55 protein-coding genes, 1 other RNA gene, 1 pseudogene and 2 riboswitches (1 of these 59 running past the window's edge) are annotated in these 57,671 nt (G+C 35.5%); of the genes and pseudogenes, 20 read left to right on the forward strand and 37 right to left on the reverse strand.

All coding sequences use genetic code 11. The features are described 5' to 3' along the window. Positions 1-42: 42 nt before the first annotated feature. The 6 genes from KGI01_RS05170 to KGI01_RS05190 form a co-directional block, all read right to left on the reverse strand. Complete coding sequence (locus KGI01_RS05170; protein ID WP_141273802.1) at positions 43-408, reverse strand: DUF1304 domain-containing protein; 366 nt, start codon at positions 406-408, stop codon at positions 43-45. Positions 409-615: 207 nt separating this feature from the next. Next, positions 616-843: a hypothetical protein gene (locus KGI01_RS05175; protein ID WP_141273803.1), complete on the reverse strand. Its 228-nt coding sequence runs from the start codon at positions 841-843 to the stop codon at positions 616-618. Between the two features lie 198 nt (positions 844-1,041). After that, complete coding sequence (locus tag KGI01_RS05180; RefSeq protein ID WP_255314738.1) at positions 1,042-1,281, reverse strand: hypothetical protein; 240 nt, start codon at positions 1,279-1,281, stop codon at positions 1,042-1,044. 128 nt (positions 1,282-1,409) lie between these two features. Then, complete coding sequence (locus tag KGI01_RS13815) at positions 1,410-1,565, reverse strand: hypothetical protein (RefSeq protein ID WP_170214735.1); 156 nt, start codon at positions 1,563-1,565, stop codon at positions 1,410-1,412. Between the two features lie 29 nt (positions 1,566-1,594). Then, positions 1,595-2,356: an IclR family transcriptional regulator gene (locus tag KGI01_RS05185; RefSeq protein ID WP_141273804.1), complete on the reverse strand. Its 762-nt coding sequence runs from the start codon at positions 2,354-2,356 to the stop codon at positions 1,595-1,597. Positions 2,357-2,460: 104 nt separating this feature from the next. Beyond that, positions 2,461-4,167: a hypothetical protein gene (locus KGI01_RS05190; RefSeq protein ID WP_141273805.1), complete on the reverse strand. Its 1,707-nt coding sequence runs from the start codon at positions 4,165-4,167 to the stop codon at positions 2,461-2,463. Between the two features lie 124 nt (positions 4,168-4,291). Between KGI01_RS05190 and KGI01_RS05195 the strand changes: the two genes are divergently transcribed. From KGI01_RS05195 to KGI01_RS05220, 6 genes and pseudogenes are all read left to right on the forward strand, one after another. Beyond that, a complete protein-coding gene (locus tag KGI01_RS05195) occupies positions 4,292-4,945 on the forward strand; it encodes a lysoplasmalogenase family protein (protein WP_141273806.1) in 654 nt (217 codons plus the stop codon). A 35-nt stretch (positions 4,946-4,980) separates the two neighbouring features. Continuing rightward, positions 4,981-6,207: a peptidase T gene (gene pepT / locus KGI01_RS05200; RefSeq protein WP_141273807.1), complete on the forward strand. Its 1,227-nt coding sequence runs from the start codon at positions 4,981-4,983 to the stop codon at positions 6,205-6,207. A 23-nt stretch (positions 6,208-6,230) separates the two neighbouring features. Further along, positions 6,231-7,171: pseudogene (locus tag KGI01_RS05205) on the forward strand (DMT family transporter). 306 nt (positions 7,172-7,477) lie between these two features. Next, complete coding sequence (locus KGI01_RS05210) at positions 7,478-8,185, forward strand: siderophore-iron reductase FhuF (protein ID WP_141273808.1); 708 nt, start codon at positions 7,478-7,480, stop codon at positions 8,183-8,185. 174 nt (positions 8,186-8,359) lie between these two features. Next, a complete protein-coding gene (locus KGI01_RS05215) occupies positions 8,360-9,634 on the forward strand; it encodes an Nramp family divalent metal transporter (protein ID WP_141273809.1) in 1,275 nt (424 codons plus the stop codon). A gap of 210 nt (positions 9,635-9,844) precedes the next feature. Continuing rightward, the gene (locus KGI01_RS05220) at positions 9,845-10,039 is read left to right on the forward strand and encodes a hypothetical protein (protein ID WP_141273810.1); all 195 of its coding nucleotides are present in this window, start codon (positions 9,845-9,847) and stop codon (positions 10,037-10,039) included. Between the two features lie 119 nt (positions 10,040-10,158). Here the strand turns inward: KGI01_RS05220 and KGI01_RS05225 are convergent, their stop codons facing one another. Genes KGI01_RS05225 through KGI01_RS05235 form a run of 3 tightly spaced genes read right to left on the reverse strand, consistent with a single transcriptional unit; the run spans position 10,159 to position 12,967 of the window. Then, complete coding sequence (locus KGI01_RS05225) at positions 10,159-11,115, reverse strand: nucleoside hydrolase (RefSeq protein WP_141273811.1); 957 nt, start codon at positions 11,113-11,115, stop codon at positions 10,159-10,161. 46 nt (positions 11,116-11,161) lie between these two features. Further along, positions 11,162-11,842, reverse strand: a complete 681-nt coding sequence (locus tag KGI01_RS05230; protein ID WP_141273812.1) for a GNAT family N-acetyltransferase — start codon at positions 11,840-11,842, stop codon at positions 11,162-11,164. A 12-nt stretch (positions 11,843-11,854) separates the two neighbouring features. Next, positions 11,855-12,967, reverse strand: a complete 1,113-nt coding sequence (locus KGI01_RS05235) for a mandelate racemase/muconate lactonizing enzyme family protein (protein ID WP_141273813.1) — start codon at positions 12,965-12,967, stop codon at positions 11,855-11,857. Positions 12,968-13,045: 78 nt separating this feature from the next. Between KGI01_RS05235 and KGI01_RS05240 the strand changes: the two genes are divergently transcribed. Continuing rightward, on the forward strand, positions 13,046-14,263 hold the full coding sequence (locus tag KGI01_RS05240) for an HTH domain-containing protein (protein ID WP_170214736.1): 1,218 nt from the start codon (positions 13,046-13,048) through the stop codon (positions 14,261-14,263). 48 nt (positions 14,264-14,311) lie between these two features. On the opposite strand, the gene nhaC is transcribed toward KGI01_RS05240, so the two are convergent. From nhaC to KGI01_RS05260, 4 genes are all read right to left on the reverse strand, one after another. Then, positions 14,312-15,751, reverse strand: coding sequence for a Na+/H+ antiporter NhaC (nhaC, locus tag KGI01_RS05245; protein WP_141273815.1), 1,440 nt, complete (start codon positions 15,749-15,751; stop codon positions 14,312-14,314). A 237-nt stretch (positions 15,752-15,988) separates the two neighbouring features. After that, the gene (locus tag KGI01_RS05250; RefSeq protein ID WP_141273816.1) at positions 15,989-17,098 is read right to left on the reverse strand and encodes an amidohydrolase; all 1,110 of its coding nucleotides are present in this window, start codon (positions 17,096-17,098) and stop codon (positions 15,989-15,991) included. A 19-nt stretch (positions 17,099-17,117) separates the two neighbouring features. After that, positions 17,118-19,703, reverse strand: a complete 2,586-nt coding sequence (mprF, locus tag KGI01_RS05255) for a bifunctional lysylphosphatidylglycerol flippase/synthetase MprF (RefSeq protein ID WP_141273817.1) — start codon at positions 19,701-19,703, stop codon at positions 17,118-17,120. Between the two features lie 202 nt (positions 19,704-19,905). After that, positions 19,906-20,301 (reverse strand): helix-turn-helix domain-containing protein, encoded by a 396-nt coding sequence (locus KGI01_RS05260; protein WP_231726958.1) that lies wholly within the window; start codon positions 20,299-20,301, stop codon positions 19,906-19,908. A gap of 311 nt (positions 20,302-20,612) precedes the next feature. Here KGI01_RS05260 and pbp4 point away from each other — a divergent pair, with 311 nt between their 5' ends. The 3 genes from pbp4 to KGI01_RS05275 all read left to right on the forward strand — a co-directional run bounded on the left by pbp4 (position 20,613) and on the right by KGI01_RS05275 (position 24,517). Then, positions 20,613-22,610, forward strand: coding sequence for a penicillin-binding protein PBP4(5) (gene pbp4, locus KGI01_RS05265; protein ID WP_141273818.1), 1,998 nt, complete (start codon positions 20,613-20,615; stop codon positions 22,608-22,610). Positions 22,611-22,623: 13 nt separating this feature from the next. Further along, complete coding sequence (locus tag KGI01_RS05270; protein WP_170214737.1) at positions 22,624-23,430, forward strand: Cof-type HAD-IIB family hydrolase; 807 nt, start codon at positions 22,624-22,626, stop codon at positions 23,428-23,430. A 436-nt stretch (positions 23,431-23,866) separates the two neighbouring features. Continuing rightward, positions 23,867-24,517, forward strand: coding sequence for an HAD family hydrolase (locus KGI01_RS05275; protein WP_141273820.1), 651 nt, complete (start codon positions 23,867-23,869; stop codon positions 24,515-24,517). Between the two features lie 41 nt (positions 24,518-24,558). Here KGI01_RS05275 and KGI01_RS05280 read toward each other — a convergent pair whose 3' ends face one another. Then, the gene (locus KGI01_RS05280) at positions 24,559-24,888 is read right to left on the reverse strand and encodes a hypothetical protein (RefSeq protein ID WP_255314739.1); all 330 of its coding nucleotides are present in this window, start codon (positions 24,886-24,888) and stop codon (positions 24,559-24,561) included. 267 nt (positions 24,889-25,155) lie between these two features. On the opposite strand from KGI01_RS05280, the gene KGI01_RS05285 reads away from it, so the two are divergent. From KGI01_RS05285 to KGI01_RS13820, 4 genes are all read left to right on the forward strand, one after another. Next, the gene (locus tag KGI01_RS05285; RefSeq protein ID WP_141273822.1) at positions 25,156-25,788 is read left to right on the forward strand and encodes an HD domain-containing protein; all 633 of its coding nucleotides are present in this window, start codon (positions 25,156-25,158) and stop codon (positions 25,786-25,788) included. 48 nt (positions 25,789-25,836) lie between these two features. Beyond that, a non-coding RNA gene (gene ssrS, locus KGI01_RS05290) (6S RNA) lies at positions 25,837-26,027 on the forward strand. A 545-nt stretch (positions 26,028-26,572) separates the two neighbouring features. Further along, positions 26,573-28,264, forward strand: coding sequence for a methyl-accepting chemotaxis protein (locus KGI01_RS05295; protein WP_141273823.1), 1,692 nt, complete (start codon positions 26,573-26,575; stop codon positions 28,262-28,264). 160 nt (positions 28,265-28,424) lie between these two features. Next, positions 28,425-28,592, forward strand: coding sequence for a hypothetical protein (locus KGI01_RS13820; RefSeq protein WP_156422380.1), 168 nt, complete (start codon positions 28,425-28,427; stop codon positions 28,590-28,592). A 37-nt stretch (positions 28,593-28,629) separates the two neighbouring features. On the opposite strand, the gene KGI01_RS05300 is transcribed toward KGI01_RS13820, so the two are convergent. The 5 genes from KGI01_RS05300 to KGI01_RS05320 form a co-directional block, all read right to left on the reverse strand. Then, entirely contained in the window at positions 28,630-29,184 is a 555-nt protein-coding gene (locus tag KGI01_RS05300) for an LOG family protein (RefSeq protein WP_141273824.1), read from the reverse strand. Between the two features lie 72 nt (positions 29,185-29,256). Next, a complete protein-coding gene (locus tag KGI01_RS05305) occupies positions 29,257-29,958 on the reverse strand; it encodes an amino acid ABC transporter permease (protein WP_141273825.1) in 702 nt (233 codons plus the stop codon). A 12-nt stretch (positions 29,959-29,970) separates the two neighbouring features. After that, positions 29,971-30,666, reverse strand: coding sequence for an amino acid ABC transporter permease (locus KGI01_RS05310; RefSeq protein WP_068456425.1), 696 nt, complete (start codon positions 30,664-30,666; stop codon positions 29,971-29,973). A 68-nt stretch (positions 30,667-30,734) separates the two neighbouring features. Next, positions 30,735-31,598, reverse strand: a complete 864-nt coding sequence (locus tag KGI01_RS05315; RefSeq protein ID WP_087680949.1) for a transporter substrate-binding domain-containing protein — start codon at positions 31,596-31,598, stop codon at positions 30,735-30,737. 15 nt (positions 31,599-31,613) lie between these two features. Then, positions 31,614-32,369, reverse strand: coding sequence for an amino acid ABC transporter ATP-binding protein (locus KGI01_RS05320; RefSeq protein ID WP_068456438.1), 756 nt, complete (start codon positions 32,367-32,369; stop codon positions 31,614-31,616). 157 nt (positions 32,370-32,526) lie between these two features. Here KGI01_RS05320 and KGI01_RS05325 point away from each other — a divergent pair, with 157 nt between their 5' ends. Further along, positions 32,527-33,690, forward strand: coding sequence for an acyl-CoA dehydrogenase family protein (locus KGI01_RS05325; RefSeq protein WP_068457573.1), 1,164 nt, complete (start codon positions 32,527-32,529; stop codon positions 33,688-33,690). Beyond that, the gene (locus KGI01_RS05330; protein ID WP_141273826.1) at positions 33,687-34,205 is read left to right on the forward strand and encodes a thioredoxin domain-containing protein; all 519 of its coding nucleotides are present in this window, start codon (positions 33,687-33,689) and stop codon (positions 34,203-34,205) included. Before KGI01_RS05325 ends, KGI01_RS05330 begins: the two co-directional genes overlap by 4 nt. A 396-nt stretch (positions 34,206-34,601) precedes the next feature. On the opposite strand, the gene KGI01_RS05335 is transcribed toward KGI01_RS05330, so the two are convergent. Then, entirely contained in the window at positions 34,602-35,651 is a 1,050-nt protein-coding gene (locus KGI01_RS05335; protein WP_141273827.1) for a 2,3-butanediol dehydrogenase, read from the reverse strand. A gap of 150 nt (positions 35,652-35,801) precedes the next feature. On the opposite strand from KGI01_RS05335, the gene KGI01_RS05340 reads away from it, so the two are divergent. Then, positions 35,802-36,362, forward strand: a complete 561-nt coding sequence (locus KGI01_RS05340) for an SLOG family protein (RefSeq protein ID WP_141273865.1) — start codon at positions 35,802-35,804, stop codon at positions 36,360-36,362. A gap of 55 nt (positions 36,363-36,417) precedes the next feature. Here KGI01_RS05340 and KGI01_RS05345 read toward each other — a convergent pair whose 3' ends face one another. From KGI01_RS05345 to KGI01_RS05360, 4 genes are all read right to left on the reverse strand, one after another. Further along, positions 36,418-37,281, reverse strand: coding sequence for a helix-turn-helix domain-containing protein (locus tag KGI01_RS05345; RefSeq protein WP_170214738.1), 864 nt, complete (start codon positions 37,279-37,281; stop codon positions 36,418-36,420). Positions 37,282-37,371: 90 nt separating this feature from the next. After that, on the reverse strand, positions 37,372-38,718 hold the full coding sequence (locus tag KGI01_RS05350; RefSeq protein ID WP_141273829.1) for a nucleobase:cation symporter-2 family protein: 1,347 nt from the start codon (positions 38,716-38,718) through the stop codon (positions 37,372-37,374). 15 nt (positions 38,719-38,733) lie between these two features. After that, positions 38,734-39,303 (reverse strand): xanthine phosphoribosyltransferase, encoded by a 570-nt coding sequence (locus KGI01_RS05355; RefSeq protein ID WP_141273830.1) that lies wholly within the window; start codon positions 39,301-39,303, stop codon positions 38,734-38,736. 143 nt (positions 39,304-39,446) lie between these two features. Continuing rightward, a riboswitch (purine riboswitch) is annotated at positions 39,447-39,548 on the reverse strand. A gap of 332 nt (positions 39,549-39,880) precedes the next feature. Next, positions 39,881-41,362: an amino acid permease gene (locus KGI01_RS05360; protein WP_141273831.1), complete on the reverse strand. Its 1,482-nt coding sequence runs from the start codon at positions 41,360-41,362 to the stop codon at positions 39,881-39,883. Between the two features lie 135 nt (positions 41,363-41,497). Further along, a riboswitch (Lysine riboswitch) is annotated at positions 41,498-41,678 on the reverse strand. A 183-nt stretch (positions 41,679-41,861) separates the two neighbouring features. Here KGI01_RS05360 and KGI01_RS05365 point away from each other — a divergent pair. Further along, positions 41,862-43,073: a CynX/NimT family MFS transporter gene (locus KGI01_RS05365; RefSeq protein WP_141273832.1), complete on the forward strand. Its 1,212-nt coding sequence runs from the start codon at positions 41,862-41,864 to the stop codon at positions 43,071-43,073. Between the two features lie 130 nt (positions 43,074-43,203). Here KGI01_RS05365 and KGI01_RS05370 read toward each other — a convergent pair whose 3' ends face one another. From KGI01_RS05370 to KGI01_RS05410, 9 genes are all read right to left on the reverse strand, one after another. Next, complete coding sequence (locus KGI01_RS05370) at positions 43,204-44,310, reverse strand: hypothetical protein (RefSeq protein ID WP_141273833.1); 1,107 nt, start codon at positions 44,308-44,310, stop codon at positions 43,204-43,206. A 99-nt stretch (positions 44,311-44,409) separates the two neighbouring features. Beyond that, a complete protein-coding gene (locus KGI01_RS05375) occupies positions 44,410-45,582 on the reverse strand; it encodes an MDR family MFS transporter (protein ID WP_174795792.1) in 1,173 nt (390 codons plus the stop codon). Positions 45,583-45,719: 137 nt separating this feature from the next. Then, positions 45,720-46,481 carry an ATP-binding cassette domain-containing protein gene (locus KGI01_RS05380; protein WP_141273835.1) on the reverse strand — a complete coding sequence of 254 codons (762 nt, stop codon included), beginning with the start codon at positions 46,479-46,481 and terminating at the stop codon, positions 45,720-45,722. 15 nt (positions 46,482-46,496) lie between these two features. Then, a complete protein-coding gene (locus KGI01_RS05385; protein WP_141273836.1) occupies positions 46,497-47,255 on the reverse strand; it encodes an ABC transporter permease subunit in 759 nt (252 codons plus the stop codon). A gap of 12 nt (positions 47,256-47,267) precedes the next feature. After that, the gene (locus KGI01_RS05390; RefSeq protein WP_141273837.1) at positions 47,268-48,242 is read right to left on the reverse strand and encodes an aliphatic sulfonate ABC transporter substrate-binding protein; all 975 of its coding nucleotides are present in this window, start codon (positions 48,240-48,242) and stop codon (positions 47,268-47,270) included. Positions 48,243-48,282: 40 nt separating this feature from the next. Beyond that, positions 48,283-49,095: a VOC family protein gene (locus KGI01_RS05395; RefSeq protein ID WP_141273838.1), complete on the reverse strand. Its 813-nt coding sequence runs from the start codon at positions 49,093-49,095 to the stop codon at positions 48,283-48,285. Beyond that, on the reverse strand, positions 49,082-50,278 hold the full coding sequence (locus tag KGI01_RS05400; RefSeq protein ID WP_141273839.1) for a M20 metallopeptidase family protein: 1,197 nt from the start codon (positions 50,276-50,278) through the stop codon (positions 49,082-49,084). Before KGI01_RS05400 ends, KGI01_RS05395 begins: the two co-directional genes overlap by 14 nt. A gap of 202 nt (positions 50,279-50,480) precedes the next feature. Further along, on the reverse strand, positions 50,481-50,948 hold the full coding sequence (locus tag KGI01_RS05405) for a DinB family protein (RefSeq protein ID WP_141273840.1): 468 nt from the start codon (positions 50,946-50,948) through the stop codon (positions 50,481-50,483). A gap of 20 nt (positions 50,949-50,968) precedes the next feature. After that, positions 50,969-52,027 (reverse strand): nitric oxide synthase oxygenase, encoded by a 1,059-nt coding sequence (locus KGI01_RS05410; RefSeq protein ID WP_141273841.1) that lies wholly within the window; start codon positions 52,025-52,027, stop codon positions 50,969-50,971. A 399-nt stretch (positions 52,028-52,426) separates the two neighbouring features. Between KGI01_RS05410 and KGI01_RS05415 the strand changes: the two genes are divergently transcribed. After that, entirely contained in the window at positions 52,427-53,923 is a 1,497-nt protein-coding gene (locus KGI01_RS05415; RefSeq protein ID WP_141273842.1) for a catalase, read from the forward strand. 108 nt (positions 53,924-54,031) lie between these two features. Then, complete coding sequence (locus tag KGI01_RS05420) at positions 54,032-54,310, forward strand: hypothetical protein (protein ID WP_255314740.1); 279 nt, start codon at positions 54,032-54,034, stop codon at positions 54,308-54,310. Positions 54,311-54,356: 46 nt separating this feature from the next. Here KGI01_RS05420 and KGI01_RS05425 read toward each other — a convergent pair whose 3' ends face one another. The 4 genes from KGI01_RS05425 to KGI01_RS05440 all read right to left on the reverse strand — a co-directional run. Continuing rightward, positions 54,357-54,920: a 5' nucleotidase, NT5C type gene (locus KGI01_RS05425; protein WP_141273843.1), complete on the reverse strand. Its 564-nt coding sequence runs from the start codon at positions 54,918-54,920 to the stop codon at positions 54,357-54,359. A 117-nt stretch (positions 54,921-55,037) separates the two neighbouring features. Further along, a complete protein-coding gene (locus KGI01_RS05430) occupies positions 55,038-56,015 on the reverse strand; it encodes an FAD-dependent monooxygenase (protein ID WP_307723176.1) in 978 nt (325 codons plus the stop codon). A gap of 7 nt (positions 56,016-56,022) precedes the next feature. Continuing rightward, positions 56,023-57,117 carry a bifunctional diaminohydroxyphosphoribosylaminopyrimidine deaminase/5-amino-6-(5-phosphoribosylamino)uracil reductase RibD gene (ribD, locus tag KGI01_RS05435; protein WP_141273844.1) on the reverse strand — a complete coding sequence of 365 codons (1,095 nt, stop codon included), beginning with the start codon at positions 57,115-57,117 and terminating at the stop codon, positions 56,023-56,025. Then, positions 57,080-57,671 carry the 3' portion of a GTP cyclohydrolase II gene (locus tag KGI01_RS05440; RefSeq protein WP_255314742.1) on the reverse strand. Its footprint extends 167 nt past the window's final position, so only the last 592 of its 759 coding nucleotides appear in the window; the start codon falls outside the window, past its right edge; its stop codon occupies positions 57,080-57,082. The genes ribD and KGI01_RS05440 overlap by 38 nt, the downstream gene beginning before the upstream one ends.

The following is a 57,671-nucleotide window of genomic DNA, read 5'->3' on the forward strand; positions in this document are numbered from 1 at the left end:
GTCCCAATCTCCCTTTTTTAAAATGAAATTCAATCAAAAACTTTAAGAGAAAACTAAAATCAGTAACGTAATCAACGCTAAGGTTCCTTGTTTAAAAAATATGCTTATATTAGAACTAGAATATGCACCATATAACGCCACTAAAACAATGTAAATCATATTAATTATAAGTAATTCCTGTCCATTATTTGAGATAAAAGCTGCATATAAAATAACTAAACCAATAAGACCGTTATAAATACCTTGATTTTTCATAAGTAGCTTAATTTTATCGCTGCTTAATTCTTTCTTAGTAAAATTAAATGTTTTAGATGTTCGATCTGAACTAGTTGCTAATGTTTCTAGGTACATAATAAATAAAAACTCAATAGCTACTAATGTACTCAACACTTTAATCACAATATCCATTAGCACACCGTCCTTTCCATATATTTTTATGACTTTATCATCTATATAGTAAATAGATAACATAGCTATAAGTGAATTATTCTTCCTATCCATTCCCTATCATATTATTTTTTGTTCCACTAGAAACTAAACTTTTAAAAAAATTATTCTACCTCAAAATATAATGGAACACTTAATCACCCTTTACTAATTGATAAAAATATATGTTTAATGTATTGAATCAAATACATCATTTTTAGTTTTTGGTTTAATGATGAATTTTGTTATAACGTACAAGAAAATAAATAAAAAGCATGCGATTGATGTCAGTTCACTTGTCACAATTGTCGATGGTATTCCTTGTACGCCAATGAATACGTTACAAGCAAATGCTAATAGGAAACCCACTTGTGCAAAAATTGTCAGATATTTTGCTAACTTTTCTCTAAAATCCACCATTTCCACTCCTTTCCTATTTATTATACTTGATACATATAAAAAGTTCAGAATGAGACATAACACTCACCTTCCTTCTTTAGGGTTCTAAACAAAAAATCGGAACCGCATTGTGGCGCGATTCCGATTTTTCTTATGCTCATATGAGATGGTGTTTCTACACTGATATCTCATCTTCTATTTCAAACTCGTATGTTATTAGTAGCCAAACTTACTAGCAAATTGTTGTGCAATTAGTTGAACTTCTTGTAATTTTTCTGGTTTTAATAAAAGGAGCATTTTAGGAACGAATTCTTGAATGTCTTGTTGTGAGAATGTACCTTCATCTTGCTTTTTAAAGTTTTCTAGAAGTATTGCGCGCGCTTCCTCTTCTTTTCCTTCTTGCACTCGTTCTAAAATGAACTGTAAAAACTTTTCTTGTCCTTGTTGATCCATCATCTTATATCTCCTAAATTATCTAGATTTTTCCCTACGTAGGGATTTTCATCGTATCATAAATTATCCAACCAATCAGCACGATTAAAATGAATAGTGTTACATAGATTCATGATTTTTATGAACATTATCTACTTTTCTTTTACTCCGAACATCGCACCAATTAAAAGTCCTGCAAAAATTCCGATAATCATCGCTATTCCCGAATCAATAGAATGGATGCGATTTAATATAATTCCTATAATCAGTAGTATAGAACCCAGTGTGCCCAATATGATCTTTTTCATCTTCATTCGTCACCTACTTTTTTAATTCGTTACACTTCTGGGCGATAACCTAACTTTAAAGAGATATCGAGTGCTGCTTCTTTTGCTTTTGGAATAAATACAGCAAGATGTTCTTCTGCGTAATTCGTTTCAATTCCTGCAATACTAATCGCTGCAACAACCTCACCTAAATGATTAAAAATTGGAACGCCAACTGCTGCAGTAAAATCTTCTAGCTCTGAAAAACTCACCGTATATCCTTTATTTCTCGTTTCAGAAATCGAATGACGTAGTGCTTCTTCTGACGTGATGGTTCCCTTTGCATAAGCTGTTAATTCTACTCGCTTCAAATAGTCTTCTCGTTCCGTTGGGGGTAAAAACGATAGAATGGCTCTCGCACAAGCACCTGCATAAAGAGGTGTACGACGTCCAATCGTTGTATAAAGACGAACCGGTTGAATCGACTGTAACTTTTCAATATAAACTGCTTCATCACCGTCACGAATAATAAGATTGATGGCCTCACCTAACTCCTGATGTAACTTCTCCATCGCTGGTAATGCCACTTGGCGTAAATCAATTCGTTCAGAAACAAGATGTCCGAAGCGTAAAAAAAGAATGCCTAAACTATATTTCCCGTTCTCATCTTTATCTAATAAGCCCATTTCTTCTAATGATTGGAGCATACGATAGACGGATGTTTTCGGTATTCCTGATAATTCAATAATTTCATTAAATGTTAATTTCGCATGATTTATAAATAAATTAAGTATTTCCATTGAGCGTACAACTGTTTTATTTTTACTTTGCATACTAAATACTCCTTTTTTAACCTATAACTTTAGTATAGCATCATTCAGTTAAAAAAAGAGGAACCACATCGTATGCGATTCCTCTGTTCATTCAGTACTTTACGTTACTCTTTCGTCTTCTTTTCTTTTGGCTTTAATGTCGTGATTGTTAATTCTTTTACTTGTTGGAATACTTCCGATGTCGCCAAGTACGTGAATTTCACTTTATCGCCTTCTTGTAAATAGACTGCAAGTGGAGCTACTTCCGAACTCACTGTATAGTTCGTCTCATCATCTAAAAGGAATGTAACATTCGTGAAGTCTCCTGCTGTTTCTTTATATACGCGTAGTACTGTTCCTTCACCCTGTTTTTCCTCTTTCGTCGAGTTACCGTTTACTGTACTCGTACCTGTTCGACTTAGAACATTTTTATATTGGCGAAGTGCTTCATTTGGTGTCGTCGCTGTCACAGCAATTTCAGGGTTCGCTGCTGAAACGATGTAGTAATTTTGTAAGAAACCATTTGAATCTAATACAGGTACTAACCAACTTGTTTCACCATAGAAGTTATAAAGTAATGGCATAGAACCTGACCATTTTTTCTCAACGAATTTCTTTTCCACTACTTGCAGTGCACCTTCTGAATCCATATATGATTCATCACTATTACCTGTATAATATGTTCCTTGACCTGTACGTGCATTCGTTAATGAATAACCAAGCATGGAGTCCACGCCTTCTTTTGGACTTGTAAAGTCAGTGAAGTAATACATCTCGCCATTCTCATCAAATACAGGGCTAACATTTGCTTCTACACCTTCATCTGAAGGAATTTTGATATCTTTTTTACCAAAAATTGTATTCCAATAACCATGCACATAATTACCGAAATAACTATTTTGTAAGCTCACAGCCTCTGGTGAAACTGCTCCATCTACAAAGCTCGGAACGTCTTTTAATTTATATTTTTTGATGTCACCATTTTGTGCATTCACCATGACAATCCCTTGTGGTTTAAAACCGTTACGTGCCGAAATGAAGTCACCATACGTACGAATATAATACGGTGTACCATCATTGTCGATTTCAAGTTGAACATCTCCGTTGAAAATAGTTAACGGGTTGTGTAAGCGCATATAACGCGCAACATGATTGTTTAAGTAAGCAGACGGAACATATTTCATCTCTTTTTCAACAAATTTTGGATTCGCTGATGAATCCGTCGCGCTTAATACGAAGTAACCCGGTGTTGTTTTCCCTTTGAACCATTTGAAAGCATCTGAGAATTCAACAGGTGCAACATAAACGTACTCGTCATTAATTTTTTGAATTTGTAAATTTCCAAGCTCATAGTAACTTGTGTTCGGCACTTGACCAAATGCTTTTTTCATCTTGTTGCGTGCATATTTTGGCGGTACGCTCGCTGGTGTTTTTGTTTCGTCGAATGCTTTTAACTCGACTTCTGTTTTCATCTTAGCTGATTCATATTTTTCATCTGCATTCATCATCGGTGCAGAGAGCATATAAACTGCGACACCAATACCAGCTAAACCAATTAATCCTTTAATTTTTCGCTCAAATCCTGTTGATAGGTAAGCACCCGCAAATGCGACAATTGCTATAACTGGCCATACTGCTGTCCAGTTTAAATCCATCATCGTTATGTATAGCGTAATCATGGTCACAATGGATGCAACGAGTAAAATACCAATGAAAAATAATGCTTTAAATTTAAAATTGAAACTACCGTCCTTCATTCGACTAGAAATCGGAACAATTAATACACCTATTACAGCGGCTAATGCGACTGCAATGATAAAAGTCATCGTCATTTTGCAAAAAACCTCCCTTTCCTCTTACATTATTTACGTGAAGCGAAGGAAAAAGTTTCAAAACCTCTTGAATTCACAAATTCGGGGTATATTCAAATATGACTTCATACGAGGAGGTTGATTTATGAAAGAACGTACACTTTGGATTACTGCATTCATATTTAGTATTCTTTATTTATTCTTCTTACCAAAGGAAGTTTCATACTTCTACGATATCCTCATACCAACAATTCCCACAATTTGTCTCTTACTCATTTTCTTCACTTCAAAATCTATTGAAACAGCTCATTATGATTGTTTTATCATTTTTGGTCTTCTCTTTTTTATTGTGGGACAACTCACACACCATTGGTTTATCATCGGTTTATTCTTCTTTTTAATTGGTCATCTTTTTTATATTCATGCTTGCTTAACAATTCGACAAACATCCCCTTCTAAAATTGCGACACTCTGCTTATTATTTTATGGAATTGTTCTTGCTGCATGGGTGGGTGGGAATATTTTTAAAAGTGGTGCTGTTCTTTTAGGTCTTGTCGTACTTTTCTATATCGCAGTCATGCTCACAATTGGCTGGGCGACTATTCAAACGCGCAAATGGATTTTATTATTCAGCGCAATACTACTCATCATGTCAGATTCTATTTTTATGATTAATATGTTTGTGACAACCATTGACGGTGCAACACAGTGGATATTGGGGACTTATTTATTTGCACAATTTTTATTTATTTTTCATTTTCCTGAACATTTCGAAATCCGTAAGAAAGTGTTAGAATAGTAGCAATGCTTCAACAATTAAGGAGGATGCTACAAATGAAAGAAAAATTAATCGAACGTTTAATTCGCTATGCGAAAATTGATACACAATCTTGTGAAACAAGTGAGACAACACCTTCAACAGCTAAACAATGGGATTTACTTCATGTATTAGAAGAAGAATTAAAGGCAATCGGTATGTCAGATGTAATGGTGGATGAGCATGGTTACCTATTTGCTTCGCTACCTGCTAACACAGATAAAAAAATTCCAACAATCGGCTTTTTAGCACATGTCGATACAACAACTGATTACACAGGTACAAATGTGAATCCGATTCGTCATGACAATTATGATGGAAAAGCGATTCAATTAAATGAAGAAGTCGTTCTATCACCAGAAAATTCACCTGAACTGGCGAATTATGTAGGTCAAACATTAATTACTACAGATGGTACAACACTTCTAGGTGCAGATGATAAAGCAGGGATTGCAGAAATTATGACTGCAATGGAATACTTAATCAAGCATCCAGAGATTAAACATGGTGAATTACGTGTTGCATTCACACCAGACGAAGAAATCGGTCGCGGTCCACACGCATTTGACGTTGAGCGCTTCAATGCAGACTATGCTTATACAATGGATGGTGGTCCACTAGGTGAATTAGAATACGAAAGCTTTAATGCAGCTGGTGTCAAATTAACAACTTTCGGTACAAACGTACACCCAGGTAGCGCCAAAAATAAAATGGTCAACTCAATAACAGCCGCAATTAAATTCCAAGAGATGATGCCAAAAGACGAAGTACCTGAATTAACAGAAGGTCGTGAAGGCTTCATTCATTTAATGGAATTTAACGGTTCAATTGAAAAAACAACATTACACTACATCGTTCGTGACCATGATCGTGCAAAATTTGAAGCAAAAAAAGCACTTGTACAACAAGCTTTTGAAGCACTTCAAAAAGAATATGGTGAAGATGCAGTTCAACTAGAGATGAATGACCAATATTACAATATGGCTGAAAAAATTGAGCCTGTAAAATTCATCGTTGACCTTGCGGAAGAAGCAATGTTAAATTTAGGTATTACACCGATTAAAAAAGCGATTCGCGGCGGTACAGATGGTTCTCAACTATCATTCATGGGCTTACCAACACCAAATATTTTTGCTGGTGGCGAAAATATGCACGGTAAATATGAATATGTATCGGCTGAAACAATGGAAAAAGCAACAGAAGTTATTCTCGAAATTGTGAAGTTATACGAACAACGCGCTTAATTGCGTTTGAAAGGGGTTTGGGTATGAAAGAAATTGTAATCGGTATCTTTGCTGCCCTCTTCTTCGCCGTCACATTCATTTTGAATCGTGCGATGGAATTAGAAGGTGGTAGTTGGTTATGGAGTTCGTCTCTGCGTTATTTCTTCATGCTACCTTTTCTTTTGATCATCGTGGCAGCTCGTCGTGGGCTGCCTAAGATGACAAAAGAAATTAAACAAAATATAGGTGCTTGGCTACTTTGGAGTTTTGTAGGTTTCGTACTATTTTATGCACCACTGACCTATGCTGCTTCATATGGACCAGGTTGGCTTGTATCAGGGACATGGCAATTCACTATTATTGCGGGCGTATTACTCGCTCCGCTGTTTTTTATACATATTGAACAGAAAAAATTCGTCAGAAAATTCCGTTTAAATCACTCCTTATTTCATGCATTATATTAGTTGGGATCATCTTAATTCAAATTCCAAGTGCCGCAACTGTTTCAAAAAAGGCACTCTTACTTAGTACGTTACCTGTCATCATCGCTGCCTTTGCCTATCCACTTGGTAATCGTAAAATGATGGAAGTCTGTGATGGTCGACTCGATACATTCCAACGTGTACTCGGTATGACGATTATGTCGATGCCTGCATGGATTATACTCGCTATCTATGCCAGCTTCACTGTAGGTGCACCAAGTAGTTCACAAGTATTCCAATCATTCATCGTGGGGATTAGTTCTGGTATTATTGCGACCATTCTATTCTTTATTGCAACAGATCGCGTACGAGATAATCAAGGAAAACTAGCGGCTGTAGAAGCAACTCAATCTGCTGAAATTATTTTCGTTATTATCGGTGAAATGATTCTACTCGGTATTCCACTTCCTGCCCCACTTGCACTTATTGGCTTACTCGTTATTATTTTCGGTATGTTACTACACAGTTATCACACGATGCTTATGAACAAAAATGCTATTTAAGAATGACAAGAGGTTTGCTTTTCCTAGCGACCTCTTTTTTATGAGAACCATAAAAAAACCAACAGAGTGGCGAATCTCTGTTGGTTCTATGCTATACCGAGCTATTCCATAACGTTTTGAGGGGGGTTATGAATACTCTGTTATTCTTCATCAGCTCTTTTTTGGAGAAAAGTGGCTAATGTCCTCTGTATTTCTGTTTTCGAGGAGAAGTAATTTGTTTATATGATAATGATAATCGTTATCAATTAAATAGTCAATAGATTTATTAAACTTTTTTCGTGTATAGTTATTATAAGGGGGAGAAATATGACACGTTTATCACAAGATCAATTACAACAACTACACGCTTATAGCAATTATATCGATGAAGAACAACCTTTTTTATTTAATTTACAACAATTATTAGAGGATGATTTTTTAGAAGATGCTAAAAATATATGGAGAGCAATTAGTCAAAGTGACCAAGACGCAGTTGCGATTTCGTACTTCACAAGACGCTACGGTATGTTTATCGCTATGCAGTTTTATATGCTCACCGTCTATGACGAAATGTGGGTGGGGAAGTTCGAAAACTTAAAATTTGGTGTGAGAGAAGAATTTGGTCGCCCTTCTATTTGCATGTTCACACGTAGCGAAGATTGGGACATGATTGATGAGGATGAACGCGAACAAGCTGTACATACCATTCTACTTGAGCAATGTCATCAGATTTTCTCACAACTGAAAAAGCTAGGCGGCGTATCCGTCTTAACGCACTGGGAGAATGTATTTGGCTATCTTTTATGGCACTATCATACGCTTCTTTCAAACCATACTACAGAAGAAGCCAGAACATATTTAGACTTTCTTGAAAGTGATGTTGTATGGGAAGGAATTAGTGAACATTCACGTTTTCACACTTATACAGGCGGACAACACCCTTCTACACTCATTCACTTACCCGTTCGAAAGAGTTGCTGCTTCTCAAAAGACGTTCCAGGATTACTTGCCTGTGGTTTTTGTCCATTAAAATAATAGATGAAAGAAGAAATCATTTATTCCATTGATTTCTTTTTTTATTTTAGTTTAAAACGGGAATACTAAAGTGAATTCATACTTTACAAATTATGAGATTCTATTATACACTTGCAATATAAAGTTTCCCTAAAACAACTTTTTGTCGTTCACACATATTAAGGAGCGCAGACTATGAAAAATAAACAAAAAACACTTTTATCCGCAAATGCTGTCTTACGCGGTGAGATTAAAGGTTTTAGACAGATTCTCCCCTTTTTAGGTCCTGCATTCATTGCGGCAGTTGCCTATATTGATCCAGGTAACTTTGCGACGAATATTACAGCAGGTTCTGAATATGGCTATCTACTCTTATGGGTCATTGTCGTTTCCAATTTAATGGCGGTATTGATTCAATCTTTATCAGCTAAACTGGGCATTGCGACAGGGCGTAACCTTCCTGAAGTCGCACGTGATAATTTTTCGAAAAAAACATCAATTATGCTCTGGATTCAAGCAGAAATTGTTATCATCGCAACTGATTTAGCCGAATTTATCGGTGCAGCTCTTGGACTTTACCTAGTATTTAAAATTCCTATGCTACCAGCTGCGCTTATAACTGCGGTGGCTGCTTTTGGTATTTTAGAGCTTCAAAGACGGGGTGTTCGTACGTTTGAAGCCATTGTCTCCGGTATGGTTATGATGGTTGTGATGGCTTTTGCCTTCCAAACATTTTTAGCTAATCCGAAACCAACGGAAGTATTATCAGGCATATTCCCCTCTTTTGATGGCGTTGGTTCCATCTTACTTGCTACAGGGATTTTAGGAGCGACGGTTATGCCACATGCCATCTACCTCCATTCTTCTCTAACACAAAGTCGTGTAATCGGGCGTTCTGAAGCAGAAAAGAAAAAGATTTTCAAATTTGAATTTTTCGATATTATCATTGCAATGGTCATCGCTGGTGCAATTAATATATCGATGTTAGTCATTGCGGCTGCTCTATTCCATAAGCGTGGAATGGATGTCAGCGATTTAGATGTTGCTTACCATGAACTCGGCTCATTAATCGGTCCTACAGCTGCAGTTTCATTCGGTCTAGGATTATTAATTGCTGGTTTAGCAAGTTCAGCTGTTGGTACGATGTCTGGTGATGTCGTTATGCAAGGATTTATTAATCGACGAATTCCACTCTACTTACGTCGTGCGATTACGATGGCTCCACCTATTCTCATTATCGCACTCGGTTTAAATGCCACTGTTGCTTTAGTATGGAGTCAGGTAATCCTATCATTTGGTATCGCATTCGCTTTAATTCCACTCATTATTTTCACAAGTAACCCTAAAATCATGGGTGGTTTAGTGAATCGAAAATGGGTGACCTATACAAGTTGGGTAATTGCGGCTATTACGGTTGCTCTCAATCTATTCTTAATTTACAGTTCGATTGTTGAATTGATTCAATCTTAATACGTAAAAAAGATCTTTTTCTCTAATAGAGTGAAAGATCTTTTTCATTTCAAAATTCTAGATTATTCTATCATTATATACCTAAAACAGATGATTTGATTATTCTTCATCACTTTATGGAATTAATATGGGTATAAATAAGAAGAAATCTAAAAATTTATGCTTCATTTTTTTTACTTTATGTTACAATTAATAGTAAGAGGTGATGAGATGGTTATATGGATTCTTATTTTAGCAGTCATCGATTTAATTGTATGGGGGTTCGCTTGGAGAGAGCTAGTGCTTTATGGTCGTCGTCGTATGGAAAAAACACCACGTCGTTTAGTCATATTATTCATACTTGGTATTGTTGTGACGATTGCTTTAGTTATTACATTAATTCAATTGCTGAGAATATTAAATTAAAATAGGTGGCATTTCAAATGAAAAGAAAAGCACACAAAATAGAATGAGGACAAGGTATATGAATTACATAACCTGTCCTCATTTTTTATTTTTTAAATTGTTTCACATGGAACAATTTGTTAAAGTGTTTTACCTACTGTTGTGACTGCGTTAAAGAATAAATCGATAAAGTCGTCACGATTTACTGTGTGTAATACATGAACATTGGGTTCTTTCCCTGTCTTCTTTGCGAAATCAACCAAGGTTGCTCCTTGTGTTAGTGAGCCATTCAACTCCACTTCGACAAAGTAATCATCACCTTTAAATAACTCCGGTTCAACTAGACACGCAACTGCGCACACATCATGCACACGAATTTGTTCTTCAAATCCTGGTGGGTTAAACGGTGTTTGAGATTGTGTAAATGTATAGAAGTTCATCATATCTGCTACTTTTTCAGCGAATGGTGTACCTAGATTGCGTAAACGTGTCATTTCATCGCGTGTAATGTATGCTTTATGTGTTACATCTAAACCGCTCATAATAATTGGAACACCTGAACGGAATACTAATTCCACTGCATGCGGGTCAACATATGCATTGAATTCAGCTACTGTTGACATATTACCTCCAACTGCTGCTCCGCCCATCCAAGAAATCTGTTTAATGAATGGTTTCACTTCTGGATGTGCAAATAATAAAGCAGCCACATTCGTTAATGGACCTGTTGCAACAATCGTAATTGGCTCTTCAGCGTTCATTAAAATATCGTACATCGCTTGAATCGCTGTACGGTCACTTGCTTGTAAAACAGGGTCTGCCCATTTTACATTACCAAGTCCACCTTCACCATGGATATCTTCTGCTACCTCTTGTTTACGGAACATGGGTTGCTCGATTCCTTTTGCAACTTCTACTTCTTTTTGAATGTATGTTAGGAAACTTAATGTGTTATAAGTTGTTTTATCAATTGTTAAGTTACCAGCCTCAACTGTTATTAATTGAATATCTAGTTCTGGACGTGCATATGCTAATGTCAGCATCATTGTGTCGTCGATACCTGGGTCACAGTCAATGATTACAGGGATTTTATTCATGTGTAGATAATACTCCTTATATAATAGTTATCTTATTATATACTTTTTATTTCTCATACACTACATACCATTCATCATTTTCTTCGTACATTTTTGTCCCTACAAATCCATTTTTCAATAATTTTTGTTGACCTTCTGTATCACGCATGACAATCGTCTCTTTTTTTACATATGTTGGATTTGGAGTGCGTAAATCTTTGAAAAATACATAGCGTAATTTATCTACATATTTAATTTTCAAGGCTTTTACAACTAGACCTTGAGAAAATTTATCTTTTAAACTTGGAATATTGTATGGTTGAACTGTTGAACATACATAGTCATAACGTGTTTGATCGATTCGTTCCATCGACCATTGCGCCATTTTCTTTTGTAGACCATATCCTCTATATTCTGGTGCTACATTTGAAATCTCTTGATAAAGTACGCGATGGAATTGATCTTCTGGAACACCACAATCATATCCTAGATGTTCTTCTTCTATTGGTGGATTTAATAGTGCGCGGAAGCCAATCATTTCCTCCTCTACGAAAACACCAATCATCATCTTTTCATCTTGTAAAATCGCTTCAAATTCTTCTGTCATTAATGGTTGAAGGACACTTCGAACAGGCAATGCTTCATATACACGTTGCTGAAGTGCTTCGATTGCCTGTAGGTCATCCATTGTTAAATAACGAACAGCAAAAGGTGTTTCTCCTAAGTGACCTGTTAAAAAATATGTCATATCTGTTACCCCTTACCCTGTAATCTTCTCTGAAAATGCTGTTAATTCGTGAAGAACTGCTTCGTCAACATCTACACCAAGTCCAGGTTTTTCATTCAATTGAATGAATGGAATATCATACTTCAAGTTTCCGATATCCTTTGAAAATTTAATTGGTCCTGTTAATTCAACACTACCCATAATTTTTTTCGAGAATGCTACGTGGAATCCAGCAGCTGAACCAACAGATGATTCAACCATTGAACCAATTTGACATTCGATTCCAGCCATTTCAGCCATTACAGCTAATTTCATCGCTGGATAAATTCCACCACATTTCATCAGTTTGATATTTGCTTTATCTGCTGCACGTTTTGCGATGACTTCACGCATATCACGCTCGCTACGTAAACCTTCATCAATCATCAATGTAATATCGGATTTCGCCTTAATCTCAACTAAACCGTCAATATCATTATCTTCTACAGGTTGTTCTAACCAATCGATATTTAAATCTTTCATACCACGAAGTGCTTTTAATGTCGTTGCTGCATTACCCCACCCTTGGTTAACGTCAACACGAATGGCGATATCTTGTCCTACGCGTTCACGTACTGCCTTGATACGTGCCACATCTTTTGCTACTTCTGTTCCGACCTTCATTTTAAACGATGTATAGCCAAGTTCCATCTTCTGTGCTGCTTCCTCAGCCATTTTTTCGGGTTCGCCGATTGATAATACATGTGTAATTGGGAATTTCTCGTGATAACGGCCACCTAATAATTGATACACAGGTACATTCATCGACTTCCCTGCAATATCAAAACAAGCAATATCAATTGCTGCTTTGGCTGCTGGTGCTGGTTTTACAACATGATTCATCACATCATGTAACTTCTCAAATTGACGTGGATCTAAACCGATTACGGCTGGTGCTAAATGATTTTTTAAAACTTGGAATGTACTTTCCCACGTTTCCCCTGTAATATGTTCATCTGGAACTGCTTCACCATATCCGACAACCCCATCATCTGTCGTCATTTTCACGATAATCGATTGGATTGAATCATATGTCGCATAGCTAATGATAAATGGATCGATTAATGGTAAGTTAATAGCAAATAGCTCAATTTCTTTAATTTTCATAGATAAAAAAACTCCTTTATAATAAATGTCGTTTAGTTGTCGTTAAATAACGAAAATAAAAAGCAAAGGAAGATGACCATGCACATTCGAATGGCATTAATCAGCTCACAAGCTTATCAAAAATACATTTCTAGTATCGCACAAAAAATAGCGGATATCCAACTAGATTTTTATGTGTATGAAGAACCGGAACAAGCAACACAATTACTACATGAATTACAACCATGTGATGCCCTTATTATTGGTGGCTTTTTACCGTATTTAGAAGTGAAACCTTTGTTGCCTTCACTTCGTATTCCTTATACGCATTTTATACAAGATGAGGCTACCATCTCTACTACATTATTAGCTGCTATAACCAAATACCATATTCCGCTCAATCAAATCTCCATTGATGTGATTGAACCAACATTCGTTACGTCTATTTTACAAGATATTCATCAGCTTGATACTCCTCCATATATTCATGATGCCACACAAGTAGACGTGGAACAACGTCATCGAACATTATACGATGAAGGGCATGTCCAACTGATTATTACTAGCGTCCACCAATTATATGAAAAGTTAAAAGCAGATGGTTATCCTGTTATGCGTATGCAAGAATCGACTTCTGCAACCATTCAAAAGTTAGAAAAAATGCGTGATTCTGTTCTTTTGCAAAAATCAAATGCCAACCGTATGACAGCAGGTGTCTTAAAAATTCATCCAGAAGATGAGGCTGCTTTCATTCATTTTATGCAAGCCATACATGCAAATTATACAAGGCACAATACACATCGCCTAGAATTATATACAACAATTGGTCACTTAGAACAACTTCTACACAATGAAAAACAGTTAAAAGCCTGTCTCGCCTATTTTAAAAAACCGTATCAAATGGGTTTCGGCTATGGTGAGTCGATTTCAGAAGCACTTCAGCATGCAGAGGATGCTCTTCAATTTACAAAAACCGACGAAATCTACATTCTTGATGAATATAGTCGTTTATTAGGCCCTTATCCAACTCATCAAACGATTTTGCCACTCAAATTTGATAGTGAGAAGCAAAAAGAAATGGCTGAACGTACAAAATTAAGTGTACTCAGTCTTTCAAAAATGAGTTCATTCATTGAGGAACGCCATACAAAACACTTTACTGCTCAAGATGTTGCAGATCATCTACACGTAACAAGACGAACTGCTGAACGCATGATTAAAAAACTATTAGAACATGGTTATTTAGCAATTATTTCTTCTGAAATGACATACAAAAAAGGTAGACCACGTGCAGTCTACACTTGGATTGACTCTTAATACTGGAAAAGCAAATCGCCAATAAGTGACGATTTGCTTTTTTTACATTTATAATGCACTTGGTTCTAATGCTTTTTCTTCTTCAATTTCTTTTTGTTTTGCTTCTTCTAATTCTTCAGGTGTTAATTTAACAATCGCAAAACCTACATAAGCATAAATAATCGAAATAATTGGTACAACAAAATTTAAAATAGCATATGGCGCATACTCAAATGCACTTACACCTAACGTTGCAAAAATGAATACACCACATGTATTCCACGGGAAGAATACAGATGTTAAAGTACCACCATCTTCTAACGCGCGTGATAAGTTTTTAGAATGTAACCCTCGATCTCGGTAAGCTTTTACAAACATACGCGATGGTACGACAATTGAGATATATTGTTCAGAACAAGTCGCATTTGTAAAAATACAGGCTGTAATCGTAGATGCTACTAGACTACCTGTTGATTTTGCCCATTTCATAATGACTTGAATTAATGATTTCAACATACCTGAGTACTCTAAAATACCACCAAATGTCATCGCGATAATCGTCATTGATACTGTACCCATCATGCCATCTAATCCGCCTTGATTGAATAGTTTATCAACTAATTCATTACCTGATTCTAAAACAAAACCACTTTGTAATGTTTCAAGTGCAAATTTTGTTGAACCGCCTTGAACCGTAATCTGTAATAAGAAACCCATTACAATCCCTGCAAGTAATGCCGGAATAGCTGGAATTTTCTTGGCTACCATGAAAATAACTGCTACAGGCACAATTAATAACCACGGTGAGATATAAAACGTCTCTTGTAAGACACGTAATGTCGTTAAAATACTTTCAGAGTTCATATTCACATCTGCAAATTTACGACCTAAAATACCGAAAATAATTAATGAAATAATTAATCCTGGAATCGTCGTATAGAGCATGTGACGAATATGATCGAATAATTGTGTACCTGTTAAACCAGAAGCTAAATTTGTTGTATCTGATAATGGTGACATCTTATCACCGAAATAAGCGCCTGAAATAACTGCTCCAGCAATCATTGGTGCAGGAATCCCCATACTTAGTCCAATCCCCATACCAGCAACCCCCACAGTTGCCATTGTAGACCATGAACTACCGATTGCTAGTGCTACAATCGCACATAATAATAGAATTGTTACTAAGAACCATGCAGGTGAGATTAATTTCAAACCATAAAAAATCATCGTCGCAACGACACCGCCACCAACCCATGCGCCAATTGTAAAACCAACAAGCATGATGATGACAACCGCTGGGAGTGCTAATTTAATCCCCTTATACATCATCTCTTCTACTTCTAACCATTTAAAACCATGAGCAATCGCCACAATCGCTGCTGTTACTGTACCAATAACAAGTGGTACGTGCGGGCTTGTCCCCAAAACAGCAACCGCTACAGCCATCGATGTAATCATGACAAAGAACGTTAAAATCGTCCATCTTGCTTTAATTTCTCTTTTCATCCATCTCATCCCCTTTATCTGTCTGAAAAATGAAAACATTCACTAGAATTAAGAATATCCGTTGAGTGGAAAGAGGTCAATGCAAAATTTTTGCACCAAAGCAGAAAGAAAACGATTACATAGACAGTATTTTTATTTGTAATAGCTAAACAATACAAATACAATAAAACGAATAAAAATTTATTAAAATGTATAAAAAACCACTTAATCAATTTGATTAAGTGGTCGAAATGTATTTTATTTTCGTGGTGTTTTCTTTAATAATGTAGCCAATACTTTTGACGCATCTACTAGAGCCTGTTGGTCAAATGTCATATGTGGGTGATGTAAACCAGGTGCTAAATCCGCTCCTACACCTAACATCGCAGCCTTTAGCTCTGGCTTCTTCACTGTATAAAAATGAAAATCATCCGCTCCCGGTGTATGGATTGCTTCTGTGCAAAATTCTTCACCTAGCGTTTCAACAATTGCTTCTTTTGCCATCTGTGCCGCTTCTTCAGAAACTTCTGCTCCTGGCGTATAATCATAAAAGCGCCACTCTAAATCGATGTCAAACTGTTGTTGAATAGCTTGCAACCCTTTATGAATAGCTGTTTTCATATCATCTAATAAAGCATTACTTTGCGCACGCAGATCCATCGCAAACGTCGCACTCCCTGGAATAATATTCGTACTTCCACCATCAGCAACTACTTTGGTTAATTTCACTGAATGTGGTTCGAACGGTGAAAAGTGCAAACTATTTAGCATTTGATGAACAGCCATGACAACATCCAGTGCATTTTTGCCTTGATGTGGTCGAGCACCATGTGCATCAATACCTTTGATGCTTCCCTCTAAGAAATACGCTGCACCATGATGAATCGCTGGCGCAATTTTACCAAGTGGTAATTCTTCAATTGGACGTAGATGAACACCGAATAAATGAGATACACCGTCAACAGCCCCATGTTCATAAGCTGCAACAGCCCCATTCCCTAGTTCCTCTGCAGGTTGGAAAATGAAACGAACGCGATGTGTTAATGGCTCATTTCGCAAACGAAGTAATGCTCCTAACACCATTGTTATATTCGCATCGTGCCCACATGAATGATTCGCGCGCCATACACCATCTACTTCTTGCCACAAGGCATCGATATCTGCACGAACAGCGATAATTTCATCTCCTGTACCAATTTCTGCAACTAAACCTGGAATATCACCGAATAAGCGATACTCCACTTGTAGTTCTTCCATAATCGAAGCTAATGTTTTTGTTGTTTCATACTCTTTCCAGCTTACTTCTGGATGTTCATGAAAATGACGAAACCAATCGTAAATCTGTTGTTCTACTGTCAATTCTGTCATAACCCGCACCTCATTAAAATTAATTTCGTTGTTTTTTCTTTAAATTTCGCATTGCGATTAACTGATTTCGCTTACTCGCAATTTTATTATCGCCAATTAACATTAAAATTTGGATCATTGTAAATGGTAACGAGCGTCGTTTACGATAGGCAATATATTTTGGTCGCCACTCATTCGCATATTGCTCTTTCAAATAACGTAAGTCTTTTTTATTCCCAGACTCTTGTGCATTCACTAAAATCTGAGCTGCAATTTTCTCTGAAATTCCCGCATATTTAGATACACCAACATGTTTTAAATAAACCATTCCAATATTAATATATCGATAACCTTTTTCTTTCGTTGCAATTAACGAGCAGACTAACAAATAATCAAGTGCATGTGCTGGCATGTCTATTTGTGTCGAACGCAATAAACTAATCGCAATCGTATGCTTTGGACCATCTAATTCTGTTAAATTTGCAAATGCGACAATTTCTTGTTGTTTGTTTCGTAATAAAACGATTGGACCATTATTTAAATAGCGCTCATTAAATACATAATGTTCACCAATCTGTTCTTTATCGCCTTGCCATATAGCTGAAAGTTCTGCTAACTCTCGTATAAATGATTCAGAAAATTTCGGTTCTAACCATTCAAATGTATAACCAACTTCTTGCATTTCTTTTTGTAACTTTTTACATTGCTCTTTTTCTTCATGCGTTAAAACAACTTCTGAAATCTCTACATTTCCTTCTTCACCTAGTTTAAAAAAGTTATAGCCGTATCCGTATAAATATGGAATGAATGAATCGCTGACTTCATAAAATACAGGTGTATAACCATAGTAATCTGCAAAGGTAATAAATTCCTCAATTGATGTTTTAAAATGATTTCGATCACCAATTAAATCACCCTGTACAATAAATTTATCAGCAGTAATACGATAAGAAAAAAGTACATTACGTTGTTTATTCCAAAAAATACATTGATGCATATGCTGTTCAAAATGATGCGCTTCTGTCACACCATATTTTGTAATATGCTTTGCTACTTCATCTTGATTTTCAACTAAATAAACACGCTTGAATTGGGTTCGATTTCGCTGCCAACGTTCAAACAGAACTACAGCTGCAATAACAACCAATCCAATTAATGCACTTTTAAATAAGTCATCAGGGTTACGAATAATAATCCCTTGTACATGCTCAGAAAGGTGGTGACGTAAATCCGACTTCACAATAATCCCAATCACTAAGTAACTTAGTAATACAACCGTAATAACGAATGTATTGAAAATGCTGCGTCCCCATGTCTCTACATAACTCGTACGATAGAAACGATTGCGTGCAAAGTACAGTAATAGCGCTACAAAAATCATAAAGAGCGCTTGGCGATATTGAATACCTTTTACAATGAAAAGCGTAGCCGCAAACAGCAAGACGAATAGTGTCACTTTAAATGTGCGACGGTCCTTATAAGAGATTCCGTTTGATAATGCTAGTAATAGGAAGCCCGTCATGACCGACACTTGATGCGATACATTAATAAAGGGCAATGATGTAAGTTCTCTCACATACTTTATTTTTTCAATTGCACCAGGTGCAACACTTGAGATTAATAGACTTAAACCAGCCAAAAACACGAGTGCTGTCGCAATAATATGCATCGTACGTTCTAATAGTAAGTTTGGAATACTATTATAGCCTCTATTGAATGTACGCCAAATATCGCGAATAAAGAGAATCAACCCAGCTAAAAACGGAATTGCATAATATCCAACACGATAGAATAGTAATAATACTAATACAGATTCTGAAGGAATATTTAAACTCGTAGCCCCCCAAATGAAAACTAAGTCAAAAGAGCCTAATCCACCAGGAATCATACTGACAATACCGGCTGCAGAAGCAATAACAAACATCGGCCATAAATCGATTAAAGTCACATCGATATGAAGTAATTTTGTTAAAATAACGAGCATTGCGAAAGCACCTAACCACTCACAAATAGATACAAATATCAGTGCAACATCGCCTAATAGTTGATGTTTTGTCATTTTTTTACGCAGTAGCTGAACAATCGCGCGCACAATTAAAAACGGTGTATATAAGCCGATAAATGCAGCTACATATAATAAGAAAGGATGCTCTGTAAAAATTCGAATATCGCGGAAGAAAATTAATAATAAATCCGCAAATAATGAAATACCCCCTAAATAAAAGAGCGTTACAGAGGCAATCATCTTAAAGAATGTCGTATTATCCATGTCTGGCTTTTTAAAGTAATGTGTACGCAAAAGTACACCTACTAAGCCACCAAATCCGATTAAGTTTGAAAATGAATTAATTATTAAAGATTCTTTCATAAGCCTTTTGATTGGCATTTTTAACTTCAGTTTTTTCATAATAAAAAAATCATAAAAAAACATTGGAAAAGCTAAAAAAAGCGGCACAACTGCAATTAATGCTAGCGTCCGAACATCAATTGAACCAAGTTGCCGCGCAATTTGAGCTCCATTTGCTTCTCTTACAATTTTGGTCAACTCGTGAATCGCAAAAAGCATTAAGAGAATCGGTAAAATAACTTTAATCCATTGAAAGATTTTTGAACGATTTATTTTCACCCTTCTCCCCCATTTACATATTTTTTATCATCCTATTAATTATAACGAATCTTTTAATATAAAGTGCTTTATTTTATAAGTATTTTGAGTCATTTCTTTCGAGATAATATACATTATGTATATCATACCCTTTATATGTAAAACGTGAAACGAAGAAAAAGAGACATTACGCTTGCTCGTAACCTCTCTTTTTAATCATTTATTATGCACGAATGGCTTCTTCAATTGGCATCTCTTTTTTTACCGTTACTTTCATTTCAGCTAACGTATAAAGTTCTAGTAAATCCTGCTTCGTCAGCTCTGGTAAAATGGAACTCAAATCACGAAGTAACACATTCTTTCTTCTGCTATATTCAATATCATTTTGCGGTGTTGGTACATCACTCATAATATTTAATAATAAATCGTCTGCAGAAATTTTTAAAGCTTGGCTTAATCGAACAATCCATTTCGCTGAAGGAATGCTCTCACCAACCTCCCAACTTTTAATACGACTCGCTGACGTGCCGATTTCTTTTGCCAAAGACAACATTGAGTGATTGCTAAGCTCCCTTAGTAACTTTAACTGCTCACCAAAAGCATATTGATCAAACATCATTACTCCCCTCTCTTTCCAGAGTTTCTATTTTTAGAAATAGACGTTGCAGAATAGAGGCTACGACTTCAATTATTTGATAATGAATGTCCGCTCTCTTTACTTAAAAAATGATTGCCCTATCTACTCTTAACAGAAATTCTCTTAAACTAAACAATTTTTCTTCCTTAAATAGAATTATAATATATTTTTTGAGAAAATCACGCATTTTTCGATAAATTTTTTTATTTTTTTACAATTTATTAAAAAACGGCAGTCTTTCTTTGTGCAAACTTTGCATGAATCCTTCATAATAAATAGAAGGAGGCAGGAAAATGAACAAAAAAATAATAATGGTCATTAGTGTACTTGCTATTATAATTCTTGCAGTTGTCGGCATCTATGTTTTCATACAACAAAAAGATCAAAAAGCACAGGAAAAAGCAGCAACACAATGGACTCAAAACTTCGAAAAGAAGAAATATACAGAGCTTGTAAAACAGGTAACAACAGATTCTTTAAAACAACAAGGTTATACAAAAGATGACTTTGTGAAGAAATATACGAATGTCTTTGGAGGAATTGGTGCAAGTAACATTCAAATTTCAAATATGAAAGTATCTGATCAAAAGTTGAGTTATCAAGCTATATTTGAAACGACTATTGGGAAAACAACGTCTTTTTCATATTCAACAAAACTAATCAAACAAGATGGCACATATCAGATTGATTGGAAAACATCTTTAATCTTTCCAAATATGAAGCCAACTGATCGCATATCATTTCAAACAACCGATGCAATACGTGGTGATTTAGTAGATGTAAATGGTTTTGATTTAGCCACAAATAAAAAGGCTTTTCGCGCAGGTATCATTCCTAAAGAATTAGGGAATAATTCGACACGTACGAAAAGAATCAAAAAGATTGCAACTTTTTTAGATGTTTCAACAGACAGTATCGAACAAAAATTGGCACAAGTATGGGTAAAAGATGACTTATTTGTTCCTATTAAAATAGTAGCCGATGAACATGTTCAAAAAATGGATGGACTACAATATGCTGCAACAACTACACGCTACTACCCTCTTGGTGCAGCAGCAGCTCATTTAATTGGTTACACAGGAACGGTTACAGCAGAAGATATTAAAAAGAATCCAGCTCTTTCTTCTGACGCAATTATTGGAAAAACAGGGCTAGAACGAGCTTACGATAAGGAACTTCGCGGTATAGATGGAGGAAGTATCTCTTTAGTTAATAAAGACGGTAAAGTAAAAGAGGTATTACTTGAGAGTAAGGTAAAGAATGGTGAAAAAATTCGTTTAACAATAGATGCCTTAATGCAAAAACGTGCATACGAAGATTTAGAAAAAGCTACGGGTTCTACTGTCATTATAGAACCACAAAATGGTGCGCTAATGGTATTAGTGTCGAAACCATCATTTGACCCGAATCAGATGGTACGTGGCTTATCGCAAAGAACGTATGACCAATATGCAAATGACCCTAACAGACCGTTCACAAATCGATTTACACAGCGTTATGCGCCTGGCTCAACAATGAAAGCTATTACAGCAGCAATTGGATTTGATGCGGGAACATTAAAACCTAATCGCGTACGTACAATTGATGGGCTACAATGGCAAAAAGATGGTTCTTGGGGAAATTATAAAATTACACGCGTTACAGAGAATCAAAAAGTAGATTATAAAAAAGCGCTCATTTATTCCGATAATATTTTCTTTGCTCAAGAAGGTCTAGAGCTTGGAGAGAATCGATTACGTGCTGGTTTAAAAAAATTTGGTTTTGGACAAGATTTCAATCTACCTTTTGCTATGACACCTGCCCAAATTTCAACGCATAAACAATTCAAGAGTGATATTTTATTAGCTGATACAGCTTATGGACAAGGACAACTACTCATGTCACCTATCCAACAGGCAGTCGCATACAGTGCTTTTGCAAATGACGGAAAAATTGTACAACCACATATTCGAGTGAATGAAAAATCTAAAACTTCTGAAGCAGTATCCAAAAAAGCAGTCGACCAAGTAAATGCAGCTCTTTTACAAGTAGTGAAAGATCCGAATGGTACAGCTCATAACCTCGCTTCACTACAATTACCATTAGCAGCTAAAACAGGAACTGCTGAATTAAAGCTTGAACAAGGTACAGAGGGTATAGAGAATAGCTTCGTATTTGCATTCAATGCCGAAAAAAAGAATTATTTAATTGTATCACTCGTAGAAAATCATAAAAAAAGTGGAAAAACCGCGACACAATTGATTAAAAATCTCGTTCCTGAAGTTGAAAAATCAATTGAAACGAAAAAATAAGGAGTCGATGAACATGAAACCTAAAATGATAGTACTTGATTTAGATGGCACAACATTGAACAATGCCCGTAAAGTAGATCCTGAACTCTCAGATTACTTACAAGCTCTTCGAAAAAAAGGCATTTTAGTATGTATTGCGACAGGGAGAACGATGTATGAAATGCGCTTAGCGATTCCAATTGATTTTGAAGTTGACGGCATTATTAATTCAAATGGAATGAACGTACACTTTGGTGGAAAAGAAATCTATCGCGAATCCATTGAAGCAAAAGCTGTAGAAACACTCGTTGATTTATCACTCGTACACGAAATCCATCATGAAATTCACCATCACGATGGACGTACAACCGCGAAAATTTCTCCTATGCGTGATCGCGCACATGAATTAACCGTACATGGCTATACATCACCCGAATGGACAAAAGATGTTGATACAAAAGATGTTGAAAAGATTCTATTCTTTAAAGAAAATCATGATATATTAGCTGACTTTTTGGGTGAACTACGTATTTTAGAAAAAATCCTACCTTTTACTGCGGCTTTTTCCGCAATTGATTTAATTGATATTAGCGGTCGCCATATTACAAAAGCTACTGGTGTTGCAAAAATTCTAGAAGAAAATCACCTATCTTTCACAGATGTAATTGCTTTTGGAGATGGCGGAAATGATTTACCACTATTCCATAAAGCAGGTCGCTCTGTAGCAATGAAAAATGCGCCTATCTGGGTACAAGAGCAAGCAACAGAAGTAACCGAATATACGAATAACGAACTTGGTCTTTTAAAACATTTGCAAGGCATTTATGGTTTGAACCCATAATAAAATATCCCTATAAGATGACTTTTTCAATGGTCGATCTTATAGGGATTTTTTTAGTATTGTCTAAACAAAACCACTCAATCTGAAATTTTATTTCACGTTTTGTTGCTTTTTTATTTGTATATATAAGAACAGCGCATATGTAAAGGGAATTGCTGCAATGAAATATGTAACTATTTGTAAATATGAAAACCACTTAATTGTTGATAAATCCAGTGCCTTCTCTAAGTGGAATACGATCTCACAACACATTACAATTGATACACATACGATACTCATGATTGATAAACGTTTCAGTTTCTTTTTATTTTCCAATTAGATGGCACCCCTTTCCTTTACAGTTCGAAACTATTCTATGTTATGCTATTTCTAACAGTATATTTCGAAAAGCATTATTTGAAAAGTTTTTTCACTTTTTATAAAGGAGGAATTAAAAATGGAAGCAGTCATTTTTGATTTTGATGGAACAATTGTCGATACAGAAGCATTATGGATTGACGTTTACCAAGAACTTATTCAAGAACGATATGCATATGAAGTACCTTTAGAAGTTTTTCAAGCATGTATCGGTACACAAGATACATCACTTTATGATTACTTAACAACACATGTAGATGCTCATATTACACGTGACGAATTATCACCTTTTGCCGAAAAACGTGTAAATGAACGTTTAGTTGATTTACCTGTGAAGGACGGTATTACAGATTTATTACGTACACTACATGAGCATGGTGTACGTATGGCAATTGCATCAGGTAGTCAACTAAAGTTTATTGCGGAGTTTATTAATAAACATAGCATTGCCCATTATTTTGAAGCGATTCGATGTGCTGATGATGTTGTTCATGTTAAACCACATCCAGAAATTTACGAAGAAGCACTCTTTGTACTTAATTTAGAGCCTGAACAATGCATTGCGATTGAAGACTCTGAGAATGGTGCAAAATCAGCTGTAGCTGCAAAAATTCCTTGTATCGTTGTTCCAAACGATTTAACATCATCAGGGCATTTTCCAGAAGAAGTAACCATTTTATCAACAGTTGAAGAAGCAAAAGAACAGATTTTAGCAATTCACACAAGATAATTATAAAAACTTCGACATACTAAAATGTCGGAGTTTTTTCATTACCATAAGATTGGCTTTGTAACCATTAACCACAGCATAATACAGAGTAAAATAGTATAGATTATCGCGCCTCGTCGTAAATTTCGTATAAACTTTTCTTTTTGAAATTGCGGTGTGTCTAGCGTACGCATCGTTGGCTTAAACGCACGCGTTAAATAAACAACTGATGCCACTAATAAAATCATCGTTGTTAAAATCCACGGTGTATCCCACTTATAAGGACCTAACCACATTGCAAGTAAACCAAAAATGATTAGTACGTGACCTGCATGTTTCACAACAGTGATTCCAGATTGAAAAGCGTGTGCATAGGCACGAAACATATCCATATTTGATGTTTTCTCCATCTTTTTTAATACAGGAAATAGCACAAAGAATGGACCAATCGATAAAATAGCGCTTAATACATGTATATAAATAATTGTTAGATAGAGCATTCACTGAAGAATTGCCGAGACAATTCTGCCCTCCTCTTGTCTTCTGTCATTCCACTTTATTTTCTCAATTTCTAAAGCTTGTGTAAAGCTTCTGCAAATCAATATTCTTTTAGGAGAAAATACGGTATAGTGAAATGAAAGGAAGGGAGCGAGGTCACAATGGGTATTCATAAATTTTTTACAAGCTTAAATGATTTAGAACGTATTATTCGCGCGCCTGGACGCTTCAAATTTGAAGAACATAACGTGGCGGCGCACTCTTGGAAAGTATCTCAATATGCGATGTTCTTTGCTACATTAGAAGAAATGCATGGTGCAACGATTGATTGGAAATCACTTTACGAAAAAACGATCAATCATGACTATGGTGAGATTTTCATTGGTGATATTAAAACACCAGTAAAACACTCATCACCTGAATTAAAAAGTATGATTGCACTAGTTGAAGAAAAAATGGTGGAACATTATATAGAAGAAGAAATTCCAGAAGAATTTCAAGCGACATTTAAACATCGCATGAAGGAAGGTAAGGACGAGACCATTGAAGGTCGTTTACTCGAACTCAGTGACAAGCTCGATCAATTCTATGAGTCATTCGCGGAATTAAAACGCGGTAATAAAGATATTGAATTTGTGAAAATGTATCAAACTGCACTCAAGAAGATTTTAAATCTTCCATTACCAAACAGTGTAGACTATTTTAAAAATACAATGCTAAAAGATGTCATGAAAGAAGATACAACTATTGATATTATCAAGCTTACAGAACAAGCGATTCAAGAAGCACCTTAACTCGAACAAGATGTTTGCATGAATCGTGATTCTAGCGTATATTATTAATACAAGCTGCATTGTTCGTAATAGTATTAAGTTTTAACCTTTAAGCTGTAATAGGGAGTTTTAGATTGAGTAAGGACTGGCAAGCCTCTTAGCTAGGAGGACATACATGAGCGACTCTGCGAACACCCACTTTTAGGAGTGGTGGTTTAAAACTTTCAATATGATCAACTTACGGCAAAGGCGGCTTCTCTATTTTACATTTCAGAGACACTCACTTCGGTGGGTGTCTTTTTTATGTCACTTTTCATTATTTAACAACTGTACTAAAAAAGTTAATACTAAAGATGTACTCTATTATATTTTTCTCTCTATAAGACTTTACTACCCACTTTTTTAAATTTTTTTATTTTCCAGTGACTATAAATAGATTTACGTCACAGTATATTGTATGATATTCAAGGTGAAAAAGCATTGCAAAAATAGGATGAATCCCACTTTTATTTTTAGGTATAAAGTTATATAAAAATTTTATAAATATTAATTTTAAACTTACATATAACTTCTATAGCGTTTATTTTAGAAGATAATTTATCTATGCAAGCTTTTATTTACACGATGTGAACTAATATTCGTTTGTTTTCTTTAATAAATTGCATCAAGGGAATTTATTAAAACTGCTTAAATTTCTATTGAAAAAACATTTTTCTTTTTAGGTATTTAAGGATACATAGCAAACAAATGACGTACAATTTTAAAGTTATTCGATGACACTACAACTTACTAGGAGGAACTTCATATGAAGTGGACAATCAATAGGAAGCTTTTCGGTGGCTTTATCGTAGTATTAGCCATCCTTGTCGCTATCACAACGCTTAGCTTTTACGGGCTAAATAACATTAATAAACAATACACGGAACTTTTAAGTGATAAAGTTCAAAAAACAATGGACGTTAAAGATTTACAAATCAACGTAAAACAAGAAATAACATCTATGCGTGGCTATCTTTTAACTGGCGATCAACAACAATTAAATACAAATCAAAAAGCACAAGATAGCTTCCAAACACTCTATAATAATCTAGAAAGCACTTTTAAAAACCCTGAAGGAAGAAAATTATTAACAGATTTAGGTACAACAGAAAAAGAATTTCGTGATTTTACTGCTGATGCATTTGCATTAAAAGCAGAAAACAAAACAAAAGAATATACACAACTTGTCGCAACTACAGGTCGTGATATTGCAATTAAATTTGATGAGCAAGTAAGTAAATTAATGGACCATCAAAATAAATTGTTACAAATGGACAATAAAACAACTACGGCAAAAGTAAAAACTATCTCAACACAATTAATCATTTTAGGTGTTATTGCGATTCTTTTAGGCATTGGTATTGCGCTATTCATCGGTCGACTAATTGCACGTCCAATTACATATATCGCAAGTGCTTCAAAACGTATTGCAGAAGGCGACTTAAACGGGAAAGATATTGAAATCAAAAATAACGATGAGATTGGGGAATTAGCTACTTCATTCAATATGATGAAAGGTAACTTACGTCGTTTAATTGAACAGGTAAACTTGAATTCTCAACAAGTAGCTTCTGCTTCTGAACAATTAACTGCAAGTGCAGAACAAACAAAACGTGCGACAGAGCAAATTACAGCATCCATTCAAGATGTTGCAAATGGTGCTGAAGAACAAGGTCAAGGCGCAAACGAAAGCTCACTTGCGATGCGCGAAATGGCAATCGGTATTCAACGCGTTGCGGAAACAACTTCAGCTGTATCCGAGTTAGCTATTGAAACAAGTCATGAGGCGTCACGCGGTAATCAATCGATTCAAAAAGTGAGTACACAAATGAACTCAATTAGTTCAGCTGTAGATGATTCTGCAACAGTCATTAAGGATTTAGGTGAACATTCAAAAGAGATTGGCAAGATCATCGAAGTCATTACATCCATTGCAGATCAAACGAACTTACTTGCATTAAACGCTGCCATTGAAGCAGCTCGTGCAGGCGAACATGGGAAAGGTTTTGCAGTTGTAGCGGAAGAAGTTCGTAAACTCGCTGAGCAGTCAAAAGAATCAGCCGATCAAATTACAAAATTAATTCAACGTATCCAGGATTCAACAGACCATGCAGTAAGTGTGATGGAAAAAGGTACAGATGAAGTAAAAGAAGGGTTATCAGTTGTATTAGAAGCAAAAGAAGGCTTCGAAAAAATCCATCAATTAATTGAAGAAGTAACAGTTCAAACGCAAGAAGCTTCAGCAATATCAGAAGAAATGTCTGCAAGTTCAGAAGAAGTCGATGCTTCAATCGAAGAAATCGCTCATATCGCACAAGCTTCAGCAGCAAATATACAAAATGTAGCTTCTGCTTCTGAAGAACAACTTGCTTCAATGGAAGAAATCTCATCTTCTGCTTCAAACTTATCACGTATGGCAGAAGAATTACAAAATCACGTACGCCAATTTAAAGTATAGTTATAGAGAAAAGGAGGAATGCCATTGCATATGGAATTTCTCCTTTTCTCATATTATTTGATTTCCACACACATAAATTGTTCACAATTAATGTGTGAAAATGACGCAACTTCTACTGCTCAATGTAGTCTTAGTAAATGAAGAGAAAGGAGTCTTCATTATGTCATTTATGATCGCGGTAATCGTTGCGATTTTATTATTTGTGCTCTTTTTCAAGATTTTTTTCAAAGTGATTTTCAAACTATTTCTTTATCTAATTATTGCCATTCCGGTTTATTTATATGTCGTCAAACCGTTATGGTATAAATATAGTTACTTACTACAGTAACAGGCACACGTTCACATAACGATGTGTCTTTTTTGTATTATTTTAATATGGCACTTTGTTCCATCATTTTTTCTACTATTACTTCTATTGTCTTTTCTACAATAAGCGTTTGATTGGTTTGCTGTTGTAAAAATCCTTCATCCACCATATGCTTTAGCATTTGAATGAGTCCTTCATAATAACCTGCTATATTCAACAAGGCACATGGCTTATGTAAAATACCAATCGTATTCCATGTAAACACTTCGAAAAATTCTTCCATTGTGCCAATCCCACCTGGAAATACAATAAAACCATCTGCTAAATCCATCATCATCTTTTTACGTTCATGCATACTCTCCACAATATGAAGTTCGGTCAATCCTTCATGTGAAATTTCTTTTTCTTCTAATGATTTTGGCATGACCCCAATGACTTCTCCACCAGCTGCTAGTGTGGCATCTGCAATTGTTCCCATAATCCCTACTTTTGCACCACCATATACGAGCTGAATACCTGCATTTGCTAAATAGGTACCAACCTCTTTCGCGTATACTTCATAAACTGGGTTATTCCCAAAGCGTGAACCGCAAAAAACTGCAATTGATTTCATATGACTGCCTCCTTTTTCTTTTATTATAAAAGAAAATACTTTCAAAGGCTTCAACACCTTCAAAAGTATTTTTTAAACTGTCACAGCTCTTTTAAAGATACTTAGACGTTTTTCTGTATAGTGGAAAATTACTTCTAATAATAAGCAAATCACCCAGTAGACTACTGCCGCGACAAGATACATCTCTAAGAAATTATATCCTTGGTTCGCTAACATTTTTGCAATCGCCATAATCTCAACTACTTTTACTGCAAAGGCGAGCGAAGTCGATTTAATTAAATTCACAAAAATATTCCCCATATTTGGTAATGCCATAATCATCATTTGAGGGAAAACAACGCGTCTTAATCCTTGCCAAGTCGTCATACCTACACTATGACACGCTTCTAATTGCCCTGCTGCAATAGAATTTAAAGAAGCTCTAAAAATCTCCGCTGTATAGGCAGCAGCGTTCATTGAATAGACGATGAATGCATACCATAAAGGTGAAATTTTATCTGGATTCACTTGCCATTCCTGTGCTTCTACAAGAGCAGGAATACCATAGAAAAATACATATAATTGCACTAATAATGGTGTTCCACGAATGAACGAGATAAATACTAATGTCATTTGATTTAAAACAGGCACACGGTATACACGTATAAGTGCCATAAACAGACCGACGAATGAACCAATCACAATCGATACTACGGCAATTAATAAAGTGATGGGTACACCCTTTAATACTTCTGGTATGTGATCAATGGCAAACTCCCAATCAAAAACTGTCATATGCTCCCTCCTCTACGTTTTCGCTACATTCACGCGCCCTTTTTTAAAGCGCTGTTCAATTTGATGGATGATAATTTCAATGATGATACATACGCCCCAATAAATAAGGGAAATGATAATGTACACTTTAAACATACCTAAACCATAATTATTCCCAATAATAAGACGCGCTTGTCCCATAATATCGACTACGCCAATTGTGAAGGCGAGTGACGTATCTTTGAATAAATCAATAATGGTATTTCCGAGGTTTGGAAGTGCCAATACGAAAGCTTGCGGTAAAATAACGCGACGTAACGCTTGTGTATACGTCATACCGATACTATAACAAGCTTCTAATTGTGCTTCTCCGACAGCTAAATAAGCAGAGCGAATCACTTCGGCTAAATAGGCTGAAATATGTAAAGCAAATGTGACTACTGCAAAAATAAATGGCGTAAGGTCATTAATATAAATACCGAAAGCTGACAATAGTTGAGGCACACCAAAATACACTAAAAATAGTTGGACTAATAGTGGTGTACATCTTGAAAATGAGATGAAAAGTGTCATACATTGATGTAAGAAGGGAATACGCTTAATTTGAATAATCGCGATTATTGTTCCAAGTATTAAACCGAGTATTAGTGCGGCAATAAGCATCGCAATTGTAATCGGTAATCGTTCCATAATTTGAGCAAATAGTATTCCCCATTGTTGTGATCCCATTCGATTTCCCCTCCAATCATACGAATAAAAAAACGGAAATGCGCTACACTTCCGTCACGATGTCTCTATTATTTGTTAAACTGGTATTGTTTTTGGTTGATATAATCAACATCTTTGAAGAAATCGACTTCGAACCATTTCTCAGCTAATTTCGATAATGTACCATCTTCTGTTAATTCTTTTGTCGCTTCATTAATATCTTTTTGAATTGCTTCATTTTGTTTGTTATACACGATAAAGACTGGCTCTTTTGATACAATGCCCCCCACTTTTAAATCTTCTAACTTTAATTCTTTTTGTACAGCCTTAAATGTTGAAACATTTAAAAATACTGCATCATATTTGCCATCTGCTAATCCTTTTAAGTTATCCGCATTAGATGGCTGATCGATTGTTTCAATCTCAACTGCTGTTTTTGGATTTTGCTCGTTATAGTTATTTAAAATCGTGCGTAAGCCACCACTTGGAGCCATTGGTGCTAGTTTTTTTCCTTTTAAATCTTCTAACTTCTCAATATTTTTTTCATCTTTTCTTACGATTAATGCTGTCATTGAATAGCCATACTCTGGATTACCATATAAGAACTTCGCTTCACGTTCTGGATTTTTAAAAAACCAGTTAATCGCAAAATCTGATTTCTTTGTACTCAATCCGATTAAGTTACTTTCCTCTGCTCCAAAACGATATTGAAAATCATATTTCCCATCCAACTTCTTCTCTACTGCATTTAAATAATCAATATCATAACCTACAGGATTGTTTTCTTTGTCTGTATATAGGAATGGTGGGTTTACATCATCACTAAGTGCTACTTTTACAATTTGCGCGCCATTTGCAGACTTTGCTTTTTCATCTGATGTACCACATGCAGCAAGTAATCCACCTGCAATACCAATCGTTGCCACTAGTGCTGTTAATTTTTTAAATTTCATGTTCATTCTCCTCTATTAAATAATGTATTCTGGATTTTTTCGTAATCGTTTTAAAAATTGTTGTGTTCGTTCTTTTTGTGGATGTACGATGACTTCCTCTGGTGTTCCTTCTTCTACAATGTGACCACCATCCATAAATACCACATGATTGGATACTTCATGTGCAAAGTCAATCTCATGTGTCACAACAATCATCGTAATACCTTCTGCCGCAATTTGTTTCATCAATTGAAGCACTTCCCCTACCATTTCGGGGTCGAGTGCTGAAGTAGGTTCATCAAATAAGATGACCTCAGGATTAAGTGCTAGAGCTCGTGCAATACCGACACGTTGTTGCTGCCCTCCAGATAAGCTAGAAGGATAAGCATCTCGCTTTTCTTCAAGACCAATTTTATGTAATAAACGCTCTGCAACTTCACGTGCTTCTTGTTTCGACTTTTTCTGTACGACAGTCAAACCTTCCATTATATTTTCAAGTACTGTTTTATTTTGAAACAGATTATAGTTTTGGAAAACCATCGCTGTTTTTTGTCGTAACGCTAAAATATCTTTCTTACTTGGTTTTATCGCATTCACTTTTAAAGTGGAACCAATCTCAATTGTTCCTTCATCTGGCTTCTCTAAGAAATTGATACAGCGTAAAAAAGTCGTCTTCCCTGATCCCGAAGGCCCGATGATTGTTAAAACATCACCCTTTTTCACTTCTAAATCAATTCCTTTTAACACTTCATGCTGTTGGAACTTTTTATAAATACCACTCAACTTAATCACCAAATCACCTACCTTAAAATAAAACTGCTTTTTTTAGAATATAACGACAATTTAACATAATTAATCCTACCTGTAAAGTATGTTTTTAATTTTCATTTTGTAGTATGATAGTTTTAATAATAAATTTAAAGGAGCGATTGAATTGAATTCATTAACGATGTTTATAAAAAATGATGCACAAAAAGAAGTCATTGAAAAATTACACACATTAAAAGAGGGAATTCAAGCACGCGGTGCAGAGGCTGATCGTGAAAATAGTTTTCCATCCGAAAGTTTTCAAGAACTACTGAAAATTGGTTATAACAAACTTACATTACCGAAAGAGTATGGTGGAGATGGATTCGGTATTTCAGAAATGATTTCTTTTCAAGAAACATTAGCTAGTTTCGATGGTGCAACAGCTCTTGCGATTGGATGGCAACTTGGTGTTGTCGGTGAAATTTATGAAAAGAAGAAATGGTCTGAAGAACAGCTACAACATTTTGCACAAGAAATTACACAACATCGCGCACTTGTAAATCGTATTGCGAGTGAAGCCGTAACAGGAAGTCCTACTCGCGGAGGACGTCCTGGTACAAATGCAGTGTTCATTGATGGAAATTGGCATATTTCAGGAAGAAAAAGTTTTACAACGCTCTCATATGCACTCACACACTTTTTAACTTCTGCATGGATTGAAGAAAAACAAGCAATTGGTTTCTTCTTAATTCCAAGTACATTAGACGGATTAACAATTGAAGAAACATGGGATATGGTCGCGATGCGAGGCACTGCAAGTCATGACTTAATTCTAGAAGATGTAATCGTTCCAGCAGATGCACTTGTAGAAGTGAATGATGGCCCTAGAAGTAATAATATCAATGGTTGGGCGCTTCACATTCCTGCTGTTTATTTAGGAATTGCACAGGCTGCACGTGATTATGCACTACATTTTGCACGCACATATCAACCGAACAGCTTACCAACTGTTATTGGTGAATTACCACATGTACAAGATAAATTAGGTCAAATCGAAGTGAAGTTAAAAACAGCTCGTCACATTCTTTATAGCGTTGCAGACCACTTTGAACAACCTACAACACATGATGCGGCTGCACAAGATTTAGGTCTAGCAAAACATGTTGTCGTAAACGATGCAATTGAGATTGTTGACTTAGCGATGCGTATTGTTGGCGCAAAAAGTTTACAAAGTCAAAACCCATTGAACCGTTATTATCGTGATGTTCGTGCTGGACTACACAATCCACCAATGGATGATATGACGATTACAAAACTCGCACAAAATGCATTAAAAGAAGGACAGGAGGTAAAACATTCATGACACAACCTTATTTTTTAATTGGTCAAGAAGATGCACCAGTTACATTTGAAATTTTCTATAATCTATCTTGCCCTGGAAGTGCAATCTTTTATAAAGATGCCAAAAAATTATTACCACCTTTAGTAAAAGAAGGAAAAGCAAAAGTCATTTTATACTTTTATGATAAGCCGCGTGAAGAACTATTATTAGGTACACTTGTACATCTTGGTCTCCAATACGATCAGCCTGAAAAATCACTTAGAATCATTGATGATTTATTTGAAACACAAGAAGAATGGCTACACTTAACACAGCACGAATTAAAAGATTTACTTGTTTCTAAATATGATTTGGAACAAGAAGAGATTGAAGAAAATACAGAAATTAGTTTAGCTGTTACAGCAGAAGCCATTAAGCGTGGTGTAAAAAGTGTACCTACACTATTTATTAATGGTGAAAAATGCACATTTAAAGAGCGCCGTATTTATAGTGAACTACCTAAGTATGTCGAAGAAGCTATTCACACACATATGTAAAAAGAAAGGATTAATCCAGCAATTAGTATGGATTAATCCTTTTATTTGAAATTTTATATTTATATATCATTTAATCTCTATGATGATTGTATTTCATAATTAAATCAAACACTGCTTTTTCAAGCTCTTCTTCTGAGTTTTTTGTGCGCAACGTTCAGTAGCTTTCTACTTTTTCTATTACATATTGTATGTCGTTCTTTTGTTTTTCTTCCATTTCGCATTCTGGTTCTTCTCATGCATATTCCATCACCCTTCTTTCAAAAATTTATTAAAATTCTCTTAAATTAAAGTGTATTTTCGCATTATTTCTCAGGTAATAAACTGCTTCAAAAGCATAGAAAATAGAAAAAAGAGCGCTTAGACATATGCCTAAACACTCTCTTCTCAAATAATATTTTAAAATTCTCCACTTAATTCTACAAGAATTTTAGCCTGCGTTTTATCATTTGTTAATGCTTCAAATCCAGAAGCAACAATTTCTTCTAAATGAATTTTTGACGTAATAATCCCTTGAGGTTTAATTTGTCCCGTTCCCATTAAATCAATTGTTTGTTGGAACGAAGTTGGTGAATAAGCAATTGTAGAAGTTACTTTTACACCTGTATTTGTCAACATCATTGGATTCCATTCAATTGGACGAGCAAAAATCGATACAATAACCATCGTACCACGCGCTCTTGTTACTTCAATAGCCGATTGGAATGTTGGTCCTACACCTGCTACTTCAAATGTTACATCAACACCATCTGGCACTTCTTTTCGAACAGCTTCAGCTGGCTTTACTTTACCTGAATTAAAGATATGGGTTGCACCTAATTCTTTTGCTTTATTTAATCGTTCATCTGATAAATCAAAAGCTAAAATTTTACTTGCGCCAGCTGCTTTTGCTGCAATGATTGTTAATAAACCGATTGGACCTACACCAAATACAGCGACTGTATCACCAAAACGCATATCAGCTTCTTTTACAGCTTGTACAGCAACAGCCATTGGTTCAACCAATGCTCCATCTTGTAAAGTTAATGACTCAGGTAAGGCATATACATTTGCTTCTGGTACATTTGCAAAATGTGCAAATCCACCATCACCACTTAATCCAATAAAGCTAAAACCATCATAAATATCTAATTCTTCATGTTTTTTACCATATGTTAAAGTAGGATTCACAACAACACGATCACCGACTTTATACTTCGTTACATGTTTTCCGACTGCTTCTACTACACCTGAAAATTCATGTCCCATCGTAATTGGAGCGACTTCACCAGTTAAATCGTTTGGTGCATCAACAGGAACAAAAACTGGGCCTTCTTCATACTCATGTAAATCTGAACCACAAATACCTGCCCATGCAACGCGAACCGTTACTTCATGGTCACGTAATTCTCTTAGTTCTTTTTCTTCTACACGAATGTCTTTCACACCATACCATACTGCTGCTTTCATACTATCCTACCTCCTACAAAATGATTACTTACATTACTAGTGTAAAGTAAAAAGCAGGAAAAAAACAAATATTTAGAATTATGTTTGCTATTTTAAATGTTTTTTTAAAATTAAATTATGGCACAATAAAAGAAAGAGGTGTTCAATATGATTATTAGCAAAGTCGCTATTACAGGCTATAAAGCGCAGGAACTCGGCATTTTTCAAGAAGACCACCCCGGTGTTCGAGTCATTCAACAGGCTTTGGAGGAAAAGCTGCGTTCTTTAATCGAACAAGGTTTAGAATGGGTGTTGTTGAGTGGCCAATTAGGTGTCGAAACATGGGCAGCAGATGTTGTCATTTCGCTACAAAAAGAATTTCCACAACTACATTTCGCCATCGTCACACCATTTTTAGAACAAGAGAAAAATTGGAACGACGTAAAAAAAGAGAAATATCAAGAAATCATGCAACACGCCAATTTTACAAGCAGCATTACAAATCGACCTTATGAAGCACCGTGGCAATTCGTTGAAAAAAACAAATGGTTTTTAACACATTCCGACGCACTATTAATTGTGTATGATGATGAAAATGAAGGTTCTCCTAAATACATGTATGAACTCGCACAAAAGTATATGGAAAACCATGCTTATGAATGTATCAAAATAGATGCTTACGACTTGCAAATGATTGCTGAAGAAATTCAAATGAAAGAATGGAACAATTAACGTGATTTTTAAACAGACAAAGAGGCATTTCATCATAGCGAAATGCCTCTTTTGATTAAACCTGTGTTCCTTCTATTGTATATTGTTCAAACTCTTCTTCTAAACGTTTTAATAAATCATGCGCTTCATATGCTTCTAAAACATAGCGCATTAATACTTGATCTTCTTCATGCCCGGGGATATGCAGTAGCTTCTTACATAGTGCGCGTCTTCCAAGATGCAATGCCAACATTGTATAATTCATACGTTTGCGATTTTCAAGACGTTCCTCCACTACTTCAAGCGCTTCTTCATAACGTTCAGCCTTAATTAATAATAGTGATAAGTTGATATTATAAATATCTTTTAACTGATCTACCTTTTCGTGCTTCTCATAATCTTTTAGCCTTTCAAGTACACGCTGCGAAAACGCAATCGTCGTATCAAGAGGATACATAAAGAGAATCGTATTAATTAAACGAATATCGTATAAATACCATTGATCATACTTTTTTAACCTTCTCCAAATTGGTTCAATGAGTTCGCGCGCACGATCGAAATCTTCTGAATCTGATACGACTAATAAGGCATCACAAAGAAGATGAATCTCACGTAATTCTAAGTCATCACCTTGTTTTAAATAGTCCATTGCTTTTGTTTTAATCTTTTTTAATCTCTCTGGGTCATTATAATTCAGTTGAAAGAACTCATTTAAAATTTGTTGTTTTTCATTATAATTATAGCCATTGCTTATAAATTCAATTTCATCTGGTGTGACATTTAAACGGTTCGCAATTTTCAAAAAACCAACTGCGTCTAAGTCCCTTGTACCTGCTTCTACTTTTGAATAAACACCTTGTGAAATAATCTTATGCGCGACATTTAACTGGCTATGTCCACGATTCAAGCGAATCTCTTTTAATACTTGCCCCAACTCCACTTTTAAAACACCCCAAATCTCTTTAACCTTCTCTTAATGATAATAAAAAATACCTTAAAATGCGAGTAGCACTTAAAGGTATTTCGTCGCTTAAGCGTGTTTTTCTGTTGTAGAAACAACTTCTTCTTTCATTTGAACAGGAGCCGACTCTTCGATTGGTGCTTTTTCATCACGTCTCCAAGGAATCATATTGAAGATTATATTTAAAACAATCGCTGTTAATGAACCTGCTACAATCCCGTTACTTGTTAAGATGCTTAGTGAACCTGGTAAGAAATTAAAGATGCCTGGTTGAACTGTTACACCTAAACCCATACCAACTGAACAAGCAATAATCATCGCATTACCTTCTGATTCTACTACTGCACGTCCTAACATTTTAATACCTTGAGAGATAACCATACCGAACATCGCAATCATTGCACCACCAAGAACTGGTGTTGGAATGATTGTTGTTAATGCTGCTACTTTTGGTAAAAAACCAAGAGCAATAAGCATAACAGCCATAATTCCGATTACAGCGCGATTTTTAACGCCTGTTAATTGCATTAAACCAACATTTTGAGAGAAGGCAGTATAAGGGAAGGCATTAAAAATACCACCAATAACAGATGCTAAACCTTCTGAACGATAACCACGTGCTAAGTTTTTACTATTTACAGGTGTTTTTGTCATCTCACCTAACGCAAAGTAAGAACCTGTTGATTCAACTAATGATACAATCGCAACAATGGTCATTGTCACAATCGGTACAAGATTGAATTCTGGTGTTGCAAAGAAAAATGGCTTAACCATGTGTACCATATCTGCATTACGTACATTATCAAAGCTTACGAATCCCATAAATGATGCAACAACTGTACCAACTAATAAACCGATTAGAATCGCAATTGAGCGCATAAAACCTTTTGAGAAACGATAGAATAAAATAATAATCGCAAGTGTTAAAAATGCTAATAATACATTTTCCGATGATGCGTAATCTGGGCTTGTTGAATCACCACCAGCTGCGTTATTGAATGCTACTGGAATTAATGTAATCCCGATAATCGTTACAACTGAACCTGTAACGATTGGTGGGAATAACTTAACTAATAACCCGAAAATACCACCAATTAATACAACAATTGCACCCGAAGCGATAACTGCTCCATAAATTGAACCTAAACCGTATTCTTTACCGATTGTAATGATTGGTGTCACAGCTGTGAATGTACAACCTAATACAAGTGGTAAACCAATGCCGAATACTTTACCGCGCATAACTTGAAGTAATGTCGCAATACCACACATTAAAATGTCGATTGAAACTAAGTACGTTAATTGTTCAGGTGTCATACCAAGAGAACCACCAATAATTAATGGTACGAGGATTGCACCTGCATACATTGCTAATAAATGTTGAAACGCAAGAGTCGTTAGTTTAAGCTTGTTCATCTGAAAAGTTGCCTCCTAAGCAAATTGTACTTTCCCGTTTTCTAATGAAGAGATGATGGCTAATGAATTTACACGGTGACCTTGATCACGAAGTGCTTGTCCACCTGGTTGGAATCCTTTTTCGATTACAATTCCAATACCGCTTGTTGTTGCACCTGCTTGCTCTACAATACTTAATAAGCCTTTTGCTGCTTCACCATTTGCTAAGAAATCGTCGATAATTAATACCACATCATCTTTATTTAAAAAGTCTTTAGAAACTGAAATGTCGCTTGATACTTGCTTCGTGAATGAATACACTTCTGCTGAGTAGAAATTGTCTGTTAATGTGACAGATTTACGTTTGCGTGCAAACACCACAGGGATTCCTAAAATTAAGCCAGCCATAACCGCTGGTGCAATACCTGAAGATTCGATTGTTACGATTTTTGTTAAACCTGCATCTTTATATAAATCAGCAAATTCTTGACCAATTTGTTGCATTAACTCTGGATCGATTTGGTGATTTAAAAATGAATCTACTTTTAAAACTTCTGTTGATAATACTTTACCGTCTTTAATGATTTTGTCCTGAAGTGCTTTCACTATGAGGATCTCCCTTCAAATTCAAATTACCTTTTTTTAATAGATGCAATCTCCTCATATAAAGAAAAGCTCAAAGTTATTGCCCCAATTCTTCTACGAGTGGAGCAATAACTTTGAGCTTTTTCATATATATACGAAATAGACACTAAATCATGCTTCCTCATAGTCAATTCGTTTACGGCAAATCGGTAGAGACTCGTGGGCCATATTCCCACTATTATATGAGTGAATGCGTGTGTATGTTTTTTTAAAGAATGTACAAATTATATCACGGGAAATACTTTTTACAACTAGATTTCTTAAATTAAAAATATTCTGACACGAATTGAGCATATTTAAGCTGAAAATAAGAAAATAGAGCCTTATTATGAACATTTATATTAGTTATTTAATTTTTCGTTCGTGATTAACCATTAAAATGGATGAAAAAGGAAATAAATAAATTTAAATAACATTTTAATGTTGTTTATATTTTTTGCATAATTTTCTCTATTATTCATGATTTTCTTTTTAGGAAATAATTCAAAATTCATTATTTCTACATAAAAAAGCACTCGGAAATCCCGAGTGCTTTTTGCTATTCTTCTGTGTAAAGACTTTTAGTTGGTTCTACATCTGCCTCTGTTAATTTAACCACTTTCGTTTTGTTTTTGATTTTGTAACCAAACCATAATAAGAAGAAAATTGGTAAACCAATATAAGAAACAAGTAGTTCATACCAACTAAATTGCCCGTCGTCAAATGCAAAGTAACTTTGTCCAAAGACTACTAATGCACATAAGATGAATGCGAATAATGGACCGAATGGGAAGAAGCTTGATTTATATGGTAATACTTCATCTAAGCTCTTCTCCTGTGCGACCAGTGCTTTTCGGAAGCGATAATGACTAGCTGCAATACCTAGCCATGCGATAAAACCACACATACCAGAAGCACTTAATAGCCAAATATATACTTGTTCACCGAAAATAGATGTTAAGAATGATAAACTTGCAACGATGACTGTTGCAATCAATGCTGCAAATGGTACACCGCGACGGTTTAACTTTTTAAAAATCTTTGGTGCTTTACCTTCCATCGCTAAATCCCAAAGCATACGAGATGAAGCATATAATCCAGAGTTACCAGCAGATAAAATAGCTGTTAAAACAACTGCATTCATAATCGAAGCTGCAAAAGCAATACCTGCATTTTCGAATACAAGCGTAAACGGACTTGTCGTAACCGTCTCTCCATCATTGATTAGACGACTATCTGTATAAGGAATTAGTAAGCCAATCGCTAAAATGGCTAAGATATAGAATAATAAAATACGCCAAAAGATTTGTTTCACTGCTTTTGGAATCGATTTACCTGGATCTTTTGTTTCCCCTGCTGTAATACCGATTAACTCTGTTCCTTGGAATGAGAATCCTGCTGCTAAGAAAATACCGAGTGTTGCAAAGAACCCACCATGGAATGGACCATCACCTGCAAAGAAGTTCGTAAAACCTACAGGTGCTTTACCTCCTAAAATACCAAAAATCATTAAAATACTAACGATTAGGAAGATGACAATTGTCGCTACTTTAATGAATGCGAACCAATATTCACTTTCACCAAAACTTTTCACCGATAAGTAGTTTAATAAGAAAATAATAGCTAAGAATGATACACTCCAAATCCATGAAGCTGTATCAGGGAACCAATATTTCATAACAATTGAAACAGCTGCAATTTCAGCTGCGATTGTAATTGCCCAGTTATACCAATAGTTCCAACCTAATGCAAAGCCAAGTGCTGGATCGATAAACTTTGTTGCATACGTACTAAACGAACCTGAAACAGGCATATAAGCTGCCATCTCTCCTAAACTTGTCATTAAGAAAAACACCATAATACCAATTAAACCATATGCTAATAGCGCTCCACCTGGTCCAGCCTGTGCGATTGAGTTACCACTTGCAAGTAGTAGACCTGTACCAATCGTACCACCGAGTGAAATCATCATAATGTGACGACTTTTCAGACCTCTTTTTAGAGTTGTAGGCGCTTCTTGACTTACTTTTGTACGACTCATTTCATTTCCTCTTTCCTTTTATTGCAGGGAATATGTTAGTTGAGGTGTTCGTAAGTGATTATTTCCTGGAAAATAAAAATACCATCTCAAGCAATCTTGGATGGTTGTAATCACACAATGACACTCATCAACCTTGAAAAAGATAGCTCAACACACCCTCACAGATGTGACAGTTCTGCACCTATTAAGCGACAGCCCCAGCAGTTGATTGTAAAAGCAACCCACCACTTCGGCAAAAAATCCTTTCATATAATGTCACCAATGCTTTTACATCTCGATTATACTACTTTTATTTTTTGCGACCTCTACCTCATCGAACGGATGAGGCATTGCAATATTTATATTATTTCTACTATTATCTTAATATATTCTACAGACGAATTCAAGACATAAAAACTCTCAACTATTATACAATTAAGACTTTCGTGAAACGAATTTATTATTGAATAGGTAGGGGCATAATGTTACGATAAATCAAATTATATATAGGAGGAAAGTTATGTCACCTACAGAAAACGTTGCTTCAAAAAAACTAAAATGGACTTCAACAACATGGCTTCTTGTACTTGGAATCGTCTTCATTGCATTAACACTTCGCTCTCCCCTAACGTCTGTTGGCCCCGTAATCGAAGATATTCGAAACTCATTACATATTTCAAATGTAGTAGCTGGCTTTATTATAACCATTCCTCTACTTGCATTTGCTGTCGTGTCACCAATCGTACCGAAAATATCGCGTAGAATTACGGTTGAACGCTCTCTATTCTTATCAATGATTATCTTAGTCGTGGGTATGGCACTTCGTTCAAGTGGCGTGACGTCGTTATTATTTATCGGTACTACCTTAATTGGAATCGGAATTGCATTTGGCAATGTACTATTACCTAGTTTAATCAAACTTAAATTTCCATTCCAAGTAGGTTTACTTACAGCAATCTATACAGTCGCAATGAACTCATCTGCTAGTATTGCTGCTGGTGTGAGTTATCCGTTATCAACATTGTCATTCGGTTGGCAAGGTTCTTTAGGTGTGTGGATTATTTTAGCAATTGCTGCTGTTTTCATCTGGTTTCCACAAACACGAAATATCTCTAAAGAAGAAATTGCACCGACTACTGCTCAAAAAGAAAAGAAACAAATGTGGCGCTATCCACTCGCATGGGTCATTATGATTTCGATGGGTTTCCAATCGATGATTTTCTATACAACTGCGGCATGGGTACCAGAAATGTTTAAAGAACAAGGTATGACAGCTGCTCAAGCTGGATTAATGTTCTCCATCATGCAAGTATCCCAAATTCCAATGACCTTTATCACACCGATTTTAGCCGGTCGTCTAAAAGACCAACGTCCTGTTGTTGCGCTATTTGCAGTCTTTTACATCATTGGATTTGCTGGATTAATCATGGGCTGGACAGATTATTCTGTTGTCTGGATGATTCTATTAGGCGCTGCAGGCGGTGCTTCATTTAGTATGTGTATGATGTTCTTCTCACTTCGTTCACGCGACTCATTCGAAGCAGCAGACTTATCTGGTTTCGCTCAATCACTTGGCTACTTAATCGCCGCTGTTGGGCCTGTACTCTATGGTTTCATTCACGATGTTTACCACAGTTACGATGCAGCAAATATTATGTATATTTTCGTTGTCGCAATCTCTTTAACTGCAAGCTTCATTGCAGCGAAAGATCGTTACGTGACAAATGACTAACTAAAAAAAGCTAGGATTTATGTATGAAATATACATGGAACTGACCTAAATTAATTATTTATCTAATAAACGAAAAAAACTAGAAATGATGATATTAAACACCATTTCTAGTTTTTTCATTTTAAATTATTTATAAGCCACTATCAATTATTAATTTATACTGCTCAGAATCAACTTCATGCTGTAAAATGAAAAATTCATTATTTGAATATGTTATATCTTCTTTTTCTGGATTTACATTGTATTTAGATTCTAGAATTTGTTTCTTAAATTGATTATTGTCTAGTGTGAAAATATAGAATTTATTATTTTCCAATGTTATAAATGAATTTTCATCATAATATTTTAGATAACCTATATTTACTTTATTTTTATTTGGAAAAGCATTGATATTTTTTTTATTTTTTAAATCATAAATCATTAATTTATTTAAATCTAAATCTTCGTCATCTAGATATTCTACATAGGCAATAAAATTCTGATTAACTAGAGTTGGCCATCCGGCTGCTGTTGTTGGAATAGGATATGATTTCAGTTTATTTTTCTTAATATCATATGTTTTAAGGACAGCTGTTTTTGATTCTTTTTCAACATATACCATGTTGTCATTTTTAATGAAATAGTCTGAATTTAACCACTCATAATTTTTGATATTTTGAACTTTTATTTCTTTTTGTTGTTCTAAATCATATAAAATCATTGAAGTTTTTTCAGTATCTTTAATATGTTCTGTCCACGTAACATATTTTCCTGAGATTTCAGGGAATTCTTTACTGATTTTATCATCTGTAGAGCCAAATGAAATTGTTTGTTGTGTTAATTCGTTAAAGGCATATAATGTATTGTTTTCTCCAAAGTCATCACCATCTACCCAAATAATCCATTCTTTATCAGCTTTTAGACCTTGTGTAGCTGCAACTGGATATTTCGAGTGAAAGATTGTTTTGTACTTTCCGTTTTCTCGGTTTATTTGAATAACTTGATTAGAAATAGAATCTGAATTTGGATCATCTACAGTAGCGTAAATAAATTCTTCTGTTGTAACATAGCTTGTTGGTTCTGTATAAGGTAATTTGATTGTTTTGTTTTTTTCTTCATCTTGTATAGTTAAATAATTTGTAGGGTTTTTTGTTATATGTTTTGTTTTATTTTTTTCTTCTTTTGAAAGTATTGTTAAAAAGATAACAATAATAATTAGTAATACAATAATACTTAGAAATAATATTTTTTTCTTCAATTAGTCCACTCCAATTACCAAATCATTACGGCATTATTGCCTTCAACATCGGCATTATACACAGCCTTTGTAACACCATTGCTCCTAGCCTTTTTATATTTAAGCTTCTTTTTTAACAAACGTCCAGTAATAGAATGGAATACTACATAGTGTAATCGCCGCAATAATATGAAATACACCCATTTGAAATTGAATTAATAGCCATCCACCGAGAATTGGTCCTACAAAGCCACCAATATTTTTAAGCTGTGACGCACCGAGATACGTCGCTTTTCGGTCTTCTGGCGCAATCTCCTCAATGACGGCATTCATCATCGGGAATGCGAAAATCTCACCAATTGTAAAGAGAATCATCGCAATAATAAACATCGTCCAGCTCTCTGAAATATTAAATAGTACAAAACCGATCGCAAAAAATACAATCCCTAAAATTAATGTTCGAATCGTTGAAATTCGCTCGCTAATCATACTCAGTGGTAACTGGAGAATAAGTACAGCAATCGCATTTATTGCAATTAATACCGAATACAATTTTACACCATCATCTAATGTCGCATTGACAAACTGTGGGAGTGTCGAATCAAACTGTGAGTAACCCACCGAAACTAAAATACCTCCTGCAAGTAATAATAGTAATTTTCGATCGGCGAAAACCACTTGAAATACAGCCGTAATACTTTTCATTGTTTTGATTGTCGCTTGTGTCGCATATTTCTTCAAAATAAATACTAGTGCAAAACCATACAACGCGTACATAATCGCTGTAATAATGAATGGAATTTGTGGATTGGATAGCGCTGCTAACCAAACACCTACTAATGGTCCGATTACTGCTGCGATATTAATCGCTGTATAACGAACAGAAAATAAGCGACGGCGTTTTTCGGGTGTCGTATAATCCACCATCAATGCCTGTGTTGCAGGTTCAAAAAATGAACGACAAAGTCCATTCAATGCACTCAAAAATCCAAAAATCACGATAGATGTTGAAAGTGCAAAGCCTAAAAAAATAAGTGTCCAGCAAAAAACAGATAATAAAATAATAAGTTTTCGACCAAATCGATCGGTTAAATAACCTCCCAAAAAACCTCCAACCGTTGCAAGTAATGGCGCAAGACCGATGATTATACCAATTGTCACAGGTTCTGCATGTAACTCACTATGTAAGTAAAGCGCAAGAAATGGAATTGTCATAAAACTTGCGATACGGGTGAAGATTGTTCCTAATAAGATATTCCAAACGACGGGGTGAAAATATTGTATGACTTTCAAAATATCCCCTCCTCTATTATTTCAATAGTATATAAAGGAATAAAATGAAAATCTATCATTATTTCGACTGACAAAATATTTTTACGTGAAAATAAAAAGTCCGAAGCAGAATATTACCTACTTATCGGACTTTTCATTTATTCATGATTTTGCATAATACGTGCTAAAATTTGTTTTTCTAGCTTTGTTAATTGTTCATCATCAAAACCACGTGGTCTTTTAGCGTCGTTACGAATATCTAATGCAACAACACCATCTTCTATGAGAATAATGCGATCGCCTAATTTCACAGCTTCTTGTACATCATGTGTCACCAACATTGCTGTAAAGCCTTTTTCTAACCATAATTGTTCAATTAAATTTTGCATATCTAAACGTGTTAATGCATCTAGTGCACTTAACGGTTCATCAAACAATAATAAATCTGGGTTATTTACTAAAGCTCGCGCTAATGCCACACGTTGTTGTTGACCACCTGAAAGATTAGAAGGCCATTGATCTTTGAAATCACTTAAACCCACTTGTTCTAATGTATGCGCTGCTTTTGTTTCCCAATCTCCTGCTAAGCCAATCCCTACATTTTGAATTACTTTTTTCCAAGGTAATAAACGCGAATCTTGATACATCATTCGAACATTCGTTTTTGCTTCTTTAGGAGATAGGCCATCAAATTGAATTGTGCCCGAACTAGGTTGATCCAATCCAGCTGTTAAACGTAATAATGTACTTTTACCACTACCACTTTTACCGACAATTACTAGAAATTCGCCTCTTTCAATTGTGAGAGAAATTTCTTTTAAGACGGTTTTTTCACCAAATTTTTTCACGACTTGTTGTAATGTGATTTCTACACCACTTTTTGATTTAACAGGTGTTATTGGACGAGCTGTGACGACCATGTATCTTCCTCCTTTTTAATAAGCCTTATGCCAACGCAAAGCCTTTTTTTCGCCAAATCTTGCTAATAAATCTGCTAATTTACCAAATAACGCATATAAAATAATCGTAATAATGATTATATCTGATTGCATAAATTGTTGAGCTGTTGTTGCTAGATAGCCAACTCCTCTTGTCGTTGCAATTGTTTCAGCTACAATCAATGTCATCCACATCACACCTAATGAATAACGTAAACCAACGAAAATAGATGGTAATGCACCTGGCAGTAATATCTCTTTAAATAATTTAAAGCCTTTTAGTCCATACATTCTTCCCATCTCAATATAACCAGGATCAATATTTCGGATACCATGTAATGTATTAATATAGATTGGGAACATCACACCGATAGCTACCAAGAAAATTTTTGCTCCTTCATCAATACCAAACCAAATAATAACAAGTGGTACAAGTGCTAGATTCGGTACATTTCGAACCATTTGCAACGATGTATCTGTAAAAAGAAAGGAAAATTTTGAAAGTCCATTGGTAATACCTAAAATAAAACCAACTCCCCCGCCAATCAGTAAACCAATAAATGCTCTACCAAGACTTCCTTCTAAGTGATATAGTAAGTCTCCTGAAATAACTAATTGATAAAAGCTTTTCAGTACTGTTAAAGGAGCAGGAACCAGTTGTGTCGAGACAATTTGAAACTGTGTTACTAATTGCCATGCCCCAACAAATGCGATAGGGATTAGCCAAGGTATAAAACTCCACTTCTTTTCTTTCATTTGCCTCACTCCTTATTTGGTATCTTTGACACGTTCAGAAACATTAATTTTTTGTGGAATTAACCCTACTTTTGTATAGTAGTCTGCTTGCGCCTGTTGTGTTTTAATAATTTTTTCATCTAAACGATCTAAACCATAAGTACGGCGATCAATCGCACGCTTAATCACTTTTTCATTAATTCCTAAAGCTTTTGAAACTAACTTAACAACTTCAGGCTTATTTTTATTTGCCCACTCATCTGATTCAGCAATCGAATCTAAAATCACTTCAACTAATTCTGGGTGTTGCTGATTAAATTTTTCGTTTGCATAATAGAATGTACGATTCGGGTAGTCATAGTCTTTCCCTTCTGTTAAATTAACAGTATCTAAATCTGTTTCAGCTCCTGCAAAGAAAGGATCATACGTGCCAAGCGCATCAATTGCTTTCGTTTCAAAAGCTGTTCTTAATTGAGAAGCATCTTGTAGATAAACCCATTCAATATCATCGACTTTTAACCCAGCATCTTCCACTGCTAACATTGCTAGATAGTGATGATTTCCACCTTTTAATACACCTACTTTTTTACCTTTTAATTCTTTAATATTTTTAATGCCTGAATCTTTTAAAACCAGTAATCCAATACCCTCTGGATTTGGTTTATCTGCTCCTACATATACGAAAGGTTTGTTACCTGCTTGCGCTGTAATACCTGAACCATCAGCAGCATGACCAAAATCGATATTCCCTGTAAATAACCCTTCCAGTAAAGTTCCACCATGTGAAAATTCACGCCATTCTACTTTGTAACCTTTCTCTTTCAAGTTCTTTTCTAAATAGCCACTCTCTTTTAAAATGTTAATTGTATTTCCCTTTTGATAACCTATTTTCACAACTTTATCGCTATCTGCTGCAGCATCCGTATCTTTAGATTTTGAACCACATGCTGTGAGAACAAGTAATACAAGTGTAATGACTGTTAATAAAGTTAATTTTGTTTTCTTCATAAAAATCCCCTTTTCTTATAAAAATACTTGGTTTTAATGTCTACTTTTTTAATAAATAACGGCCATTATGTGCTTCAAATAATTTTTCTTCATTAAATCCTTTTAAATTAATTTGAAAAGGTACCTCACCTTTTGTTAGCAATGTATTTTTAATGACACCTTCACCTACAGGTTCTGCGAAATACAATTCTCCTCCATTTAGAGGAATCGTTACAATCTTGGCTTGAAGTGTCTGGTCTACATATGTTTTACCAACTGGTTGTTTGAAATAACCACCCCAACGTTTAGCTGTTTCTTCTGCATTTTCCACTACAAATACGACACCTTCTAATGCTGTATTCGGTAGTTGCTGATCAATTACTCCCTGCTGAATTTGTTCATTACGGCGTTCTTCATCTGATTGATTCCATTGAATAATAAAAGGAAGTGGCAACTTATTATTTTCTTCACCTATATAAAGTAATTGCCAATGAATTTCGCTACCATCTGGTCTTTTTCGAAACATTGCATCTGGCCCTGTAACGGTTAGACCTGCTTCTTTAAAATGTGCAGCTGCTTTTTGAATATCATCCGTACGAATTGCGAATCTTACAAAACTTTCTTCAAAACCTTGCTCAATAATTGTTTCTATCATACTATGATGTGCTGGATTACTCTTACGTACAAGTTCTTCGTCATATGCACCAAGATATTCAATGTAACTTAAATCAAAATAGCTTAATGCATTATACGTCCCTCGCCCTTCATGTCTTCCTCCTTCAACTGCATGAATATTTTGTTTATTTAGTTCATGGATAAATGCTTCTGGTTGATTCAAAAAGTGTACAACATGGTCAAATTCAAATTTCGGCATGAACTTCTTCCTCCTTTAGTACATAATGTGCTGCAATTTTTAAAAACATTTGTTGCATATTTAGTAATGCTTTTTCATCAAAGTCGAATTTAGGGTGATGATGTGAAAATTGTGTACTTTCCTGCTCATTGTGAGCACCTACTCTAAAGTATGTTCCTGGTCTCTCTAATAAATAATAAGAAAAATCTTCAGCTCCCATAACTGGTTGAAGCGCCTTTACTTGTAAATCTGAAGCAAGCTGTGTAACTAATTCAGATTCTACTGGATGATTATACAGTGCTGGATAACCATTTATGTATTCTAAATCGTACGTTGCATGCGCTCCTTCAGCTGCTTTTGACACAATTAACTCAATCTCTTCTTGGATTTTGGTGCGTACATCATTTGTCATTGTACGTACTGTACCTTCGATTACAGCAGAATCTGCAATAATATTAAATGCACTCCCTGACTGAAAAATTCCCACAGTAACAACCGCTGGTGAGAAAGGATCGATTCTTCTCGATACAATTTGCTGCAAGTCACTAATTATTTTAGAACCGAGTACAATTGCATCTTTTGTTTCATGTGGTCTTGCACCGTGACCTCCTAATCCCTGTAATGTAATCTTAAACCGATCAACTGCAGCCATTTGATAGCCTGCTCCAATTGAAATAGTTCCTGTAGGTTCAGAAGTATCAAGGTGTGCACCGAAAATGACATCCACACCTTCAAGTGCTCCTTCTTCAATCATAAATTTCGCACCGCCTGGTGGTAATTCTTCTGCCGGTTGAAAAATAAATACGATTGCGCCATGTAGCTGTTCTTTACATTTAGAAAGTACTTTTGCAAATCCTAAGAGAGCAGCACTATGTCCATCATGTCCACAAGCGTGAGAAACACCGTCATTTTTTGATTTATATGCTACATCTTTTAAATCTTGAATCGGTAATGCATCAAAATCAGCTCGAAAAGCAACGACTGGACCAACTGACTTCCCTCTTAATGTAGCGACAATACCATGATCTCCTATATTTTCTTTTATATCTAAAGGTAACTTTTTTAATTCATTTAGGATAAATTGTGATGTTTTTTTCTCTTTAAAAGATAATTCGGGGTGCTGATGTAAATACCTTCTCCACTCAATTACTTCTGGTAACTGCTCTTCAAGCTGAAATTGCACTTTTTGAATCGCTCCATTCATAAAAAATCCCCTTTTAATTATTATACTTATCAATTTACTAGGTTTTAATATAATTCGTATCATAATATAAAGAATAAATAAAAACAACCTTTTTATCCAAATTTTATAAAATGATTTATTTTTCTTAATTTAAAATAAAAGAGTACTTTTATAATACTAAAAAGAGAAACCATCTGTTTACAATGATTTCTCTGAATTTCTCTTAATGCTTTTCTAAATATCTATCAATTTGTCGAAAATGTTTTTCGTCGTGCTCAATTAATTGTTGAAAGTATTGCACCATCGTTTGTTCTTTTTGAACAATTTTCACGACTCTGCGCCAGCTTTTATCAGACATCTGCATAATCTGTGTAATTAACATTTTTCTTACTTGAATAAAATAACGTAATATTTCATATGTTGGAATTTGACAAATATCCTTCATATACTTTTCAATGTGTACATCAATATTATAAATAGGAGAGACTGGAATACCCTGGATTAAATGCGGTAATCGTTTTTTCAAAATAAACTGGTCCCAAGCAGTTAGATGACCTATTGTTTCAAATATACTCCACTTATCTACTTCCATTGGTATGCGTAGTAGATAATCTGACAAATCAATATAACGAATTACTCTTTGAATACTCCCACGCATCAAAGTAATAATTCGTTCTTTACTGTAAATCATGTTTCTGTTCCTTTCGAAAACTATTTTTCTAGGTGAAATGGCTTCTGTTGATAAACATATTTTGGTGATTTTTTTGTATTATTATAAGGACGATGAAAGATGTGTGTAGTTGCAGGTGACAAAGGTGGAATTAGCCATGTCCAGTTCCCTGTCACATCACGACCTTCTTTTTCTTCTTGTTGTTCAAATAATTGAAACTGCTGTGCTGCTGTGTGGTGATCAACAATGCTCACACCCGCTTGTTTATAAGATTCTAGCACTGCATAATTCAACTCGACTAGCGCGCGGTCTTTCCATAGCGTATGCGCTCTTTTGGCTTCAATACCAATCGCTTCTGCTACTTGTGGTAAAAAGTTATAACGATCTTCATCTGCTAAATTACGTGCGCCAATCTCTGTTCCCATATACCAACCATTAAATGGCGCCGCTTCATATGTAATACCGCCAACTTCATATCCCATATTTGAAATAATCGGAACCGCATACCAGCGCATACCAATTTGTTCTACTTTAGGATACTGACTATGTGTGATTGGAACTTCTAAAATAGCATCTTTCGGAATCGGGAACATTTTAGGAGGTCTATCATCCACTTGAATAACAAGTGGTAGAACATCATATGGTTGATTTCCCATAGGAAAGCCCAGTTCATGAAATTTTTTAGTTACATCAAGTGATACGGTATCACCAATCACCTGTCCGTCTTTTTCATAACCTGCATATCGAATTAATTGATCGTTCCAAATACGCACACGTCCAGGTGCAAAAATAGAAATCGTTGGACGAATTTTCCCATCATTTGTTGCATAGCGAATATGCTCGACTAGCGCTTCAAAAATTTCTTCTTCATCTTCTAAATGTCTACGGTCGAACACATGTAAACTATTCCAAAATAAGCGACCAATACATTTATTACTATTACGCCACGCAACTTTTGCGCCATAAACTAGTTCTTCTTCTGTATGAGTATATGTACCTGTGCTTATAATTTCTTCTTCTATCTCTTTTAAGCGTTGCTCAATTGGTTTCTTCATTTCTTTTCCGAATTGTTTTATAAAAGCACGTGCTTTTTCCAACATATAGAACACCTCATTTCATACTTTACCTATCATAAAATAATCTACTGTGAGATAAAAGACTAATTTAACTAATTCGAAAGATGTACTTTAAATACTTGTAAACATTTGTCCACATTTTCAATTACATCTTTTTTCTCATTTAATTGAGAATAATAAATAAATCATTTACAAAACTACTTATATTATAATTCGCAAAAACACATTTTTCTTTTAAATAAATGTTTATTTATGTTGTAAATAGGGAATAATACTCGAGGTGATGTTTTATTTATAGGAATTCCTTAAATAGAATGATTATTATTTACTTTTAATTATAATGTATGTTACAGTATGTTTATAGCTTGTTATTGTCTACAGTTCGCTGTAGAAATCTTATAAATTTTCAGGAGGTATTATTTTATGGCAGAAAACAAAAATACAGACCATCAACGCTTAACAACTGCGACAGGTTCACCTGTTGTAAGCCACTCAAACAGTATGACTGCTGGTAAACGCGGTCCTATTCTTTTACAAGATGTATTTTTAATTGAAAAACTAGCAAACTTTAATCGTGAAGTAATCCCTGAGCGCCGAATGCACGCAAAAGGTTCTGGTGCATTCGGTACATTTACTGTAACAAATGATATTACTAAATATACAAAAGCAAAAATTTTCTCAGAAGTAGGAAAGCAAACAGAGATGTTCGCTCGCTTCTCAACAGTAGCAGGCGAACGTGGTGCAGCAGATGCTGAACGTGATATTCGCGGTTTCGCTTTGAAATTCTATACTGAAGAAGGAAACTGGGATATGGTCGGAAACAATACACCTGTATTCTTCTTCCGTGATCCACTTCACTTCCCAGATTTAAACCACGTTGTTAAACGTGATCCAAAAACAAATATGAAAAATGCGAATTCCAACTGGGATTTCTGGACAATGTTACCTGAAGCTTTACACCAAGTAACAATTGTTATGTCTGACCGTGGTATTCCAAAAGGTTACCGTAACATGCATGGTTTCGGTTCTCATACGTATTCAATGATTAATGCAAATAATGAACGTGTTTATGTAAAATTCCATTTCCGCACACAACAAGGAATTGAAAACTACACAAATGCAGAGGCTGCTAAAGTAGTAGGCCAAGACCGTGAATCATCTCAACGTGACTTATTTAACGCGATTGAAAAAGGTGATTTCCCGAAATGGAAAATGTACATCCAAGTGATGACTGAAGAACAAGCGCGTAATCATCCTGACAACCCATTCGACTTAACAAAGGTCTGGTATAAAGCAGACTATCCATTAATTGAAGTTGGAGAATTCGAATTAAATCGTAACCCTGAAAACTACTTTGCGGATGTAGAGCAAGCAGCATTTGCACCATCAAATGTTGTACCAGGTATCTCATTCTCACCTGACCGTATGTTACAAGCTCGTTTATTCGGGTATCAAGATGCAGCACGTTATCGTTTAGGTGTAAATCATCACCAAATCCCTGTTAATACACCAAAATGCCCATTCATGGTGTATCACCGTGATGGTCAAGGTCGTGCAGATGGTAATCGTGGCTCTGCAATCTCGTACTTCCCTAACAGCTATGGTGCGTTACATCCACAACCAGAATATAAAGACCCTGCACTTGAATTAGATGGACCAGCAGATATTTATGACTTCCGTGAAGACGATGATAACTACTTCGAGCAACCAGGTAAGTTATTCCGTCTGATGAGCGACGATCAAAAACAACAATTATTCAATAATACTGCTGAAGATATGGCTCCTGTTGAAGATTTCATCAAAGAACGCCATATTATCCACTGCTACAAAGCAAATCCTGCTTACGGTGAAGGTGTAGCTAAAGCATTGGGTATGGATATTTCAAAAATCGACTTGAATAAAGAGATTAAATACTTCTAATAAAGTTAAAAAGAGAGCTTGGATTAATGTTCAAGCTCTCTTTTTCTATTGGATTATTTATTTTAAATGATAAAATAATGGAAACAAATTTTTACGGGGTGAAATGAATTGAGCGAAACACCATATAATCATTTAGAAAACGCCACATTTGAGACACTCATGCAATTACTTGAAATCGGTCATGAAATTGAATTTACTTATAAGAATAAAGAATACTTCATTTCAAATTTCCAAGAGAGCCGATCATTAATCGTAGATTCAGAAGAAATATGCGATTATACACATGATAACCATCAATTTGTGCAAATAGCCAAAATTAATGGTATAACCATTGAGGAGTTATTTAGAAAACATAGCGATGAAATCGAGTTCGGCACAATTTATTAATAAATAAAAAGTGCTTTAACATTTTCCTATGCTAAAGCACTTTTTGCTATTTCACCAAATCTTTAAATTCATTCCACTGATATAAACGTGGATAACGCGTCGCCTCTTGATTATATGATTGATCTTTAATTAATAACATTGTATCAATGCCAACTAATGTATCGAGTACAGCTGGTTTATCATCAATATAGTAGTCGAGATGTAGATTACGAATTGTATCAATCTTTTCGTGGTCTTCCATACCACAGAAGAACCTGGTATCTACTACCGGAAATCCTTGCGCCTTCATCCATTCACGTGTTTTTTCACAATAGTGTTTTGGACGTGCTGTCACATAAAATACTTCATGCCCAGCAGCTACTAAACCATTCACTACTTCTTTTGCCATATCAAAAGAGGAACAGTTTGTGAAATAGATGTCTTCCATTGTATCTTGCCACATCTTCTTACCTTCTTCATTCGTTAAATCAAATAAAGAATGAATCGCTACGGTTTTCAATTGCTCAAACGCTTCAATCGAAGCTTTTCGCCCTAACTTTTCTTCATATAAATAAAAGGCATGTCGACGTAAATCAATTAATGTATCGTCAATATCAAAACCAAATCGCATCGAACTTCCCCTTTATACATGTACTAAAAACTGCGCTGCAAATTGTTGTTCTTTCTCTCTTTGTAGCGCCTGTAATTTTGTTACTTCATCCTTGCGTTGACGCTCACATGTAAGTAACTAAAGTCGTTGAATTGTTTGTTCATCAATCAACTCAGCTAATGCCACAGCGTCCTTTAATGCTTCATTTAGACCATATGCGCCTGTTGGTGTCATCGTATGTGCAGCATCCCCCATTAGAGCGAGCCCTTCTGCTCCCCAACACTCTGTTTGACTACTAAATACGTCAAGCACGACAAAATCCTGCCAAGACTGTATATGGAACTGTACTGCTTCACGCAAATCCGGAAAAGCCTCTACTAACTTCGTAATAAATGGTTCAAACGGTTGTTTTCTTAGTTCCCCGTAACTACCTTCTTCGATATGCCATCCGATTTGTACATAACCATTCGTTTGCGCAAATAGCGAAATTTGCATACCGTCAACAAGAGCCATTTTTATAACGGGTTCATAATTTGTTGGAGCCGGAATACGCGCCCACAATAAATCAAAACCATGTTTACGAATTGTCGGGTGAATCTGTGCTTTTTTTCGTACAGTCGAATAGCGTCCATCCGCTCCAATTACTAAATGGCTCATGACCGTCAGTTCCATATCACCTTGTTTTGCTTTCACACCAATATAACGTCCCTCGTCATTTTGCAGTAATTCTGTTACGCGTGTATTGAGCTGATATTCAAATGTTGGATAAGCCTCTGCTTGCTCTAAAATCGCTTCAAGTAGATGTGCTTGTGGCACATGAATACCTAAATGCCCCACCATTTCATTTGGGAAAATCGTTTTAAATTTCTCACCTTTTTGCCAATACTCTACCGCTTCCATCTTTAATAAACCACGTTTTTCAACAGCTTCATAAAGTCCATATGACTTTAAAATTGCTTCACCATCTTCATTAATATGTTCACCACGAAAAGCACGCGCTAATTCATTTGTACGCTCTAATAAGAGTACAGTAATCCCTTTTTTCGCAAGTAAGTAGGCGAGTAACATCCCACCAGGGCCACCGCCTACAATACTTATATCTACTTCTTTATACATTCGTTGTTCAATCCTTCTTTGGATACGCAATAATGCGTAAATCTTCTCCAATTTGCTCCACTTGGTCAAATGATAACGGCATCGCTTCATCAATTGTCTCAACATCATCACCTGTAAATGGTGTAATCGAATGACGACCACCCAATATTTTCGGTGCAATATAGACAATCATTTGGTCAATCAAGCCTTCACGCAAGAATGACGCATTAATTGTGCCGCCACCTTCAACAAGTAAATCTGTAATTCCTTTTTCATAAAGTACTGGTAAAACTTCTTGTAAGTTTAGTTTGTCATTCTTTATAGATGCATAGATGAACTCTACACCTGGATATTCTTTCGTACGCGCTTCATGTTCTTTAGATGTCACAATAATTGTAGGTGCAACAGTAGTATCAACGATTTGTGCATCTGTTGGTGTACGTAATTGACCATCTAATACAATACGTACAGGATTTCGACCTTCACGTCCGTCTGCTAGACGTGTTGTTAGTGCTGGATTGTCATTTAAAACTGTCTGACTACCTACAAGAATTCCATCTACTTCATGACGCAATTCGTGCACATTAGCACGTGCTGCTTCGCCTGTAATCCATTGTGAATGTCCATTATAAGTCGCGATTTTCCCATCTAATGTCATCGCAAATTTTGAGCGCACAAAAGGGAGTCCTGTCAGCATATTATGAATAAAACGTTCATTTAAACGACGGGATTCTTCTTCTAGTAAACCGACTTCCACTTCGATTCCGGCATCACGAAGTAAGCGAATACCCCGACCAGCTACTTCTGGATTCGGATCTTGCATCGCTACAACAACACGTTTCACGCCTGATTCTTTTACTAAATTTGCACAAGGTGGTGTTTTACCGTAATGCGAACAAGGTTCAAGTGTTACATACAATGTTGCGCCTTTCGCATGATCTCCTGCCATACGAAAAGCATGCACCTCTGCATGTGGTTCTCCTGCTTTTCGATGTAACCCTGTACCAACGATGATACCATCTTTTACAATAACAGCCCCAACAAGTGGGTTCGGGTTTGTGTTACCTTTTGCGCTCGCTGCCAGCTCAATCGCGAGATTCATGTAATACTGATCGTTCTGCATTATCGACACCACCCTCACCTAAGATATGACCTGCTTTTTTCACTTTTGTTTCTAAATAGTAACGGTTGCTGTCTGTTGCTCCACCCCATAAAGGAATATGCCCTTTTGCAGATAAACCATGTGATTTTAACGCTTCTAACTTTTTCGGATTATTCGTAATCAGTGTTACAGGTTTTTGACGTAACACTTCAAGTACTTTAATCGCATCCTCATAAGAACGTATATCATCTTCAAAACCTAGTTCATGATTCGCCTCTACCGTATCAAGACCATCATCTTGTAATAAATAAGCAAGGGATTTAGAGAATAGACCGATTCCACGCCCTTCATGGTCAGCTAAATAGAAAATCGCACCACAACCATGTTCGACAATCATTTTCATCGATTCATGTAATTGATAGCCACAGTCACAACGTTGACTACCAAAGATGTCCCCAGTATGACAAATACTATGCATACGAATAATTGCATCTTCAGAATTCGCAAAATCACCATATACGAGTACAGATGACTGTTGTCCGAAAGCTAGATTCATAGATGGTAGTAGTTCAATC

Origin of the sequence: Kurthia gibsonii (genome assembly GCF_006539985.1) — a bacterium.
Lineage (GTDB): Bacteria > Bacillota > Bacilli > Bacillales_A > Planococcaceae > Kurthia > Kurthia gibsonii.

Bases quoted from the DNA above. Each gene is read 5' to 3' on its own strand.
- KGI01_RS13820 (WP_156422380.1), top strand. From the start codon at position 28,425: ATGTCATTTATGATCGCGGTAATCGTTGCGATTTTATTATTTGTGCTC.
- KGI01_RS05185 (WP_141273804.1), bottom strand. From the start codon at position 2,356: ATGCAAAGTAAAAATAAAACAGTTGTACGCTCAATGGAAATACTTAAT.
- KGI01_RS05400 (WP_141273839.1), bottom strand. From the start codon at position 50,278: ATGAATGGAGCGATTCAAAAAGTGCAATTTCAGCTTGAAGAGCAGTTA.
- KGI01_RS05415 (WP_141273842.1), top strand. From the start codon at position 52,427: ATGGCAGAAAACAAAAATACAGACCATCAACGCTTAACAACTGCGACA.
- KGI01_RS05240 (WP_170214736.1), top strand. From the start codon at position 13,046: ATGCACATTCGAATGGCATTAATCAGCTCACAAGCTTATCAAAAATAC.
- KGI01_RS05285 (WP_141273822.1), top strand. From the start codon at position 25,156: ATGGGTATTCATAAATTTTTTACAAGCTTAAATGATTTAGAACGTATT.
- KGI01_RS05275 (WP_141273820.1), top strand. From the start codon at position 23,867: ATGGAAGCAGTCATTTTTGATTTTGATGGAACAATTGTCGATACAGAA.
- nhaC (WP_141273815.1), bottom strand. From the start codon at position 15,751: ATGAAAAGAGAAATTAAAGCAAGATGGACGATTTTAACGTTCTTTGTC.
- KGI01_RS05310 (WP_068456425.1), bottom strand. From the start codon at position 30,666: ATGGGATCACAACAATGGGGAATACTATTTGCTCAAATTATGGAACGA.
- KGI01_RS05365 (WP_141273832.1), top strand. From the start codon at position 41,862: ATGTCACCTACAGAAAACGTTGCTTCAAAAAAACTAAAATGGACTTCA.
- ribD (WP_141273844.1), bottom strand. From the start codon at position 57,117: ATGCAGAACGATCAGTATTACATGAATCTCGCGATTGAGCTGGCAGCG.
- KGI01_RS05425 (WP_141273843.1), bottom strand. From the start codon at position 54,920: ATGCGATTTGGTTTTGATATTGACGATACATTAATTGATTTACGTCGA.
- KGI01_RS05210 (WP_141273808.1), top strand. From the start codon at position 7,478: ATGACACGTTTATCACAAGATCAATTACAACAACTACACGCTTATAGC.
- KGI01_RS13815 (WP_170214735.1), bottom strand. From the start codon at position 1,565: ATGAAAAAGATCATATTGGGCACACTGGGTTCTATACTACTGATTATA.
- KGI01_RS05410 (WP_141273841.1), bottom strand. From the start codon at position 52,027: ATGTTGGAAAAAGCACGTGCTTTTATAAAACAATTCGGAAAAGAAATG.
- KGI01_RS05230 (WP_141273812.1), bottom strand. From the start codon at position 11,842: ATGACATATTTTTTAACAGGTCACTTAGGAGAAACACCTTTTGCTGTT.
- KGI01_RS05330 (WP_141273826.1), top strand. From the start codon at position 33,687: ATGACACAACCTTATTTTTTAATTGGTCAAGAAGATGCACCAGTTACA.
- KGI01_RS05430 (WP_307723176.1), bottom strand. From the start codon at position 56,015: ATGTATAAAGAAGTAGATATAAGTATTGTAGGCGGTGGCCCTGGTGGG.
- KGI01_RS05380 (WP_141273835.1), bottom strand. From the start codon at position 46,481: ATGGTCGTCACAGCTCGTCCAATAACACCTGTTAAATCAAAAAGTGGT.
- KGI01_RS05250 (WP_141273816.1), bottom strand. From the start codon at position 17,098: ATGACAGAATTGACAGTAGAACAACAGATTTACGATTGGTTTCGTCAT.
- KGI01_RS05300 (WP_141273824.1), bottom strand. From the start codon at position 29,184: ATGAAATCAATTGCAGTTTTTTGCGGTTCACGCTTTGGGAATAACCCA.
- KGI01_RS05295 (WP_141273823.1), top strand. From the start codon at position 26,573: ATGAAGTGGACAATCAATAGGAAGCTTTTCGGTGGCTTTATCGTAGTA.
- KGI01_RS05195 (WP_141273806.1), top strand. From the start codon at position 4,292: ATGAAAGAACGTACACTTTGGATTACTGCATTCATATTTAGTATTCTT.
- KGI01_RS05350 (WP_141273829.1), bottom strand. From the start codon at position 38,718: ATGAACAAGCTTAAACTAACGACTCTTGCGTTTCAACATTTATTAGCA.
- pepT (WP_141273807.1), top strand. From the start codon at position 4,981: ATGAAAGAAAAATTAATCGAACGTTTAATTCGCTATGCGAAAATTGAT.
- KGI01_RS05220 (WP_141273810.1), top strand. From the start codon at position 9,845: ATGGTTATATGGATTCTTATTTTAGCAGTCATCGATTTAATTGTATGG.
- KGI01_RS05170 (WP_141273802.1), bottom strand. From the start codon at position 408: ATGGATATTGTGATTAAAGTGTTGAGTACATTAGTAGCTATTGAGTTT.
- KGI01_RS05360 (WP_141273831.1), bottom strand. From the start codon at position 41,362: ATGAGTCGTACAAAAGTAAGTCAAGAAGCGCCTACAACTCTAAAAAGA.
- KGI01_RS05325 (WP_068457573.1), top strand. From the start codon at position 32,527: ATGTTTATAAAAAATGATGCACAAAAAGAAGTCATTGAAAAATTACAC.
- pbp4 (WP_141273818.1), top strand. From the start codon at position 20,613: ATGAACAAAAAAATAATAATGGTCATTAGTGTACTTGCTATTATAATT.
- KGI01_RS05225 (WP_141273811.1), bottom strand. From the start codon at position 11,115: ATGAATAAAATCCCTGTAATCATTGACTGTGACCCAGGTATCGACGAC.
- KGI01_RS05385 (WP_141273836.1), bottom strand. From the start codon at position 47,255: ATGAAAGAAAAGAAGTGGAGTTTTATACCTTGGCTAATCCCTATCGCA.
- KGI01_RS05270 (WP_170214737.1), top strand. From the start codon at position 22,624: ATGAAACCTAAAATGATAGTACTTGATTTAGATGGCACAACATTGAAC.
- KGI01_RS05280 (WP_255314739.1), bottom strand. From the start codon at position 24,888: ATGGATATGTTTCGTGCCTATGCACACGCTTTTCAATCTGGAATCACT.
- KGI01_RS05180 (WP_255314738.1), bottom strand. From the start codon at position 1,281: ATGATGGATCAACAAGGACAAGAAAAGTTTTTACAGTTCATTTTAGAA.
- KGI01_RS05390 (WP_141273837.1), bottom strand. From the start codon at position 48,242: ATGAAGAAAACAAAATTAACTTTATTAACAGTCATTACACTTGTATTA.
- KGI01_RS05260 (WP_231726958.1), bottom strand. From the start codon at position 20,301: ATGATGTTTGATCAATATGCTTTTGGTGAGCAGTTAAAGTTACTAAGG.
- KGI01_RS05215 (WP_141273809.1), top strand. From the start codon at position 8,360: ATGAAAAATAAACAAAAAACACTTTTATCCGCAAATGCTGTCTTACGC.
- KGI01_RS05335 (WP_141273827.1), bottom strand. From the start codon at position 35,651: ATGAAAGCAGCAGTATGGTATGGTGTGAAAGACATTCGTGTAGAAGAA.
- KGI01_RS05190 (WP_141273805.1), bottom strand. From the start codon at position 4,167: ATGACGATGACTTTTATCATTGCAGTCGCATTAGCCGCTGTAATAGGT.
- KGI01_RS05405 (WP_141273840.1), bottom strand. From the start codon at position 50,948: ATGATTTACAGTAAAGAACGAATTATTACTTTGATGCGTGGGAGTATT.
- KGI01_RS05315 (WP_087680949.1), bottom strand. From the start codon at position 31,598: ATGAAATTTAAAAAATTAACAGCACTAGTGGCAACGATTGGTATTGCA.
- KGI01_RS05395 (WP_141273838.1), bottom strand. From the start codon at position 49,095: ATGCCGAAATTTGAATTTGACCATGTTGTACACTTTTTGAATCAACCA.
- KGI01_RS05305 (WP_141273825.1), bottom strand. From the start codon at position 29,958: ATGACAGTTTTTGATTGGGAGTTTGCCATTGATCACATACCAGAAGTA.
- KGI01_RS05235 (WP_141273813.1), bottom strand. From the start codon at position 12,967: ATGAAAATTAAAGAAATTGAGCTATTTGCTATTAACTTACCATTAATC.